The following is a 54,304-nucleotide window of genomic DNA, read 5'->3' as shown; positions in this document are numbered from 1 at the left end:
ATGCGTGCGCAGCACGCGCGAGAGCTTGCGCACCGTACGTTCGGCGCCCAGGTCCTCGTCGAGCAGCGGCCGCACCGCGACCGGCTCGGCGAAGCGCACCAGCGTGTCGCGGCCATTGAGCAGGATCGACAGCAGGCGCCGGAAGCGGCCGACGATCGTCCAGTTCTCCGAGAACAGCACCGAGAACCAGCCGTTGGCCTTGTCGGGCGAGCGACCGACGAAGATCGAGACGGGCACCACCTGCACATCGAGGGTGGGATCGAGTCGGTGCGCCTCGAGCAGGCGCGACAGCGATTCGGAATGTGTCGACTTGGACGGCGGCTTGCCGGCCGCCAGCGCCAGTGCACTGCCGGCGTTGCGCCGCGACAGCGCGACATAGGCGCGCTTGCGCCCCAGCGGGTCGCCGGGCAGCGGCTGCAGCGGCGACGGCAGGCCGGCGTCGCGGCAGGCGCGTTCGAGGATCAACGCGTTCGACAGGCCGTAGTCCTCGAGCACGTAGCAGACCGGACGATGGTCGACCAGCGTCTCGGGGGCCTGCGGTTCGACCTTCAGCCCGATCCAGGGGCGCAGGAGCCGGTCGAGCAGGCCGGCCCACCACGGCCGGCGCGCGGTCCGGCGCGGCGCGGCCGGATGGCGCGCCACGAGGGGCGTACGCGCGTCCGAGGCCGGGATCGCATCGGCAGCCTGCGCCGGGTCCGCAGCGGTCGCCTGGGCGGCCGCGTGCGCGGCGCGCGCGTGTGCGTCGGCCGGCGCAGGCGCGGCATCCGGCGGCTGGGCCGCAGGCGTCCGGTCGGTGTCGTCGCCGTCGCGCCGGGCGCGCGGGTCGTCGGGAAAGGGGAAGGTCGGTTGGTCGGGCATCGGCGGCATTATGCCCAAGCGGCCCCGTGCGGCGGACGTCAGGGGGCCGGCGGGGGGGCGGCCGCGGCGCGGGCGTGGCGCAGGAAGTCGGCCACGTACCAGCGTCCGTCCACACGCTCGACGCCGATCTCGGCATCGATCGAACGGCCATGGAGCAGGTAGCGCAGCCGCACCCGCGCCTGGTCGCCGGTCTGCGAGGCCAGCGTCGGCTCGACGCTGTCGAAGCTCGCATCCAGATCCAGGCCGTAGGCGCGCAATTGCTGCTTGCCGGCCTCGAACACCGGCGACAGGCGGCGCAGCCCGGCCGCCATGCCGGCCCGGCCGAGCGCGGCGTCGCTGTCGAGCGCAGTGCGCCGCACCGCAGTGGTGAGCGCTTCGACGGTCTGCTGGGCGAGGGCGCGGTCGGCCAGCGGCGCCTGGGCCGCCCACTCACCGGTGGCTGCGACCAGTTGCGTGTAATGCCGGCGTTCGTCGTCGCTGAATCCCGGCGACTGGGTCAGGTACTGGGTCGCGAACACAGCCAAAGCCCGCGCCGTCGAGCGCAGCTCGCCTTCGGCGCCGGCGAACTGCCGATCGAAGGTCGCCAGCAGCGCACGCTCGGCGTCCGGCGCGTGCAGCGCGGCCAGCGCTGCGGGAATCTGGCCCGACAGCGGCAACTCCGACAGCGGCCACCGGGTGCGGTCCTCGCGCCAGGCCTGCTCGAGCGCCGGCGCCAGATCGGCCGGCAGCGCATCGCGGGCGAACGCGGCCAGATCCCCGTCGCGCAGGTGTCCGGTCAGGCGCGTGACCGCCTCGACCGGTGTCTCGCCGCCGGTCGGCGCTGGTGCGGTGTCGGGCGCGGGCCGGTCGCAGCCGCCCAGCCACAGCAGCAGCGGCAACAGGGCCGTGCACCCACGATGCGGGCGCCGGCGGGGCCGGCGGCGGGTCGGCGCGTGCGCATGCATCCGGCGATTCTCCTCGGCCCCCTCAGGCCGGCCATCCTGCAATGGCCGGGTCGCTCACGACAAGTCAGACGTCCTGACCGCGCTCACAGATCGTGCGTGACCCAGCCGCGTGGGGTGTCGGCCGCCGCGGCATCGAGCGCGGCCTGGGCGATCTCGTCGGGCGTGCGTCCGGCGCGCCAGGCCGCGGCGATCGCGGCCAGCCGCTCGCGCGTGGCGCGGGTGTAGGCGCCTTCCAGTTCGTTCTGGGCATCGGCGGCGAGCTTCTGCGGATACAGCGTGCGCGCATCCTCGCTGCGGTTGAGCAGCGCGATCATCCCGGCCAGGCTCTTGCGGAAAGTCTGCGCCGACAGCGCGGTGCGTTGGGTCCGCTGCAGGTGCCAGACCGTCAGGTACTCCACCGGCCCGAGCAGGCGGCGCGGGGTGCCGCCGAAGAACTGTCCGGAGAACGCGCTGGCCGCGACCGGGCCGCTGGCATCGGGCAGGCGGGTCGCGCCCCACGAACTCAGCGCGCCGCCCGGCAGGTCCATGCGGCGCAGAGCCGTTCCGAAAGTGTCGGCAACCAGGCGCTGCGCGTGGCTGTCGTCGCTTTCGGCAACCACCTCCAGCAGGCGCAGGAACAGCGGATAGCGGTCCTCGCCCAGGCGCCGTGCCAGGCGCTTGAGCACGGTCAGCCGGTACTCGGGATCGGGATGCGTGGCGAGCGCCGAGACCAGGCGGTCGGCGGCAGTACGCAGGGATTGCGCGGAGGGCACGGCGTTCATCGGATTGCAGCCAGCAAGGACGACGGCACTCTAGCGCGTCGTGCGCGCGCTGCCCTAGCCGAGCGCGTCGAGGATCGCGTCGGTCCCGTGGTCGGCGGCGGCGGCCAGGTCCATGCCGGCAAGACGGCCTTCGAGCGCGCGATCGCCGGCGAACAGCCGCGATCCGGCCGGGACGTCGTTCCAGGCGACGGCATTGAGCATGTCCTCGCCCGGATCGGCCTGCGGACCGCGGGCTGCGAGCGCGCTGTCGGCCTCGACCAGACCGACCAGGCCGCTGCCATCGGGCTGGCGCAGGTCGTCGAACGCGACCTGGCTGCCCAGCCGTTCGAGGCTGGCGGCGGTGAAGCCGGTGTTGGAGGAGATACCGCTCATACCGTGTCCGCTCGGGTCCGTGGAGGCCGCTCATGGCGACGATGGCGCGACTGTAACGCCGGTGCCACATGCGGGCTATCTCGGGCTGGCCCTAGGGGGGTGCCCGATGGCCGACGGCCGGCGGCTTCAACATGAATGCACGATGGCCGGCGCCCCGTTTGCGCCTGGCCCGCGCACTGCGCGCTGCATGCTAGCCTCAGACCCCCGTGATGCGCCGGTGCAGGCCCGCATGGCAGAGCAGAACGAAGGCGCCGACAAAACCGAAAAACCGACCAGCAAGAAGCTCAAGGACGCCCGCAAGGAAGGCAATGTCAGCAAGAGCCGGGAACTGACCAGCACCGTGCTGGTGATGGGCTGGCTGGTCGGCGGTTGGCTGTTGATGGGCTTCATGTTCCGGCGCGTGCGCGGCCTGTTCGAGCAGGCGCTGGAGGTCATGAACCAGCCGTTCGACATCGCGCTGCGCACCGTCGTGCCGCTGGCCGCGCAGGCCTTCGTGTCGATGACCCTGCCGCTGCTGCTGATGGCGGTGCTGCTGGGCCTGCTGGTGGAGTTCCTGCAGGTCGGGCCGGTGGCCTCGATGAAGAAGGTCACGCCGGACCTGGCCAAGATGAACCCGGTCAGCGGCATCAAGAAGATGTTCTCGATGGACAATCTCGTCGAGCTGGTCAAGTCGCTGTTCAAGAGCGCGGCGCTGATCGCCATCGGCGGCTTCGTGCTGTGGGGCATGATCCCCAACCTGCTGCACCTGCCGTTCGCGCAGCCGGCCGCGATCGGCAGCGCGATCTGGCACGCGCTCAAGTGGATCGGCATCTGGACGATCTTCGTGTTCTTCTTCGTCTCCGCGCTCGATGCCTCGTACCAGAAGTACTCCTACATCAAGAAGCTGCGCATGAGCCGGCGCGACATCAAGCAGGAGGTCAAGGAGAACGAAGGCGACCCCTACGTCAAACAGCGGCGCAAGCAGTTGCACCAGGAGTGGTCGCAGCAGAACATGCTCAATGCCGTCCGCGGATCGAGCGTCGTCGTGACCAATCCCACCCATATCGCCGTCGCCCTGCAATACGAGCAGGGCACCGACGACCTGCCGCTGGTCGTGGCCAAGGGCGAGGGCCACATGGCCGAGGAGATCCGGCGGGTGGCCGAGGAGTCGGGGGTGCCGATCCTGCAGAACGTGCCGCTGGCACGCGGCCTCAATGCGCGCGTGGAGATCGACGACTACATCGGCAACGAGTTCTTCGAGGCGGTCGCCCAGGTGCTGTACTGGGCCGAGGGCATGCGCTCGGGCGAGTCGCGCCCCGAGCCGCCGGAGTTCGTGCCGCCCGAGGACATGCGCGAGGAGATCGGCCTTGTCGACGCATCCGCACCGGCGCCGCCGCTGGCAGACGATCCCTCGGTCGCCGAGCGATTCGAGGATCCGCGCGATCCGATGCGCTAGTGGGCATCCGTCGCCGGTTCGCCCCGTCTATCCCCCGAACGCGCTCTTCAAGGCGTTCACCAGGCCGCTGTTGTCGACCAGTCGGCGCATCACGATCTCGACGAACACGCCAAGCATCAGCAGGATGATCGCCGTCGCCAGCCAGGCCTTGATCGGCATCGTCAGCGCGAACACGTTGAGCTGCGGCGCATAGCGGTTGACCAGGCCGAACGACAGGTCGATGACCAGCAGGATCACCATCGCCGGGGCGGCGAGCAGCAGCATCGCCGTCATCAGGTAACTGAACTGCCCGACGAACAAGGCCATGCCGCTGAGCCGGATGTCGGGAAAGAAACTCATGACCGGCCACACGGTGTAGCTGGTCATCAGCAGGTCGAGGAACACCAGGAATGCGCCGCTGGCCATGAACAGCCACGACGAGAGCTGCGACAGGAACTCGCCGTGCAGCGAGGTCTGGTGGCCCTGGATCGGATCGAAGATCTGCGCCATCGACATGCCCACCTGGGTGTCGATGATCGTGCCGGCCGAACTGATCGCCCAGAACACGATGCCGTAGCAGAAGCCGATCGAGATGCCGATGAAGGTTTCCTTGAGCACGATCGCCGACCAGTGCGCGGTGCCCGCGGCCTCGATCGGCGGCGCACCGGCCAGCGCGATCGGGATCGCCACGATCGCCAGGCTGACCATGAAGCTGTTGCGCACCATCGCCGGCACCGTTTCGGTGGTCAGCAGCGGCAGCATCAAAAACGCCCCGGCCACGCGCGGCAGCGTCAGCGCGAGCGCCAGCAGCGGGTTCTGCGCAAAGTCGAACATCAGCGCCGGACGAGGCCGGGGAAGTCGAGGAAAATGCGGTCGGCGAACACGTACAGCGTGCCGCCGATCAGCGATCCGGTCACGAACAGCATGATGACCACGGTCAGAAACTTCAGCGCGTAGGGGAACGTCTGCTCCTGCAGCTGCGTGGCCGCCTGCAGGAACGCGACCACCAGGCCGATCAGCGCCGCGGCCGCGACCGGCGGTCCCGACAGCAGCAGCACCAGCCACAGTGCTTCCTTGGTGAACTCCAGGACGTCGCCCATCAGGTCGTTCCGTAAGTGAGCACGAGGCCGTGCACGAGCTTGGCCCAGCCGTCGATCAGCACGAACAGCAGCAGCTTGAACGGCAGCGACACGGTCGTGGGCGAGAGCATCATCATGCCCAGCGCGAGCAGGATGTTGGCCACCACCAGGTCGATGATCAAAAACGGCAGGAAGATCAGGAAGCCGATCTGGAACGCGGCGGTGAGTTCGCTGACGGTGAAGGCCGGCACGACGACGATGAAGTCGTCCGGGGTCAGGTCGCCGCGGCGCTCGGCCGGCAGCATGCGCTGCACGCTACGCAGGAAGAACGCGCGCTCGGCATCGCTCGAATGCTGGATCAGGAACGTGCGCAGCGGCTCCTTGCCGGCGTCGATCATCGTCAGCAGCCGGTTGGTGTCGAACGCACCGCTCGCCGCCGGTGCCGCGCTCGGCGTGGCCGGCTGGGTGATCTCTTCGGCCAATGCCGGCAATGCCGGCTCGCGCGCCTCGGGCGGGTCGTTGCTCGAGCCGCCACGCACGGCGCTGAACATCGGATCGGGCGCCGGGCCGGTCTCGCCGCGGGCCTGGGCTTCGGCGGCCAGGCCGTCGGCCGCGGCCGGGCTGGTCGCCGTTGCTTCAGCCTGCGGCGGGGCGGTCGTTGCCGCGGGCCGGACCTCGATCGCGCGACCCTCGCGTATGGCCTGCTGCTGGGCGCGCGCCTCGATCTGGCGCTGCACCGAGACCGGTGGCGGACGGCCTTCGAGCCGCGCCTCGACGGCGGCGTTGACGTCGAGGATCACCGGGTACATCACATAGATCGACAGCACGATCGCCAGGCCGTTGATGACCACGTTCGGCGGCACCTGCTGCAGCCCGAGCGCGTTGCGCAGCAGGCTCAGCACCACCACGATCTTGGTGAAGGAGGTCACCATCACCGCCACGAACGGCGCCAGCGCCAGGCTGACCACCGTCACCAGGACGAGGGCGGGCGAGAACGTGCTGAAGTCCATGCCTCAGCTCCAGGACAGCAGGCGCACGCCGAGCGTGTCGCCGACCGCGACCAGTTCCCCTTGGCCGGCGATACGGCCGTTGGCGCGGATCGTCACGTTCGCGCCTTCCAGGTGCGCGGGCAGGGCGAACACGTAGCCCGGCTGCAGGCCGGCGACGTCCCCCAGCCGCAGCTCGACCTTGCCCAGTTCGAACGCCACCTCCACCGGCAGGCGGCTGGCCGGGTCCTCGACGGGCGCGGGCGCCTCGGCGGCGGGCGTGTCGGGGGCGTCGGGGGCGTCGGTGTCACTCATCGGGGCACTCTCCTGGAATCGGGGTTGGGGGCTCGGGGGGCCATCGATCCGCCAGCCTTCGGCGCCGTGCCGGATCGGCCAGCGCATGCCGACCGCATCGGCATGCAGCGTCGGCTGGCGGGTCGACCCGACGATCACCACGTCGCCAGGACGCAGGTCGCGCAGATCGGCGGCGGTCAGTGGCGGGCCAGCCAGCGCCAGCGACACGACGGCCGGCAGCTGGCGCCAGTGGCCGGTATCGGCGGCTGCGGCATCGATCGCCGCGTCGCGGCCGAGCGCGGCCGTGAGCCAGTCGATGCTCGCGCGCAGGCTCCCGGTCAGCGACGCACCATCGTCGGCGCGCAGTTCGAAGTCGACCCAGACCACATCGACGGCCGGTGCCGGCGGCGGGTCGGGCAGCGGCAGCAATGAGGTGCCCAGCGCCTCGCTCAGACGCACCAGCGCGGTTTCGTGCGCCAGGCTCCAGGCGAGCACGCGTGCGCGCCCCTGGTGGTCCTGCCAGCGCAGCGCATCGTCGTCGTCGGCCGCAGGCATTGTGCTCAGGCGCAGGCCCACCCGGCTGCCGTCGGCATCGAGCTCGAACACGCTCGCCGGATCACCCGGGCGGCCTTCGCGCAGGACCAGCGTGCCGGCGGTCGACGGCCACTGCCGGCGCCGGCGGTGCAGCGCGCGCAGTGCCTGCGCCTGGGCCGTGGTCAGCTGGGGAATGCGCTCGCGCAGCGAGGTCGCGTTGCGGGAGCGCGCCGATGCGCCCGAGTCAGCCATGTCCAAGCGCCACCTTCATCAGTTCGGGCAACGAGCGTACGCCCAGTTTGCTCATCATGTTCGCGCGATGCAGTTCCACGGTCTTGATGCTGATGCCCAGGATGTCGGCGATGATCTTGTTCGGCTTGCTGGCCACCACCAGGTCGAGCACCTGGCGCTCGCGCGGGCTCAGTTTCGCCAGGGCCTCGCCCTGGGGTGCCCCCGCCTGGCGGCGTTCGCGGCGCAGCGCATGACCGATCGCCTCGACCAGCGCCTCGTCGCTGAAGGGCTTTTCGAGGAAGTTCGATGCGCCCTTGCGCATCGCCTCGACCGCCAGCGGCACGTCGCCGTGCGCGGTCACGAAGATCAGCGGCAGCGAGGAACCGCGCCGCAGCAGTTCGTCCTGCAACTGCAGGCCGCTCATCTCGGGCATGCGGATGTCCGACACCAGGCACTCGTCGTCGCCGTGGCGGGTACTGTCGAACACGGTCAGAAAGGCGGCAGCGGAGGCGAATGCCCGCACCTCGAAGTTCGCCGTCTCCAGCAGCCAGGCCGTGGAGTCGCGGAAGCCATCGTTGTCGTCGACCAGATAGACGCAAGGCGTGCCGGGCATCGCTAGATCCTCCTGTCGGGCGTGGGCAGCGTGAAACCGAACACGCTGCCGCCGCCATCCCTGGCCTCGAAGAATAGCCGCCCTTCGTGGTATTCGATGATCGACCGGCAGATCGCCAGGCCAATGCCCAGGCCATCGGACTTGGTGGTGTAGAACGGCGAGAACAGTTGCTCGCTCTGTGCCGGGCTCAGGCCCGGACCGCGGTCGCAGACCCGGACCTCGATCTCGTCGTCCAGATTGACCCGGGCCTCGATCCGCAGGCCGCGCTGCGCGGCGGGCACCTCGCGCATGGCCTCGATCGCGTTCTTGACCAGGTTCAGCAGCACCTGCTCGATCATCACCCGGTCGGCGTAGACCGGCGGCAGCGAGGCCGGCAGCGCCAGTTCCACGCGCAACTGCTGGCGCTCGGCCTCCAGCCGCAGCAGCTCGAGCACGGTATCGACGATCAGCGGCAGCTCCTGGGCGTCGCGGCGCGGCTCGCGAGCGCGGACGAACTCACGCACACGTGCGATCACCGCGCTCGCATGCTCGGCCTGGGTCCGCGCGGCCTGCAATGCGCGCTCGACCTGGACCGGGCCGCCGGCCTGGCCGACCAGCCGCAGGCTGCCGTTGAGGTAATTCACGATCGCCGCCAGCGGCTGGTTGAGTTCGTGTGCGAGCGTGGCGGCCATCTCGCCGACCGACATCATCCTGGAGGTGAAGAGCAGCTTTTCCTGCTGCGACTTGTGCGAATCCAGCGTTTCGATGCGTTCGCTGATGTCGACGGCAGTCAATAACGACAGTGCCTGGTCGCCGCAGTCGAGATCGCGCCAGTGCAGCGCATACCAGCGGCCGCTGTGCGGCGCGCGTACTTCCTCGCCGCGCGCCTCGCCGGTCAGGTCGCCATACAGGCTGGCGAGCAGCGCATCGCGCTGGCCGTGGCCGGGCAGCGCGCCCAGGTCGGCCGAGAAGCGCGGATTGGCGGCCACCAGCGCGCCGCTGCGCCGGTCGAAGGCGGCGCAGGCGAACGGTACGGCCGCCAGCACGGCGGCCAGTGCTTCGGATTGCGCACCGCGCCCGGTCGATTGGGAGCGGGAGGCGCGCGCCGGGCCAGCTGCCCGTGTCATGCGGCGGCGGCAGTCCGCACGGCGCTGATACCGTAGGCCGGCACCGCTCCGGTGCGCACTCGCCCAGATGCCATGACCCGTGCCGCCTGCCCGTCCCGTTTCTCTGCATTGTGCCGGGCATCCGGCTTGCTGGCCGTCGCTTGGTTGCCGGGATGGGCGGCAGCTGCGCCAGCGGCGCCCGCGGCACCGGCCAGCGATTCATTCGTCGGCGAAATGCTGGCCATCGTGTTGCCTTTGGTCTTCATCATCGCTGGCCTGTTGTTGCTGCTGCGGCTGCTGCGCCGCCGCTATGGATTGTCGGGAGGGGACACGCCGTTGACGGTGGTGCAGATCCTGCCGGTCGGCCCCCGGGAACGGCTGGTGGTGGTCCGGTCGCGCGCCGGCCGGGCATTTGCCATCGGTGTCGGCGGTCAATCCGTGACGTTCGTCACCGATCTGGACGCCGATGACCTGGCACCAGCCAACGAGGCGACAACGCGTACGGACGCGCGCTTCAATATCGCTGGCGATCGTTAAGCCTGCGTGACGCCAGGCGTCACCCGGTCCGCCGGGCCCGCCGCGACCTTCACATTGCTTGCGCCCGGCCTTGCGACACGCTTGCAACATCCGGTTGACCACTTCCTAACATCGGTAGGGTATCGTACAAGGGCAAAAAGTGACGCACGAGGTCAGGGGCAGATGCGCCGAATGAAGTCCAGCTTGCGCGGAGTGCGGAATTGCGCGGTGCCCGCGTCGCGGCGCGTGCCCGCGATCCAATGCCAGGGAGTGGCGGCATGAAGGCCCTGTTCGCCACCCTGACCGGCGCACCGGCCGGCGCCGCGCCCCGCGGCAAGTTCGGCTACAGCGACGTCATCCTGGCGTTCGCGGCGGTCACCATCATCAGCGTGATGATCCTGCCGCTGCCGCTGGTGATCATCGACATGCTGGTGGCGGTGAACATCTCGATCGGCTTCGGCCTGTTGCTGCTGGGCATCTACATCCCGACGCCGGTCGCGTTCTCCAGCTTCCCCAGCGTGCTGCTGCTGACCACCCTGTTCCGGCTGGCGATCTCGATCGCGATCACCCGGTCGATCCTGCTGCACGCCGAAGGCGGCCACATCGTCGAGACATTCGGCACGCTGGTCGCCGGCGGCAATCTGGTCGTGGGCATGGTGGTGTTCTTGATCATCACCGTCGTGCAGTTCATCGTCATCGCCAAGGGCGCCGAGCGCGTGGCCGAAGTCGCGGCGCGCTTCACGCTGGACGCGATGCCCGGCAAGCAGCTGTCGATCGACTCCGATCTGCGCGCCGGCCTGATCGACAAGGACGAGGCGCGCCGCAAGCGTCGCCTGCTCGAGACCGAGAGCCAGCTGCACGGCTCGCTCGATGGCGCGATGAAGTTCGTCAAGGGCGATGCGATCGCCGGCATCGTCATCATCCTGATCAACCTGCTCGGCGGCCTGGCCATCGGTGTACTGCAGAAGGGCATGCCGCTGGCCGAGGCCACGCATGTCTACAGCATCCTGACGATCGGCGACGGCCTGGTCTCGCAGATCCCGGCGATTCTCGCCACAATCGCCGCCGGCCTCGTCGTCACCCGCACCACTGGCGAGATCGACGATCGCCACTTGGGCGACGCGATCACCCGCCAGGTGTCCGGACAGCCGCGCGTGCTGCTGATCACCGGCATCCTGGCCTTGCTGATGACGCTGGTGCCTGGATTCCCGTGGGGCGTCTTCCTGGTGCTGGGCGTCGGCCTGCTGACCTTGAGCGCCTGGCGCTATCGGCATCAGTTCGAGCTGTTGCGCCGCGCGTTCCGGGTCAGCGAGGACGAGGTCGTCGCCGAAGCGCAGCAGGCAACCGAGCGTGACGATCTCGCGCCGCCCGCGCCCCTGCAACTGCAGGTCTCGACTGCGCTCGCGCAGGCACTGGGTGGGCACAATCTCGAGGTGCGCATCGCCGAGACCGCGCAGCGCTTGCGCGAAGAATACGGCGTGCCGGTGCCGGTGCCCTCGATGCGCATCGTGCCGACTCTGGCCGACGACGAGTACCGCTTGACCGCATTCGGCGCGCGGATCGCGACCGGGCGTCTGCGCACCGACGCCTGGCTGCAGCCGCAGCCGGCGAGCGCTGCCGGCGCGGCGAAACAGCCCGGTTTCTATCCGGCGATCGTCGCCGGCGAGTGGACACAGGCGCAGGCCGACGGCGCCCAGGCGCCGATCGACGTGCTCGGCCACCATGCCGATGCGGCGATCCGCCGGCGCATGGGGGGGTTTCTGGGCATCCAGGAAACATCGAACCTGTTCGCGCGCATGCAGCGCGACTATCCCGATCTGGTCAAGGAAATGCTGCGTGTGGTCGCGCCGCAGCGTGTGGCCGATGTGCTGCGGCGGCTGTCGGAAGAAGGCGTGCCGATCCGCAACCTGCGCGATGCCTTCGAGGCGATCACCGATGTCGGGGGTCGCGAAAAAGATGTGGTGCTGTTGACCGAATACGTGCGCGTCGCGCTCAAACGCGAAATCGCCGACCGCTATTCAGACGACGAGCGCACGCTGCATGTACTGTTGATCCATCCCGAACTGGAAGACAAGCTGCGGCAATCGGTCCGCGTGGCGGGTGGTGCCAGCCAGCTTGCGATCTCTCCGGAACTGGCCGGTCGGCTCGGCAACGAGGTGCGTGCGCACCTGGGCCGGCAAGCGCCCGGCGTCAGACCGGTGCTGTTGTGTTCGCTGGACGTGCGCAGGCATCTGCGCAAGCTCATGGAGGTCGATTTCTTCGACCTGCCGGTGCTCTCGTACCAGGAACTGGCGCCGGACCTGCGCATCGTGCAGGCGGGGCAGATCAATGCGTGACCATGTCGTATCAAACCGGGGCGCATGCCGCCGGGCCGCACGGATGTTCGCGGTGCCGCGCGCAGCGTACGCCAAGCGAGGACAGTCATGACGCAACGCAACGACAATCCGGCGCGGCCCGTGCATCAGGTGCTGCGCATCGTCGACGGCCTGCATGCCGGCGCAAGCCGCGTGCTCGGTGCCGAGGAAATGATACTGGTGGGCAGTGGCGAGGATTGCGACATCGTCCTCGCAGACGACGGCGTGGCCAGCCACCATGCGCTGGTGACGCTGGTCGGCGGCCGCTTCCTGGTCCGCGCGCTCGACGCGCCGGTCCAGGTCGGCGCCACCCAGGTCGAGCCCGGCGATCCGGTTGAACTGGCCACGGTGCAGCCCGTGCGGCTGGGCGAGGCCGCAATCGCGTTCGGCCGCGAGGACGACCCGGACTGGGACGGCTTTGTGACCGTCTTCGCGCCGCCCGACGAGGTCGCGCCGCGGCGCTCGGGCTTCGTTCGCCGTCTGCCGCTGATCGCCGGCATCGCCGCACTGTCGCTCGCTTCGCTGGCGATCTTCGCCGCAGTGCTGCCGGGTTCGCAGACCACGGTCGATCCGCGCGATCGGCTCGACGCACTGCTCCAGGAGCATCGTGTGATGAATCCGGGGATCTCCGATGGCGTCGATGGGCGGCCGTCGGTGACCGGCGCGGTCGACAGCGCGGCGACGCTCGAGCGGCTGCGCGCGCAACTCCAGGCTGAAGGCATCGCAGCTTCGCTGCAACTGCGCACTGGCGAGAACATCGCCGCCGACGTGGCCGAGATGTTCCGCGGGCACGGCATCCCGGTGAAGGCCCGCTACACCGGCAATGGCGATGTCGAAGTGGTCGGCGAGTTCGAGGACGGCGCCGAGATCGAGCGCCTGGCCCGCTCGCGGGCGGTCAGCGAAATCTCCGGCGTGGCCCGGATCCTGCCGCGGACGCCCGATGGCCAGGTGCCGCGCACCGCGCTGCAAGGGCAGGCGCCCGAGGAGCCCCCGCCGCACATCGTCTCGATCGTGCGCGGCGAGGACCCGCACTTGATCGCGTCCGATGGCCGGCGCTTCGTGCCCGGCGACGAACTGCCCGGCAAGGGGCGATTGATCTCCATCGGTGCGTCTGCCCACGTGCTCAACGCGCGCGGCGACCTGGTCAAGATCACCCCCGGCCCGGTGGCCACGCTCGACGACACCGCGACCGCATCGGCGCCGGCTGCCGAGCAGGTCGACCCGCGATTCGTGCAGGTCGTCGCCGGCGTCACCGCCGGTAGCCGCGGCGTGGTCGCGAGTACCCGCAACGGCGCGACCCAGGGCCGCCCGGCCGCCACCACCCAGTAACCCCCAGGCGCGCGTGCGCCGCGTTCGTTCCCTAAGCCCCCTTTTGCAGACGACAGGAGCCACGACATGACCACCATCTCCAACGACGCGATCGGCAACTTCATCGGTCGCGCATCGATGCACAACGATCAGAACACCCTGCGCGGCACCCGCACCGGCGGCGCTGGCGGCGGTAGCTCGAGCTGGTACGAGGCGATGTCGCGCGCATGGGGGCAGACCCTCGACGCACAGGCCACGCGCATCACCAACCTGTCGGACGTGATCGGCCAGGGCGGCGACCAACCGTCGAACGTCGTCGCACTCACCGCCGAGAGCCTGCGCATGCAGTTCCTGTCCAACAACGCCTCGACCTCGCAGAACAGCGTCGGCCAGGCCCTCGAGACGCTGGGTCGCAAGCAGTAAGCGACACGCGCCCATAGCTCTAAGGAGATCATCATGGTGGACGCAATCCAGGCCGTCGGCATCGAGCCCGCGGCACAGGGGGCAGGCGCACCGGGCGGTGGACAGCCGGTCGCCGATGCCTATGAAGTCAACCAGTTCGCCGAGGCGATGAACCGCGCCGGCGGCAGTCCCTCGGCCGCCAATGCAACGCCCGACGTCGCCAGCGTCGGCGCGTCCGAGCCATCGCAGGGCATGCGGATGCTGATGTCGGCGGTCGACAACCTCAATGGCGGTGCCGAAAGCATCAACTCGCTGGCCAAGACCATGACCCAGAACACCGGGGAGCTGACGCCTGGCCAGGTCATCGAGATGACGATGAAGTCGCACCACTTCCTGTTCCAGTGCGAAATGACATCGAACGTCGCCAACCGCACGTCCGACGGCATCCAGCAGCTGTTCCGCCAGCAGTCCTGACGAGGTGACCTGGATGCGTCTTTCCAACCGTAATCGATGGTCGGGCTGGCTGCTGGTGTTGCTGGCGTGCCTGGTGCTCGCCGGCTGCGGCGGCAGCCCGTTGTACAGCGCGCTCGAGGAGCGACAGGCCAACGAGATGATGGGCGCGTTGATCGGCTCGGGCATCCAGGCCAAGAAGAAGCCGTCGGCGACCAAGGTCGGTTGGGACGTCGTCGTGGCCGAAAGCGACATCCCGCAGGCGATGGCGGTGCTGGAAGCCCGGGGCCTGCCACGGCAGCACTATCAGAACCTCGGCGACATCTTCAAAAAGGAAGGCTTCGCCTCATCGGCCACCGATGAGCGCGGCCGCTACATCCACGGCCTGCAGCAGGAGATCTCGCACACCTTGAGCATGCTGCCGGGCGTGGCCAACGCGCGCGTGCACATCGCGCTGCCCGAGCGCGATCCGCTGGGCGGGTCGACCGGCAAGACCTCGGCGGCGGTGTGGATCTTCGAACAGCCCGGCGCCAGCGTCCGCGACCGCGAGGCCGACATCAAGATCGTGGTCAAGGACGGCGTCGAAGGCCTGACCGACATCAACCAGGTCTCGGTCAAGTTCGTGGCGATGCCGGCACCGCCGGAGGCCGGGCAGAGCGGCGGCACCGCGATGGCGCTGTCGGCGGTGAGCCCGCTGGCGATCGGCATCGCGGCGGCCGTGGTCGTGGTCATCGCGCTGCTGCTCGCGTTCGGCGGCCGCCTGCGCGGGCGTAGCGCCGCGCCTGCCGAGCCGGCACCGAAGCGCTGGCAGGGCTGACCATGTCGCTGCGGGCGCTGCTGGCCGAGGTCCATCCGGCCTGGCATGAGGCCAGCGACGGCGGGCTCGATCCCGCTCTGCTGCGTCGCGCCTGCGACAGTGCACTGGGACGCCGGCTGCTGGCCGCCGCGCTTGCGGCGGGCCCGGCATCGCATCTGCTGGCCCCCTCGCCTGACGGTCCGGGCGCGCTGATCGCGCGCTGGAGCCGGGCCCGCCTGGATGCGCTCCATCGCGATCTGGGTGTGCTCGCCTATGCACCGGCGATCCGGGCGGAGATCGGACGCGAGCCGGTAAGCCGGCTCAAGGCGGCGCTGGGCAGCAGCTATCTGCTTGCGCTCGATCGCAGCGTCTGGGACGCGAAGGTCAAGCCCGAGGTCCAGACACGGCTCGTCGAAGGCCTGCGCCATGCCCTGTCCGTGACCGACGGCGAGACGACGCTGCTGCGCACCTTCGCGCGCCAGGGCCGGGCCGAACTCCAGGCCTGGGCCAGCCATCGCGACCCGGCGCTCGCGCAATGGGCGCGGTTACTCCACGCGCCCGAAGCATTGCCCTCTGCGCACCTGCCGGAAAAACCCGTGCTCGTGGTGCAGACCCATCACCAGAACCGCGCTGTCGCCGACTGAGCGGCGCCGACCACCGGAGTTTCGAACCCCCTATGCCGACCGCCGCTCCTCCTCAGCACCACAAACCCGCGGGCAGCGCCGCTGTCTTCGAGCGCCGCCAGTTCCAGCGCGGCGTTGCCGGACCGATCGTCCGGGCGGCCGAGTGGCGATCGCTGGGCGAGCTCGATGCGCTGCTCGAGCGTGTCAACGCGCTTTACGACGAGGCGGGTGCAGAGGTCCAGAAGGCGCGCGAGCAGGGGTATGCAGAAGGCTTTTCCGAAGGCCTGGAGCGGGCCAAGCAGCAGATGACCGAGCAGCTCGCCTCGCTCAACGAGCGTCGCGCCCGCGTGCTGGCCGACGCCGCAGGGCGGATCGGCGATCTCGCCTGCGCGATCGTGCAGCGACTCGCCCCCGGTTTCGACGCCGCCGCCGTCGTGCCCGCCCTGGTGATGCAAGCGGTCGAATCGGCGCAGGCCGAGCAGTTTCTGATGATCCGCGTCCACCCCTCCGCGCGCGAGCGTGTCGCCGAGGGCCTGGGCGCCGTGCGTCAGGCGCATCCGGGGGTCGGCCTGATCGAACTGGTCGACGACGAAAGCCTCGACCCGTTGAGCTGCATCGTGGTCTCGGAGGCCGGCGAAGTTCGCGCCGGCGTCAGCCAGCAGATCGAGGCGATCCGCGCGGCGTTGGCGCAGGCGAGCGCGCACGTGGCCGCGCCATGACCGCCGATCTCGCCCTGTCGGCCCTCGATGCCGTCGGCGCGCCGACGCCCGCGCACGATCCGCTGCTGCACGCGCTGGGCAAGGTGCAGGCGATCGAGCGCGTCGGCCGGGTCAGCGAGGCCTACGGTACGCTGATCAAGGCGACCGGGCTGCGCGCGGCGATCGGCGAGTTATGTCATCTGCGCAATCCCGGCGACAACCGGTTCGAACTGGCGGCCGAGGTCGTCGGCGTGTCGCGCCAGCACACCGTGCTCACCCCGCTGGGGCCGCTCGACGGCATCGCCGCGACGACCGAGGTCTATGCCTCCGGCCGCCAGGCGTCGGTGCCCGTCGGCGACGGCCTGCTCGGCCGCATCCTCGATGCCCACGGCACGCCGATCGACGACCTTGGGTCGATCGGTCCGACGGTCGATGCGCCGATCTATGCCGCCTCGCCCAATCCGCTGCGCCGGGCGTTGATCGAGCGTCCGTTCTCGACCGGCGTGCGTGCGATCGATACCGTCATGACTGCAGGCGAGGGCCAGCGCATCGGCATCTTCGCCGTGGCCGGCGGCGGCAAGAGCACATTGCTGGGCATGCTCGCCCGGGGCGGCGATGCCGACGTCAACGTGGTCGTGCTGGTCGGCGAGCGCGGCCGCGAGGTCAACGAATTCATCAACGACAACCTCGGCGCGGCCGGCCTGGCCAAGTCGGTCATCGTCGTCGCCACGTCCGACCGTCCCGCGCTCGAGCGCAGTCGCGCCGCGTGGGTCGGCACCGCGGTCGCCGAGTATTTCCGCGACCAGGGCAAGCGCGTGCTGCTGCTGGTCGATTCGGTCACCCGGTTTGCGCGCGCGCTGCGCGACGTCGGCCTGGCGGTCGGCGAACCGCCGGCCCGGCGCGGCTTTCCGCCCTCGGTGTTCAGCGAGCTGCCGAAGCTGTTCGAGCGCGCAGGCAACAACGACAAGGGCTCGATCACCGCGTTCTACACCGTGCTGGCCGAGGACGAGGACGGCGGCGATCCGATCGTCGAGGAAGTGCGCTCGATCCTCGACGGCCACATCGTGCTCTCGCGCAAACTGGCCGCCGCCTACCATTACCCCGCGATCGACGTGCTCACCAGCCTCAGCCGCACGATGCCGCGGGTCGTCGAGCAGCCGCACCAGCGCGCGGCCGGGCAGTTGCGCAAGCTGCTGGCCAAGCACCAGGACATCGAGCTGCTGGTGCAACTGGGCGAATACAAGCGCGGTACCGATCCCGATGCCGACCTGGCGATCGAGAAGATCGGCGCGATTCGCGCGCTGCTGCAACAGTCCGAACACGAGCTGGTGCCCTTCGACACCTCGTCGGCGGCATTGCGGAAGCTGTTCGCATGAAACGCTATCCGCTGCAGACGCTGCTCCAGCTGCGCGCCCATCGCACCGAGGCGGCGCGCCGCGTGGTGCTGGACCGCCAGCGCGCATTGCAGCAGTGCCAAGAGGCCTGCCAGCGGATCGAGGGCGAGATCGACGCGCTGCGCGCCTCGCGCGCGCAACACCGTGCGCGGCTGCTCGACCCGCCGCCGAGCGGCGTGCCGTGGCCGGCGGCGATGACCCAGCGCGAGCTCTACATCGAACTGATCGGCGAACAGATCGTCGGCGCCCAGGCGCGTCTGGCCAAGGCCCAGGACGCGGTGCGCGAGGCCGAACAGGCCTTGCAGGCTGCACGCGATGCGTTCTTCCGCGCCAAGGCGCGCGAGGATGCGCTGGAGAAGCGGCGCGACGTGTGGCGCGGGGAACAACGCGGGTTGCAGGCGCGGCAGGAAGAGGCGACTGCCGAGGATCTGATGCAGGCACGCCATCTGGCGCGCCGCTAGCCAAGCTGTAGGAGACGACGATGACGATTCAACGCAACGATTCGACCTCCCGGCCCCCGGACCAGTCGGCGCGCAACCGTCAGGTCGACCGCCAGGCCAAGGCCGATCCGCGCGACGTCGCACCGCGCGAGCAGGTCGACCAGTTCCGCTCCTTGATGCAGCAGGCCAAGGGCGGTAGCACGGGCTTCGAGCAGGTCCCGATGCAGACCGGCGAGGGCCAGTCCGAGGAGATGCTACTGGCCGAGCAGGCGAGCCGCCAGGAGGCGGCGAAGACCGGCCAGTCGGTGGCCGAGGTCCTGGATGGACGTACGTTCCGGCAACAGCACGAATCCGGGATGTCGCAGCCCATGCCCGCCGAATCGGCGGCGATGCTGCAGGCGCAGATGGCGCTGCGCGACGGCGCCGCTGCGCCGCTGCCCTCCGCGGCCCCGGCGCCCGCCGATCCGGGGCAACTGCTCGACATGATGGAGCGACACGTCCGTCAGCTCGCGGTCCATGATGCGCGCCAGTCCGGCGATGGCCAGGTGCTGTTGCGCATGTCCGATGCCACGCTGCCGGGCACCGATCTGCTGCTCACACGAGAGGGTGAGGGTTGGGTGCTGCGCGCAGACAGCCGCTCGCGGGAGAGCTTCGACGCCATCCGCGAAGCCGGGCCGCAACTGGCCCGCCGCTTCGCCGAGCGCAACCTCGGCACGCTGACCATCGATCCGCACTTTCACGGCTGACCCAGCGCCTTCGGTCGGCCATCGGTTCGCTGTGCGTCACGGCGCCGGCGGCTGCGCCGACGCGTCGCGCTGCGCGTCTGGGGCCACGCCCCCCCGGCGCGGACGCAGGCCGCGCCAGTCCTCACGCCGCAGGCGGAACCGGCGCGCCGGCCTGCCGAACTGCGTGCCGCGATCGATCTCTTCAAATCCCAGCCGCAGCAACAGCGGCGGCACCGAGCGGTTGTCCGGCGCGCAGTGCGCCACCAAGTCTTCGAGCCCCATCCCGTCGAAGGCATGCGCACACAAGGCCGCGCCGCCCTCGATCGCGTAGCCGCGTCCCCACGCCGACGGCAACAATCGCACCCCGATCGAGACCTCACGCGTGGTACCCAACGGCACCAGCGAGAACATGCCGATGAATCGGTCACCGCGGTCGCCGGCGCGCCACAGGCCGAGGCCGGGTCGGTCGCGGTAGATGCGGTTGGCCCACACCACCAGTCCCATCGCGTCGTCGAGTGTGTCGAGGCGGTTGTCGAGCAGCAGGCGCGTCACCCGCTCCTCGCGGCCGAGCTGCAGCAGCTCGAGGACGTGCCGGAAGGCGAAGCCGCGCAACTGGATCCGGCGGCTGCGCAGCTGCACCTCGGCCGGATAATCGCGGCCATTGGCCGGAAGGTCGGCCTTGGAGAACTGTGGTAGCGCCTCTTCGGGCGGGGGGGCGGGATGCGGGTCGTGAGCGGACATCGTGGTCGCCGTTATAGCGCGAATGCGCCGGACTTAAATGGGGCAACGGTCACGTCAAGGGCGTGAACTAGGGCGGACCCTAGATGGGGTACGTCCCAGATGCGCGGTGTTTGATGCCGGCGCAGACTTGCCCTGCAGCCGCGATCGACCCACCGTTTCACAGGTCCTGACGCGCACGGTTTTCGTTGTACCTCTCAGTCATCATCATCATCATCATCATCGATAAAGGAGAAACATCATGTCAGGTGCCATTTCCGACGCCATCGGTTCTGTCATTGGGACTGCCCTGGGCGGCCCGCTGGGCGGCATTCTGGGCAACATGCTGGGCGATCTGATCGGCCAGCTCTTCAGCAGCGCGTTCGACAGCCTGTTCTCGTCGATGGGCCTGCCGCAGTCGGCGCAGGATGCCGTCAGCGATGGCTTCAAGGGCGGCTTCAACTTCAACTTCGGCGTGGGCAACTGATCCATGCAGTACGACCAGCAGGCCCAGCGCCAGGCATGGATCGACGGCCTCGCGCAATTGCGTGAACAGGGCGCGATCACTGCCGACGACGAGACCGTGCTGATCCGGCACATGGACGAGCGTCTCGACGTCGTCCAGCAGGAGCTCAAGGCGCTTGTCCCCGAGTATGAGCGGCGCGCTGCGAGCGACGGCAGGGAGGCCGCCGACGCCTGGCTGGGAGCACAGGCTCGCGAAATGGGCGAGCGGGAAGGCGCCGATGCCAAGCGGATGGTCAACTCGCTGAGTACCATCGAAGTCGGGCCTTGATGCCTTCCGATGTGCGATCCATACCGGGGCCAACAGGCCCCGGTATGGTATTTGCCGTCGGCGTTGTCGGGCTGCCATCGTGACGACAGCGTCATGCGCCCCTTCGTTTAATCAGTTCGCTCCACCCGCACCAGCACGATCCACCTGCAGGCGCGTTCGTCCACGCCAGGCCAATGGCACGCAACGCGGCGATTGATGCGATGCCGGTAACCGCGCAGAGCGTTGACATGGATTTACGACGCATGCGGTAGGAAGACCTTGCCGGCGAGGCGTCGAGGCTGAACGCTTCCAATGCGCCGGACAGGCGTCCTAGGGTTCGACCTAGCTTTCCTCCTTCGCGGCGACGGTTAGGATCCAATCCATGGGCAATCGGCCGAATGGCTGCAATTGCGATCGAGGATCTAACGTGCAGAACAACCCCACACAGGACGATCTGGACAACGCGCAACTTGCGCTGCGCGACCGCAGCGTCGCGGTCCCGCGGATTGCCAGTGCGCCTGCCGCCGACCGTCAGGCACTAGTCGAATCGCTGATGGCATCGTTCGATGCGCAAGAAGCGAGCGCAGGTGAGGACTTGGCGGGCCTGCGCAGTGAATTGAAGGCGGCACTCGACCATGCCGCCGAGCATGTGGATGGCGATCCGGTGGTGCCGCCTCGCGGTGAGTGGGTACAGGCCGTTGAAGCATTGCACAAGGTTGGCGCTGTATCCGAGGACGAGACCAACGATCTCATCCGGCGGCTAGACGAGGCTATGCGCCCTTTGCAGCAGGACAACGTACAACGCGCGCTCGAATTCGGGCGTCGCTGCAGACACGATGGCGAGGAAAGCGCCCGGACTTGGCTTCGAAATCAGCCCTCGCTGTGATTTTTTTCAATAGTGAAACTGGAGAACGAAGATGAGTGGAATCGAATTTTCCTATGCGTTGACGATGAACCACTTCAACTCGGAGGTGAAAGACACCGAGGCGGTAAACAAGGGTTCGTCGGCAGCCACCGGCAGCTGGCTGGTGGCGTTGGCTACGATGCTGGGCAAGATGGCTGACCGTCTGGGTGACGGCATCGTCAAGCAGGCCAAGCTCATCGATCAGCAGATGAACAAGGAAGCTGAGGCCCGCAACGGTGGCAAGACTGTGGAAGATAGCAATCTGAGCCAGCTCAATTCCGAGATGCAGGCGATGAGTCAGCAGATGAAGATGCTGATGGATGCGATCTCGACCATCATCAAGAGCATTGGTGAGGGCAACTCCTCGATCGCTCGTAAGCAGTAAGCGATACGAGGTCCGCGAAGGCTGGGGGTTTATCCCCCAGCCTTCGTCATTTTGACAATTTGATGCCGATCCCGGCCCCGGCTTTCCCTGGATTCGGCATGCGACTTTGAATCGGAGGTCCTCATGGCACTGATGCAGCGCTTGTGTGGTCTGGCACTTGTCGTGTTGGCTGTTCCCGCTTGCGGGGCGGCGGAACCTGCGTTTCTTGCGAACGATGACCCGTATGTGGGCAAGCTCGAAGTGCGCGCTACGCCAGTAGACGGGGGGAGCGCGGTGCGGGCATCTGGCCAGGGCAGCGTTGCCTTCAAAAAGCTGGCGGGCGATCGAGTCCAGTTGATCGTCCATGGCGAAGTCGAGGGTGTGCGTGGGCAGGCTTCGGGCGCCGGCAACGCGGGCTTCGTTGCCGAAGGACGTGTGGGGCCGGATGGATGGCATGCCGAGGCTGGTGACATCCGTATCGACATCGACGCGCAGGGACGGATTACGGGGGGCGGCATAGTGCAACAGGATCGCTATGTGCTGTCCGGTCACTTGAGGGAGTCCCAGGGCACACTTGTGGTCGCGATTGAGCCCGGTGCCGCGCGAGCAGCGGGATCAGGCGCTGAGATTTCAAATTTTCGTTTCACCTACGAGCTCAAGCGACGCCAAGTCCGGGACGACGAGGTACGCACCACGGTGCGAGGCGAACGAGGCAGTTGTCCCCATGTCATCTATCAGCCGCGCTTAATCGCCAACATCGGCGGCGACACGATGAGCACGGTGCAGGTTCCGGTGTGCACGCCTTGAGTGACGTCATCCGATGTCGCGTAAGGGCATGCGCTCGCCGCACTCCGCCGAGAAGTTCGGGGCGACGGAGCCGCGGGCCGGCCATCCGTAATGGGAACAGTCAGCGAGCACCCGATGGCATACCAGGCGCCGCCCTTTGAAGGAGGTTTCCAGTGATTGAAGAATCGAAGTTGCGTATCACGAGAAGTGTGTTGTTGTTGGCGAGCATTGCCATGCTGATAGCAGCCACAGTGGTGCACGCCGCCGACGGTGACATCGCCGTCCAGCGTGCACTGCAGCAGGCAGTCTCGCGACCCGCGCCCGCTCAGGTCGACGCACAGGCGGTCCAGACTCTGTCATTCCGACGGGACCCCGCCATCACCTCGCGGGTACAGCAGGAAACGATCCAGGCGTTCGGTCGCAACACCCAGCAGGTCGCTGATCTGGAACAGGTGATCGGCTCGGGCGAGTTGCTGCGCCAGTTCGATGGCATCTTGCGGCGTTATGGCTACGACCCGACCAACCTCGGCGATGTGCTGGCCGCGCATCTGCTGATCTCCTGGGAGGTGGCCAATGACCGTGACTCAGCGCGAGTACCGGAGGGGCAACGTGCGGTGCGTCGCCAGTTGATCGGCCCCTTGGCCGCGGTGCCGCAGATCGCTGGCATGAGTGATGCCGCCAAGCAAGCACAGGCCGAGCGCACGGCGTATCTGACGATGGTCTCGGCGTTGTCGTATCAGACGATGAAGCGCCAGGGCAATCGCCAGGCGTTGGCGTCCTTGGCCTCGGGTGTACGCAAGGGTCTTCAGAGCAATGGCGTCGATCTGCAGCGCGTCGAGTTGACCGACGACGGTCTGGTCGCGCGCTGAGCGCGGCCCGCCGACCTCGCGGCGGGTCTATCGCCGAGGTGCGCCGATCGAGCCGCGGGCCGGGGCATTGAGCCGGCGGGCCAGCCACCACGCGCCGCAGGCGGCCGCCAGACCCGCGAACGCGAGTTCGCTGCTCCAGCGCCGCATCGCGGGGGCGGCGGGCATCTCGCCCATGCTCAGCAGCACGCTGACCAGCACCAGGCCCAGGCAGCCGTAGGCGACCAGAGCCAGCGTCCAGAACAACCACTGCATCGCACGTGCGACCTCGGCCGGCAGATCATCCTGGGGGCGGATCAGTAGCCGCCGACCTTGGGCCAGCGCGACCATCCACTGGCCGATCTCGGCTTGGCCGACCTTGAGCCGGTTGCGTCGGCGCAGGCCCGGGCCGTCGGCGGTGTAGACGCCGGTGGCCACCAGGTCGACGCGCGACGGGCTGCCGCGCTCGCCTACGGCCGGTGCCGTGGCCTGTGGATTGCCTGCTATCTGTGTATTGCCGGCGACCTGTTGCGTGGCTGGCGCTTGGGCCGCCATGACCGCGGCTGGCACGGCGGCCAGGGTCGTCCCGGCCGGCGCGTTGGCGATCGCGGGCTGCGTCGGCGGCGCGGCCTGCTGCGGTACGGCACTGCGGTCGGCGGCCGGATTGCTCGGGGGGGTGAATGCGGCCTCTGCCCGCTGCGGCTGCGCAGGCGGTGCCTGGGATGGCACAGGGAGCGGTGTGGATGCGGCTGGTGTCGACGCCGTCGCAGCTGGGGCCGTGGACGGTGGCAGGGGCGACGTCTGCGGCATCGATGTTTGCTGGGCGAGTGCCTGCTGGGAGGTTGGGGCGGTTGCCTGCTGCGCCAGCGCTGCTTGCGTGGCGGCCGATTGTCCCGGCACTGCGGCCGGAAGCGCCGCCGTGTTCGCCAAGGTGCCGGGTGCTGGCCCGGTGGCAGGGGCCTGTGGCACGGCGTTGGTGAGTGCGCGTGCAACCTGGTTGGCCGCCGAGGCGAGTTGCGTCGGCAACGTCTGCGGTGTCGCGACCGGTGCGCCGCCGGGCGGCCCCGGTTGGAGCGCTGGCGGCGTCACCGTACCTGGGGACAGAAGTTGGCGGAGCGCATTCGCGGCGTTGCCCAGCAGGTTGCCAAGCGCCGGCAACAGGCCGGTCTGGCCCGGCGTGGGTGCGGGGGCGCCCGGGGTCGGCAGGTGCGGGACGTGGCCGCCATCGGGGCGGGCCGGTCCCGCCGGTCCCGGTAGGCCGCCAACGAGTCCAGGGCCGGCGGGGATGCCGCCGGGCGTGGGAATGTTGGGGCCGGCCGGATGGCCGCCATGCGCGTGACCGCCGGTCCACGCATTGTGGGCAGGGTGGCCGCCGGGCGGCGCAGGCAGCGGCGGGCCAATTGGCGGCGCCGGCGGGGTCGGGCCGCCTGGCGGTGTGGGCAGGGTCGGGCGCGCGTCCGCCACCGGCGCGCCGCCCTGCCCGGGCCGTGGGCCGTTCCCGAAGTTCACACCCGGAAACTGCTGATGGAAGAGCTGCGACGTCAGCCCCTTCATGGTGTTCGAAAGCGCGTTGCCGAGCTGCGGGCCGATACCGAATCCATTGCCGCCCGGCCCGTTGCCGAGCAGCCTGCCCAGGTCGGCTGAGGCGTGCTTGTGGATTTCACTGATCAGCGACACGACGAGGCCTCGGGCGGCGTGACCCGGTCCACGAAGCGGAGCCGGACCTCCCGAAGGTAGTCGAACGCTGTTCCGCTCACACCCTGGGGGCAACCCCAGGGTGCGAACGCCTGTCGGGCCGGGGGCGCTGCATCTTGGCGGCCTTGCGGGGCGCAATGCCGACACCTGCGCGGGCCAGGCAAAAAAAGGGAGACCCTTGGGTCTCCCTGAACCGGACGATGCCGGAGGACTCGGTGTTGACGCGTTCAGCCTAACGTGTTCATCAAGCTGATGCAACGCATCAGGTTTGCCCCCTAAGTGGCTGAGGCCATGGAAGTTGCCTGCCCTGAATCACTGCGCCAAGTCGAGCGCCGCGCGTTTGGCGGCGCGGCGGGCCGGGGCAGGCTGGTCCCAAGCGTTGTTGAACTGCGCCGGCTCCCAGCCGCCGTAGGTCGGATTGGCCAGCATCCACCAGCGTTCGCCGAACCAGTCACCATATTCATCGAGCAGCTGCGTACGGGCCTCGCCGGTGTTGGCCAGCACCTCGACGAAGTCGCCGAGTTGATCGCCGAACTGCATCAGCACGCGGTACTCGCGCCCGGCCAGCCGGCGACGGCAGGTCTTTTCGCTCCCGTGCTGTTCGCAGCCCTCGACGTGCGTGCCCAGTCCCAGGAACACGCTGTCGTCCTTCACCGGCAAGCCTTCGGCGCGCAGGTTGGCGAGCGTCGCCTCCTGCAGGTGCTGGGCACGGTTGGACAGGTAGAGGATGGTCACGCCCTTGGCCTCGGCGGCCTTGGCGAACTCGAGCACGCCCGGCACCGGGCGGGCTTTCTTCTCGGCAACCCACTGCGCCCAGGTGACTTCGTCGTACTCCTGGCCGTTCTGCACCAGGCGTGCCTGGTAGGGCGAGTTGTCGAGCACGGTCTCGTCGATGTCCATGATCACGGCCGGCGGCAGCGCGCGGGCGTCGCCCGCCAACTCGCGCTCGGCCGGCACCAGCGCGTCCCAGTTCGGCTCGGCGAGGGCCGCATCGAGGTGGTCGGCGGCGGCGCGGAACAGCGACAGGCTATTGGCGCGGTACTCCTCCGACCGCTGCATCCACAGCACCGCATTGAGGTTGTCGGCGGGCGCGCTGCTATCGGGGGCGGGCGCCGCAGCGGCTTGCGGCGCGGCCACGGGGGTGTCGGCGGGTGCGGCCACCGGCTTGCAGGCTGCGATCAGCAGCGCGCAGGCGAGCAGGGTCAGGGCGGGAAAGGTCGTGCGCATCGCGGAAAACCTGGGGATCGATCGGCCAGCGAGTGTAACCGCAGGTCTTCACGCCGGCATGACATCCAGGCGCGCTCGGGCGATCATGCCCGCCCGTTCGACAGGAGCCGACATGCACCAGACCGCCCGCTGGCCGGAACTGAGCCCCGCCGAAGCCCGGGTGCTCGGGTGCCTGATCGAAAAACAGGCGACCACGCCTGACGTCTACCCGCTGACCGTCAACGCCGCGCAGTCGGCGGCCAACCAGAAGACCGCGCGCGAGCCGGTCATGGCGCTGAGCTTCGGCGACACGCACCACGCCCTGCGCCAGCTCGAGCAGCATCGGCTTGCACGGCAGTCGTTCTCTTCGCGCGCCGAGCGCTACGAACACGGCGTCGGCAGCGTGCTGGATCTGCCGCCGCCGCAGATCGCGCTGCTTGCGGTGCTGCTGCTGCGCGGCGTGCAGACCGCGCACGAATTGCAGGCGCGCAGCGAGCGGCTGCATGCCTTCGGCGACATCGAAGACGTGCGCCACCATCTGGAGCGGATGGCGGCCAAGGCGCTGCTGGTGCGCATCCCGCCGGGTGCGGGGCGCCGCGAGGAACGGTTTGCGCATCTGTTGTGCGGGCCGGTCGACGTCGAGGCCCTGCCGACCGCCGAGCCCCGGAGCGAGGCGGCGCGCGGCGACGCTGCGCTGGTGGCGCGCGTCGAGGCGCTTGAGGCCGAGGTGGCGGCGCTGCGCGAGGCGCTGGCCGCACTCGCGCCCAGTGAGACGCGCACACCCTGATGCCGGGGCGATGGCGGCCGCAGCGGCGGCCGTCGCTCAGCTGTCGAGCAGCGCCTTGATCGAGGCGAAGCCGTGGTTGGCGCGCTCGCGCTTGCGCTGCGCGTCGGCGACCGGGTCGGCGCCATCGCGCTGGATCTCGGCGGGCGGCAGTTCCTCGAAGAACCGGCTGGGGGTCAGCCGCAGCTTCTGGCCCCAGCGTTGGGTCTCCCGCGGATACGACAGCCACAGCTGTTCCTTGGCGCGGGTGATGCCCACGTACAGCAGCCGGCGTTCCTCGTCGATGCGGCCCTCGTCGATGCTCGACTCGTGCGGCAGGGTGTTGTCGTCCATGCCGATGATGAACACGTAGCGGAACTCCAGCCCCTTGGCGGCGTGCATGCTCATCAGCCGCACCTGGTTGCCGGCATCGCCCTTGTCGGCGTGCGTGAGCAGCGCCAACTGCGAGGCCAGTTCGCCCGGGCCTGCGCCGCGGGCGCCTTCGAACCAGTCGGCGAGTTCGTCGAGGTTGCCGCGGCGGATCCGGAACAGATCCTCGCTCTTGCACTGCGCCTGCAGCATCGCGATCAGGCCCGAGCGTTCGTTGAGCTTGCGCACCAGTTCGCCTGCCGGCATGTGGCGCGCGTCGGCGCGCAGTTCGCGCAGGATGTCGGCGAACTCGCTCAGCGCATTGGCCGCGCGCGGCGTCAGCTGCTTGAGCAGCCCCATCGATTCGATCGCCCGCGACATCGGCATCTGGGCGCTGCGCGCAAGCTCGGCCAGCTTGGCCAGCGTCGTCTGGCCGACACCGCGGCTGGGGGACTGCACCGCGCGCAGGAACGCCGAGTCGTCGTCGGGGTTGGCCAGCACGCGCAGCCACGACATCGCGTCCTTGACCTCGCCGCGGTCCAGGAACGCGGTGCCGCCGCTCAGGTGGTAGGGCACGCGCAGCAGCTGCAGCGCTTTTTCCAGTGGCCGCGAGAGATGATTGCTGCGGAACAGGATGCAGAACTCGCTCCACTCGGCCTTGCGCGCGGACTGCAGAAAGTGGATCTCGCCGGCGACCTTCTCGGCCTCGTGCGCACTGTCGCGGCACTCCCACACGCGGATGCGCTCGCCGTCGGGCTGCGCGCTCCACAGCGTCTTGGGATGTTCGTGCGGATTGTTGGCGATCAGCGCATTGGCCGCGCGCAGCACGCGGTTGCTGCAGCGGTAGTTCTGTTCGAGCTTGACGATGCGCAGGGTCGGGTAGTCGTGCGCCAGCGCGGCCAGGTTCTCGGGATTGGCGCCGCGCCAGGCGTAGATGCTCTGATCGTCGTCGCCCACGCAGGTGAAATTGCCCTTGGGCCCGGCGATCGCCTTGAGCAGCCGGTACTGCGCGTCGTTGGTGTCCTGGCACTCGTCGACCAGCAGGTAGCCGATGCGCTCGCGCCAGCCCAGCACCGCGTCCTCGTCGGATTCGAGCAATTGGACCGGCAAGCGGATCAGGTCGTCGAAGTCGACGGCGTTGAACGCGGCCAGGCGCTCCTGGTAGCGGGCGTAGAGCGCGGCGGCCTCGAACTCGCGCGCGCTGGTCGCCGCCGCGTGCGCCTGCTCGGGCGACAGCCCGGCGTTCTTGGCGCGCGAGACCAGGCCCTGCATCGCCTGCACCACGTCGGGCTTGGCGCCAGGCAGCAGGTCCTTGATCTGCGCGGCGGCATCGTCGGCATCGAAGATCGAAAACCCGCGGCGCAGCCCCAGCTTGGCGTGCTCGATCTGCAGCATCTTCAGACCCAGCGCGTGGAAGGTGCAGATCGTTAACCCGTCGGCGGCGTCGCCGCGCAGGCGCTTGGCGATGCGCTCGCGCATCTCCTTGGCCGACTTGTTGGTGAACGTGATCGCGGCGATGCGCTTGGCCGGGTAGCGCCCGGACTGGATCAGATGGGCGATCTTCTCCACGATCACGCGCGTCTTGCCGCTGCCCGCGCCGGCCAGCACGAGCAGTGGGCCCTCGACGTGGCCGAGGGCCTGGGCTTGTTGGGGGTTCAGACCGTGCATCGGATGGGGCGTCTGTCTAGCGACGCATAGTGTACCGGCCGACGGCGCTGGCCCCTTGGCCGGTAGAATCTGGCAATGGCCAAGCTCTACTTCTACTACTCGGCGATGAACGCCGGGAAGACCACCACGCTGCTGCAGAGCGCGCACAACTACCGCGAGCGCGGCATGCGCGTGGCGATCCTGACCCCGCGGCTCGACGACCGTGCCGGGGTCGGGCGGGTGGCCTCGCGGATCGGGCTGTCGGCCGAGGCGATCGCGTTCGATCGCGACGACGACCTGCTGGCCTGCGTGCGCGCGCTGGGCGCCGGCGAGGACGTGCCCAGGATCGACTGTGTGCTGGTCGACGAGGCCCAGTTCCTGACCCGCGCCCAGGTCTGGCAGTTGTCGGAGGTCGTCGACGCGCTGCGCATTCCGGTGCTGTGTTATGGCCTGCGCACCGATTTTCGCGGCGAACTGTTCGAGGGCAGCCAGGCCCTGCTGGCCTGGGCCGACGAACTGAGCGAGATCAAGACCATCTGCCACACCGGCAAGAAGGCGACGATGACCGTGCGCGTGGACGAGCGCGGCTACGCGGTGCACGACGGCCCGCAGGTCGAGATCGGCGGCAACGAGCGCTACGTGTCGGTGAGCCGCGCCGAGTTCAAGCGCATCGCGCGCGGCGAAGGCCGGATCGAACCGGCCCAGCCCGAGTTGCCGTTGTAGCGGCTCAGCGCTGGCAGCGCGGGCACCATACGGTCGTACGTTGGGCGATCAATGCCTGGCGCATCGCGGCGCCGCAGCGCGGACAGGGCTCGCCGCCTCGGCCATACGCCAACAGCTCCTGTTCGAAGTACCCCGGTGCGCCGCCTGGCGTGACGAAATCGCGCAGCGTGGTGCCGCCGCGCTGGATCGCGTAAGCGAGGATGCGGCGGATCTCGTCGGCCAGGCGTGCATAGCGGGCGCGCGAGATCTTGCCGGCCTCGCGCAGCGGCGAAATGCCGGCCGCGAACAGCGCCTCGGCGGCGTAGATGTTGCCGACTCCCACGACGATGCGCTGGTCCATCAGCAGCGCCTTGACCGGCGCGCGCCGGCCGCGGCTGGCATGGAACAGATGGTCGCCGTCGAAGGCCTCGCCAAGTGGTTCGGGTCCCAGGCCCTGCAGTAGCGCGTGGGTCTGGCCCGGCGGCTGCCACAGCAGGCAGCCGAATCGACGAGGATCGTGCAAACGCAGCACGCGCCCGGAATCCAGTGCGATGTCGACATGGTCGTGCGCAAGCAGCGGCACATCGGGCGTGAGCACGCGCAGGCTGCCCGACATGCCCAGGTGCAGCAATGCACTGCCGGCCGCGGTGTCGAGCAGCAGGTACTTGGCGCGGCGGCGGATGCCGTCGATGCGCTGGCCCGGCAACTGCGCGGCGACCTCCGGCGGGATCGGCCAGCGCAGGTCCTGCCGGCGCATGTGGACCGTCACGATCCGACGGCCTTCGACATGCGGCGCCAGGCCGGCGCGAGTGGTTTCGACTTCGGGCAGTTCGGGCATCGAGCGCGGGGCCGGGCGGTGCCGATGAAGGCGGAGCGGATCAAGATCGGGGGTCGATGCCGCGATTCAATGGCCGGGGCGTGAATGCGTGCCCTGGCGCCCGCGCAGCGCCGCCTACACCGGCAGCGTGGTCGGCAGGGGTTCGGTGGCCACGCGGTTGCGGCCGGCATGCTTGGCGGCATACAGCGCGTGGTCGGCCAGGCGCAGCAGCGCGGCGACCGCAGCGGCGTCGTCTTCGGCGAGCGGCTCGCGCTGCGGGCGGCAGGTGACCACGCCGATGCTGACCGTCACCCGGCCCAGTGGGCTGGCGGGATGCGCCAGATCCAGCGCTTCCACGCGCGAGCGCACGCGTTCGGCCACATGCGCCGCGCCGGCCTCGTCGGTGCCGGCCAGCACCACGACAAACTCCTCGCCGCCGTAGCGGCTTACCGCATCCCCGGGCCGCGACACGGCCCGGCGCAGCGCGCCGGCGATCATGCGCAGACAGTCGTCTCCGGCCAGGTGGCCCACTCCGTCGTTGTAGGCCTTGAAGTAGTCCACATCCGCCATGCACAGCGACAGCGCGCTGCCATCGCGCCGCGCCCGGCCGATCTCCAGCGCCAGCCGCTCGTCGAGGTCGCGGCGGTTGTACAGGCCGGTGACGTAGTCCTGGCGTGCATAGCCCTCGAGCCGGCGGTTGGCCTGGGTGAGCAACTGCTCGGCCTGGCGGCGGGCGGTGATGTCCATCCAGGCGATCGACAACCCCGCTACGCGGCCGAGTGCATCGTGCAGCGCGTGCGGCGCGGCGTACAGCCAGCGAGAGCGCCAGGCGAATTCGTGGGTCGGCAGCGGCTGGCCGTCGCGCGCCCGGGCCAGGTCGGCGTCGAGCCACTGCGCCGCGTCGGGCAGCAGGTCGACCAGACGCAGGCCCGCGACCGGGCCGTCGTGGCCGCACAGCGCGGCCATCGCCCGGTTGCCCATGACCAGAGTGCCGGTGGCATCCACCGTGCTCATCGGCACGGCGGCATGGTCGTAGACCGCCTCGAGCTGCAGCACCCGCTCGCCGAGTTCGGAGATGTCGCGGTCGATGCCGCGGTAGCCGCGCAGTGCGCCGGCGCTGTCGAACAGCGGCACGCCGCTGGTCTCCAGCACCACGATGCGGCCGTCGGCATGCAGGTTGCGATTGACCAGCCCCGAGAACGCGCGGCGCTCGGCGACAATGGCCGCGAACGTCTCGCCCACGCGGACGGCCTCGGCTGGCGGCATGAAGTCGAACGGGGTGCGCCCGAGCATCGCCTCGGGCGGATGGCCGAGCAGGGCGGTGACCATGCGCGAGCAGTAGGTGTAGCGGCCCTGCGCATCGACCTCCCAGGCCCAGTCCGAGTTGTGGTCGAGCAGTTCGCGCAGATGCTGGAGATCGCGTCGGACACCGGCATCGGACGTCATCGGGGGGCCTACACGGGCGATCGGGCGGCACTCAATATAGCGCTGCCCTCGAAGGCCTTATGGTGAAGCCGGCGATGGTTCGGTCGTGCCGTTCAGCCGTCCCAGTCGGCCAGCGTGCGGGGCACGGCGGTCAGTGGCGGCGTCACGTACTTCGGCAGGCCATCGCGCCCGTAGGGCGGCGGTGCCTCGCCGCGCACCAGGGGCTCGAGATAGCGGCGGGCGGCGGCGGTGATGCCGTAGCCGTCGCGGCGGATGAAGCCGGCGGGCATGGTCTTCTCATGGTTGGCGACCTTCTCCAGCGGCGCGGCCTCGATTTTCCAGCGGTACGGCGCGTCGGAGGTGCGTCGGATCACCGGCATGGTCGCGTTGCGACCGGCGAGGGCGAAGCGCACCGCCTCGCGACCGACCGCCATCGCGTGCTCGACGTCGGTCCTGGAGGCCAGGTGCCGGGCCGAGCGCTGCAGGTAGTCGGGCAGCGCCCAGTGCACCTTCAGGCCCAGCGCGTCCTTGACCCGGCCGGCCAGGTGCGCGGCGACGCCGCCGAGTTGGGCATGGCCGAACGCGTCGCGACCGCCGCCGGCGTCGCTGACGAAGCGGCCGTCTGCGGTGCGGATGCCTTCGCTGGCGACCACGACGCACCAGCCCACGCGCTCGACCACGCGGCGCACGTTGGCCAGGAAGTCGGCCTCGTCGAACGCGCGTTCGGGGAACAGGATCAGCTGCGGCGCCTCGTCCCGGTCCTGGCCGGCCAGGCCCGCGGCCGCGGCGAGCCAGCCGGCATGGCGGCCCATGGCCTCGTAGACGAAGACCTTGGTCGAGGTATCGGCCATCGCGGCGACGTCGAGGGCGGCCTCGCGCACCGACACCGCGGTGTACTTGGCCGCCGAGCCGAAGCCCGGGCAGCAGTCGGTGACCGCCAGGTCGTTGTCGACCGTCTTGGGCACGCCGATGCAGGTCAGCGGGTAATCGAACGCCCGGGCCAGCTTGGAGACCTTGAGCGCGGTGTCGGCCGAGTCGTTGCCGCCGTTGTAGAGGAACCAGCGCACATCGTGGGCGCGCAGCACATCGAGCAGGCGCTCGTAGCGCGCGCGATCGGCCTCGAGCGTGCCGAGCTTGTGGCGGCACGAGCCGAAGGCGCCGCCGGGGGTGTGCGCCAGCGCGCGGACCGCGGCGATCGGCAGCCGCGAGGCGTCGACCAGGTCCTCGCGCAGCGCGCCGAGGATGCCGTTGCGCGCGGCCAGCACGCGGATGCCTTGCGCACGCGCCTCCTGCAGGACCGCCGAGGCGGTGGCGTTGATGACGGCGGTCACGCCGCCCGACTGGGCGTAGAGCAGGGTTCCGGAGGGCATCGCGGGGCCTCGTCGATTCGGGTCGTGGCGGGATACGTTAAGCTGGTGCGGCCGTTCGCCGCCCTGCCCGAGTGTAGCTGCAGGACCGGAGGGCTCCCCACACTTGCAGGAGCGTTCGATGCGTTTGGTTCTTCTCGGAGCGCCCGGTTCGGGCAAAGGCACGCAGGCCGCACGACTGAAGGAACACCTGCAGGTGCCGCACATCTCCACCGGCGATCTGCTGCGCGCCGAAGTCGCCGCCGGCACGCCGCTGGGCCGCCAGGCCAAGGCGGTAATGGACCGCGGCGACCTGGTCTCCGACGAGATCCTGCTGGGCATGCTCGAAGATCGCCTGTCGCGCGAAGACACCCGTGCCGGCTTCATCCTCGATGGCTATCCGCGCAACCTTGCCCAGGCCGCCGCGCTCGATACGCTGCTGGCCAAGCTGGGCCAGACCTTCGATGCCGCGGTGCAGCTGGAGGTCGACAACGAGCAGATCGTCGAGCGGCTCGCCGGACGGGCGAAGGCGGAAGGGCGTGCCGATGACAGCCCCGAGTCGGTTCGCCACCGCCTGAACGTCTACGACCAGCAGACCGCGCCGGTGATCGGCTTCTACCGCGACCACGGCCAGCTGACGGTGGTCGATGGCGTCGGTCCGCTCGATGAGGTGTTCGGGCGCATCGTCGCGGCGATCGGCAAGGCTGACGCCGCAGCCTGAGCCGCGCCCGTCGCGCCGCCGGGTCCGGTGGCGGCGCGAATGCGGTGCCCGTCTTCCTCCCGGCGCGGCCGTCGGTCGTCCGCGCGCGCCGCAGCCGCCCGGCGCAGGGCCCCGTCCAGGACTTCCAGCCCGTGAAACTCCACATCCTCGGCATCGCCGGCACCTTCATGGGCGGCGTCGCCGCGCTCGCGCGCGAACTCGGCCACGCGGTCGAGGGCAGCGACCAGGCGGTCTATCCGCCGATGTCGACCCAGCTCGAACAACTGGGCATCGCGCTGCGCCAGGGCTACGACCCCGCGCACATCGGCGCCGACGTCGACCAGGTGGTGATCGGCAACGCGCTCTCGCGCGGCAACCCCGCGGTCGAGGCGGTGCTCGACGCCGGCCGCGCCTACACCTCGGGCGCGCAGTGGCTCAGCGAGCAAGTGCTGCCCGGGCGCGAGGTGCTGGCGGTCGCCGGCACGCACGGCAAGACCACGACGACGACGATCCTGGCCTTTCTGCTCGAGGCGGCCGGCCGCGCGCCCGGCTTTCTGATCGGCGGCGTCGCCGAGGACTTCGGCGTCTCCGCGCGGTTGGGCGGACCTGCCGATGCCCCGTCCGGCGCGGCGCACCCACCGTCCTCACAGGCAGGGGACGACGCGGCGCCGTCGGCTGCCCCCGCGCGACCGCTGTTCGTCGTGGAGGCCGACGAGTACGACACCGCGTTCTTCGACAAGCGCAGCAAGTTCGTGCACTACCGCCCGACGGTGGCGATCCTCAACAACCTCGAGTTCGATCACGCCGACATCTTCCCCGATGTCGCCGCGATCCAGCGTCAATTCCACCACCTGGTGCGCACCGTGCCCGGCCGCGGACGGCTGATCGTCAATGGCCATGACGCGCGCCTGGGCGAGGTGCTGGCGATGGGCTGCTGGACGCCGGTCGAGCGCTTCGGCTTCGACCCCGCGTTCGACTGGAGCGCCGAACGCATCGCTGCCGACGGCAGCGCGTTCCGGGTCCGCCGCCGCGGCATGGACGTGGGCACGGTCGACTGGCCGCTGCTCGGCGACCACAACGTGCTCAATGCGCTGGCCGCACTGGCGGCCTGCGCGGCGGTCGGCGTCGATCCGGCGGATGTGATGCCGGCGCTCGCGCGCTTTCGCAGCGTCAAGCGCCGGCTCGAGCTGCTCGGTCGCGCGCGCGGCATCACTGTCTACGACGACTTCGCGCACCATCCCACCGCGATCTCCACCACCCTGGCCGGGCTGCGGGCGAAGGTCGGGGAGGCGCGGATCGTCGTGGCGATGGAGCCGCGCAGCAATTCGATGCGCCTGGGCGCGCATTCGCAGGCCCTGGCGCCGTCACTCGAGGCCGCCGATGCGGTGGTGTTCCTGCATCGGCCGGAACTGGCCTGGGACGCGCAGCGCGTGGTCGAGGCGGTGCGTGGGCAGGCGCGCACGGTGCCCGATGCCGACGCGCTGCTGGACGCGCTCGCGGCGCTGGCGCGCGAGGGCGACCACGTGGTGTTCATGTCCAACGGCGGTTTCGACGGCGCGCCGCGGCGTTTTCTCGCCGGGCTCCAGGCCGATCAGTCGCCGACGTAACCCATCATCGTCGATAGCTCGGCCGCCGTCCGGCGCAAGGCCTCGACGTGCGCCGGGTCGGCCGTGGCCGGCAGGTAATGGATCGAGCCGACGATCGCCAAGGTGCCAAACAGCGCACCGCCGGCCTGCAGCAGCGGCGCGGCGAGCGCATTGATGCCGGTGAACAGCTCCTCGGGCGCGTCGGCCCAGCCGCAGTCGCGGACCCGGTCGAGTTCGCCGCGCAGGCGCGCATGCGTGGTGATCGTGCGCGGCGTCTCAGGTTCGAGCGGCTGCGCCAGATACTGCTCGCGCAGCGCGGCCGGCCCGTAGGCCAGCACCAGTTTGCCCTGCGCGCTGGCGTGGTGCGGAAAACGGCTGCCCGGCCGCAGGCTGATCTCCAGCGGCGAGGTGCCGCGCACCACGTCGATGACCGCCACCTCCTGCTCGGCATAGGAGGCGATGACGATCGTCTGGCCGACGGCGTCGCGCAGGCGCTCAAGCGCCGGCCGCGCCAGCGTGGTCAGGTCGAAGCGGCCGACGCAGGCTTTGCCCAGCAGGTAGAGCTTCCAGCCGACCCGGTACTGGTTGGTGACCGGATCCTGGAGCAGATAGCCGTGATCGCGCAGCGCACGCAGGTGGCGGTGCGCGCGCGCCTTGGGCATGCCCAACTGTTGCGACAGCTGGGTGACCCCCAGCCCCTGGGGCGCGTTGGACAGCGCGTCGATGACCTGCAGCGACACGATGGCGGTGGGAAGCGACGCGTCCGCGGCGTCGTCGGAGGCGGGGCCGGCCTGGGCCATGGGGATCGTCCTGTGCGGTGAAGCCGATGAACGCGGCAAGGCCGCGCCCATCAGGGTACCCCGAGGCGATGTCACTGAGGTAGACGGATGTATCGCTCCGCGAAAACCCGATAGGTCTGCACCTTGGGTGCGTCGGCGTCTTCCTGGCGTACGTAGCGGATCGAGCTGCGGCCCTTGAGCTGGCGCGGCAGCAGGAAGCAGCGCACGAAGCGCGTGGGTTCGCGCTCGGTGGTCGGTGCCAGCACCGGGGCGGGGCCCAGCTCGAACCACGCCTGGCCAGGGCCGTGGCGCTGCGCCCGGCCCTGAGTCTCGATCCCGATTTCGCCCTCGGCGCAGATCCGGATGCCCGGGCCCTGGTGCACATGGGTCAGCGCGACCCCGCCAGGCGGGAAGCCCACCTCGTCGCAGCGCATCAGCCAGTCGAACCCGGGGTCGAGTTCAACAGGCGCTTCGAGCTTGAGCACCGTGCGGGTGGCCGGCGCCGAGGGCAGGCCCGGCGCGACCGAGGCGGTCGACAGTTCCCAGCGCCAGATGCGGACCGGCGCGGCACCGGTGTTGAGCGTCAGCGCGTCGTCGCCGACCCACGCCGCCCCCTGCAAAAGCAACGTGCCCGACACGGCGTCCTCCACCGTGGCCTCGCCCTGCGCCAGGTACAGCGCGCGCGGGGCGGACGGCAGATAAACCGGCGGGCAGTGGGCAGGCAGTTCGTCTTCGAACAGGCGCAGCATCAGGCTGGACATGGCAGTTCCTTGTTTCGGTGATCGATACAAAAATACGGTCTTGACTCTTCAGTCGAGACTTATCGTATAGTGATACCTGGGTATCGAGCAACGATACAAACGGCCGGGGGCACACCCCCCTCAAGAATCGCCTCGGGAGGGCGTGCAATGGCGCAGAACACAGCAGGTGCGGGGCAGGGGACCGGCGAGCGCTGGTGGAAGGGCGCGAGCAAGCAGCAATGGCGCGCGTTCAACTCGGCCTATCTGGGCTGGATGCTCGACATCATGGATCTCATGCTGTTCGCGATGGTCATCAAGTACGTGATCGTCGACCTGGGCATGGACAAGTCGTCGGCCGGCCTGGTGATGTCGGCGACGTTGATGGCCACCGCCGCCGGCGGCCTGGTCTTCGGCTTCCTCGCCGACCGGCTGGGCCGGGCACGTTCGATGATGCTCAGCATCATCTGCTACTCGATCGGCACCGCCCTGTGCGGTCTGGCCGACACCCTCGGGCAACTGATGCTGTTCCGGATCATCGTCGGCCTCGGGGTCGGCGGCGAATGGTCGGCGGGCTCGGCGCTGGTCAGCGAGACCTGGCCTGCGAAGCATCGCGGCAAGGTCATGGCCTGGGTGCAGAGCGCGTTCGCGGCCGGCTACGCCGCCGCCGCGGTGGTCGCCGCGCTGGTGATCCCGGTCGGTGGCTGGCGCTGGGTGTTCGCGGTCGGCCTGCTGCCCGCGCTGCTGGCGTTCTATGTGCGTCGCCATGTCGAGGAGCCGGAGATCTGGCGCAACCAGACCCGGCGGCTGGGCTTCGGCGAGACCGTGCGCGAGTTGTTCGGCGGGCCGTTCGCCCGCAACACCTGGATCGGCCTGGCCTTCACCACCGCGGCGATGTGCGGCTACTGGGGCCTGTTCACCTGGATCCCGACCTACCTCGCGACCCCGGTGGCCGACGGCGGCCCGGGGCTGGACCTGGTGAAGTCGACGATCTGGATCGTGATCATGCAGGTCGGTGCGGCCGCCGGCTTCATCACCTTCGGTTACTTCGCCGACCGCATTGGCCGCAAGAAGGCCTTCCTGCTGTTCTTCCTGGCCTCGGCAGTCGTGGTGCCGGTGTTCGCGACGATCCGCTCGCCCGACATGCTGATGGTGTTCGGCATCGTGGTCGCGTACTTCGGCACCGGTTTCTACAGCGGCTTTGCGCCGACGTTCGCCGAACTGTTCCCGACCTCGATCCGCGCCACCGCGCAGGGCTTCGTCTACAACGGCGGCCGCGCGATCGCGGCGATCGCACCGTTCCTGATCGGCTTCATCTCCACGCGCTACGGCGTCGGCAGCGGCCTGGTGACGACCGCGGCGTTCTTCGCGCTGGCCGGTCTGATCGTCTGGCTGTTCCTGCCCGAGACCAAGGGCCGCGAGCTCGCCTGATCCATCCCCCAAGGAGACACCATGCCCATCATCCAGATCACCCTGGTCGAAGGCCGGGACACCGCCCGCGTGGAGCGCTGCATCCGCGAGGTCGCGCGCGTGGCCAGCGAGACGCTGGACGCGCCGCTCGCCTCGATCCGCGTGATGGTCACCGAAGTGCCGGCCAACCGCTTCGCTGTCGGCACCACGCTCAAGAGCGATCCGCCGACGCCCGCCGGGGGCGCGGCATGAGCGTCGATTCGACCGTGCACGCCGATGCCCTGCACGCCGCGTTGCGCGACGCCGCGCCGATCGCGCCGCTGACCGGACGCGTCGATGGCCTGGACCTGGCCGGCGCTTACGCGATCGCACAGGCCGGCATCGCCCGGCGCGTCGCCGAGGGCGAACGCGTGGTCGGTCGCAAGATCGGCCTGACCAGCGTCGCCGTGCAGCGCATGCTCGGTGTCGACCAGCCCGATTTCGGCGTGCTGACCGATCGCATGGAGCATTCCGACCGTGGTGCGGTCGCGGTGGCCGGGATGATCGCGCCGCGTGCCGAGGGCGAGATCGCGTTCCATCTCAAGCGCGACCTGGCCGGGCCCGGGATCGGCCTGCACGACGTGCTGCTGGCGACCGAATCGGTATCGGCATGCTTCGAGATCGTCGACTCGCGCATCCGCGACTGGAAGATCGGCATCCTCGATACGGTCGCCGACAACGCGTCCGCGGCCGCGTTCGTCACCTCGCGCACGCGGGTCTCGCCGCAGGCCCTGGACCTGGGCACCTGCGGCATGGTGCTCGAGAAGAACGGCGCACTGCTGTCCACCGGCGCCGGCGCCGCAGCGCTGGGTTCACCGCTCAATTGCGTGGTCTGGCTGGCCAACCAGCTCGGGCGCCTGGGCGATGGCCTGCGTGCCGGCGACACCGTGCTCTCCGGCGCCCTGGTCCCGCTGACCCCGGTCGTGCGCGGCGATCACCTGCGCCTGCGGGTCGGCGGCCTTGGCGCCCTCGACCTGCATTTCGACTGACCGACGCACGCCGCGTCCGCACTTCCCCACGCCCGCTTCCACGTTTCGAGGAGTCCCCATGCCCGTCAAGGCAGCCGTGATCGGTCCCGGCAACATCGGCACCGATCTGATGATCAAGATCCTGCGCCACGGCCAGCACCTGGCCATGGGCCCGCTGGTCGGCATCGATCCGGCCTCCGACGGGCTGGCGCGCGCGCGTGCGATGGGCGTGCAGACCTGCGATGCGGGCGTCGAGGGGCTGGTCGCCTCGCCGTTGTTCGACGACGTGCAGGTGGTGTTCGACGCCACGTCCGCCGGCGCGCATGTGCGCAATGACGCCGTGCTGCGCCAGGCGCGCCCGGACATCCGCGTGGTCGACCTCACGCCCGCCGCGATCGGTCCCTACTGCGTGCCGACCGTCAACCTCGAGGCGCATATCGACGCGCCGAACGTCAACATGGTCACCTGCGGGGGACAGGCGACGATTCCGATCGTTGCGGCCGTCGCCAGCGTCGCACCGGTGCACTACGCCGAGATCGTCGCCTCGATCTCCAGCCGCTCCGCAGGGCCGGGCACGCGCGCCAACATCGACGAGTTCACCGAGACCACGTCGCGTGCGATCGAGGCGGTGGGCGGGGCGCGCAAGGGCAAGGCGATCATCGTGCTCAATCCGGCCGAGCCGCCGTTGCTGATGCGCGATACGGTCTACGTGCTGTCCGACGAGGCCGACACGGCGACCATCGCCGCAGCGATCGAGGCGATGGTCGCCGACGTGGCGCGCCACGTGCCCGGCTATCGGCTCAAGCAGGCCGTGCAGTTCGAACGTATCGAGCGGCCCTGCAATGTGCCCGGGATCGGCCCGACGACGGGCCTGAAGACCTCAGTGTTCCTCGAGGTCGAGGGCGCCGCGCATTACCTGCCGGCCTACGCCGGCAATCTCGACATCATGACCTCCGCGGCCCTGGCCACCGGCGAGCGCATCGCCGCGCGCCTGGCAGCCGCGCAGCCGGAGCCGACCCGATGAACGACCGCAAGCTCACCATTTCCGACGTCACCCTGCGCGACGGCTCGCATGCGGTGCGCCACCAGTACACGCTGGATCAGGTGCGCCGGATCGCCGGCGCGCTCGATGCCGCGGGCGTGGATTCGATCGAGGTCGCGCACGGCGACGGCTTGCAGGGGGCGTCGTTCAACTACGGCTTCGGCGCGCACAGCGACGTCGAATGGATCGCGGCGGTCGCCGAGACGGTGCAGCACGCGAAGGTCGCGACCCTGCTGCTGCCGGGCATCGGCACGGTCCACGACCTGAAGAACGCCCACGCCGCCGGCGCCCGCGTGGTCCGCGTGGCCACCCATTGCACCGAGGCCGACGTCTCGCGCCAGCACATCGAGGCGGCCAATGCGCTGGGCATGGATGCGGTGGGCTTCTTGATGATGAGCCACATGGCCGAACCGGCCGCGCTCGCCGGCGAGGCGAAGAAGATGGAAAGCTACGGCGCCTCGTGCGTGTACGTCGTCGACTCGGGCGGGGCGCTGGGCATGCAGGATGTGCGCGCGCGCTTCCGCGCGTTCAAGGACGTGCTCGATGCGCGCACCCAGACCGGCATCCACGCCCACCACAACCTGTCGCTCGGTGTGGCCAACTCGATCGTCGCGGTCGAGGAAGGCTGCGACCGCATCGACGCCAGTCTGGCGGGCATGGGCGCAGGCGCCGGCAATGCCCCGCTCGAAGTGTTCATCGCCGCGGCCTCGCGGCTGGGCTGGCAGCACGGTTGCGACCTGCGCAGGCTGATGGACGCCGCCGACGACATCGTGCGCCCGCTGCAGGAGCGTCCGGTGCGCGTCGATCGCGAAACCCTGGCGCTGGGCTATGCCGGCGTGTATTCGAGCTTCCTGCGCCACGCGGAAGCCGCGGCCGAGCGCTTCGGCCTCAGCGCGGTCGACATCCTGGTCGAGCTGGGCAAGCGGCGCATGGTCGGCGGCCAGGAAGACATGATCGTCGACGTCGCGCTCGACATGGTGCGCGTGCGCGACCGTGCCGGCGCCCGCGAGGAGGCCACGGCATGAGCCTGTCACCGGAGACGGTCGCCCAATTGGCGACCCTGCTGCACGACGCCGAGCGCGACGTGCGCGACACGGTCAAGATCACCGATGCGCATCCCGAGCTGTCGATCGAGGACGCCTACCGCATCCAGGATGCGCTGCGCGCGCACAAGCAGGCGCGCGGTGTGCGCTGCGTCGGCATGAAGATGGGACTGACCTCGTACGCCAAGATGCAGCAGATGGGCGTCGAGACGCCGATCTACGGTTTTCTGGGCAGCGACAACGCGGTCGACGACGGCGCCGAGATCGAGGCCGCAAAGCTGATCCATCCCAAGGTCGAGGCCGAGATCGCCTTCGTGATGCGCGATGCATTGCAGGGGCCGGGCTGCACGCCCGAACAGGTCATGGCGGCGACGCTGTGCCTGCTGCCGGCGATCGAGGTCATCGACTCGCGCTACGAGAACTTCCGCTTCGACCTGCCCAGCGTGATCGCCGACAACACCTCGGCCGCGCGCTACGTGATCGGCTCGCGTCCGACCGCGCCGCAGGGCATCGACCTGGAGACCACGGGTGTGGTGCTGGAGAAGAACGGCCAGGTCGTCGAGGTCGGCGCTGGCGCCGCGGTGCTGGGCAATCCCGCGCTCGCGGTCGCGATGCTGGTCGACATGCTGCACGCCCGTGGCCAGTCGCTGCCGGCCGGCAGTGTCGTGCTCTCGGGTGCGATCACCGCCGCCGTTGCCGTCGAGGCGGGCGACAACGTCCAGGTCCGCGTCGACGGACTCGGCTCGACGGGCCTGCGCTTCGTCTGAGCCGCCGGGCCGGCCGCCGCGCCGGCGCCGCTGCTTTCGGTCGCCGCTCCAGCCCGGGGCGGGCCGCTGCTTGGGAGAGGGGAACCACATGTCCAGATCCAACGCGAAGCGATGGCTGTCGCCGATCGCCCTGGCCGTCGCGGCCGCCTGCATTGCGCCGGTATCGGCGCAGGACGTCGACGTCGCCGCGGTCGAGGCGCGACTGGGCCAGATGGAGCGCGAGATGCGCGAACTGCGCGCGCTGCTCGACAGTCATCGCGGCACCGCGACGCCGACGGCCACGACCGCGGCGGTGCCGACGACTGCGACCGCGGCCACCGCTCCGGCGGCGGCAGCTGCGGGCAGCGCGGCGCCCGCCCGCAACCCGATGATGCCCGGCGCAGCGCCCGGCACCACGTTCTCGTTCGGCGGCTTCATCAAGTTCGATGCGATGACCACGCGCACCAGCGACGGGCAGATCGCCGACGGCTCGCCCGGTCGGCTGTTCTACTTCCCCGGCGCGACCCCCGTCGCGGCCGACGGCCAGGGCCAGAGCAGCACCTACAGCGATGTGCACGCACAGTTCTCGCGCTTCTGGCTGGGCGCCGACACCGTCACCGACACCGGCAAGACGATCAAGGCCTACATCGAGGCCGACATGTATGGCGGCGGCAGCAACGCGCTGGCCGGCAACGAGGTGATCACCAACACCTATGCGCTGACCCTGCGCCAGGCCTACGTCAGCTACAACGGCTGGCTCGCCGGCCAGACATGGTCGAATTTCCAGGATGTCGCGGCGCTGCCCGATGCGGTCGACTTCACCGGGCCGTCCGAAGGCACCGTCTTCAACCGCCAGGCGCAGCTGCGCTACACGCGCGGCCCGTGGTCGGTCTCGGTGGAGAATCCGCAGACCACGGTGACCCCGTACCTGTCGCGTGCCGCGCGCTTCAACAGCGGTGACGACCGGCTGCCCGACGTCACCGCGCGCTGGATCACCCGCGGCGACTGGGGCCACTTCACCGTCGCCGGCCTGGCGCGTCGCTTCCGCAGCGGCGATGCCAGCGCGTCGGGCGCGGCGCTCAGCGTCTCGGGCCGGTTCAACCTCGGCGCCAACGACGATCTCCGCTACATGGTCAGCGGCGGCGACGGCATCGGCCGGTATCTCGGCTTCGCGCTTGGCAGCGACACCGTGCTCGACGCCGACGGCCGCCTGCACAGCCAACGCGGCTACGGCGGTTTTGCCGCGTGGCGGCACGCGTTCTCGCCCAAGTTGCGCGGCAATGTCATCTACTCGCTCGCCTCGCTCGACAACGACCCGCTGTTGACCGGCGGCAGCGTCACCGAGCGTGCGCAGTCGTTGCGCGTGAACATGATCTATTCGCCTGCGCGCAACCTCGACGTCGGCGGCGAATTGAGCTGGGCCGATCGTCGTCTGGAGAACGGCCTGGAAGGCGATCTGCAGCGCGTGCACACGCACATCAAGTACAGCTTCTGATCGGCGAGCGAGGCTGCCCGCACGCCGGCGCCAAAACGTGTCGGCGTGTGGCGCTTCGCATCCGGGGTCGGTGTGTGTGGGATGACGATCCCGGCGTGCAGCCACTACGATGGCCGGTATGACGACATCCGCTTCGCTGCCGCTGTTTCCGCTCGACGCCGTGCTGCTGCCCGGCGCGTCGCTGGCGCTGCGCGTGTTCGAGTCGCGCTATCTCGACATGCTCCGCGAATGCGGTCGTCGGGGCAGCAGCTTCGGGATCTGCCTGATCCTCGAGGGCGGCGAGGTCGGCGGGCCGGCAACGCCGGCCGGCGTCGGCACCGAAGCGTTGATCGAGGATTTCGACACCGGCGCCGATGGCTTGCTGCGGCTGCGTGTGCGCGGCGCACGACGCTTTCGCGTCGAGCGTACCCGCGTCCGCGACAACGGGCTGGTGGTTGCCGATGTCGACTGGTGCGCACCCGATCCGGCGATCGACCTGCAGCCCGAGCACGCCCTGCTGGGCGTGGTGCTGCGCAAGATCCTCGAACGCATCGACGGCGCCGACCGCGCGTTCCCCGAACCCAGGTTCGACGATGCGGCGTGGGTCGGTTGGCGGTTGGCCGAACTGCTGCCGCTGGCCGCCTCCCAGCGCCAGCAGCTGCTGCAGCAGGACGATCCGGACGTGCGCCTGGAGAGCCTACTGCGGCTGGTCGACGACTGAGCCGTCGCCGGCGATGCGCAGCCGCAAGGTCGGTACGCCCGATTGCGGATGCACGTCCTCGCGCCATTCGAACCCCGTCAGCACGTCGCGCAAGCCCAGATGCACGCCGTGCGCATCGGGCTGCGGCTGCCATAGGCTGAATAGGCCGAGCGGTCGGGTCAGCAGCATCGACTGGCTGGTGCCCAGCCACAGCGGCTGCGCATCGTCGAGCTGCACCGGGGCGCGCCACAGCCGCAGGACCTCGATCCGGGATTCGTCGGTCACCCGACGCATCAACAGCGATTCGGCATTGGTATCGAGCGTGGCCGGCAGCACCGGCTTGTTGGCAGATGGCACATCGTCGTCGAGCAGATTGAGCACCTGCATCCAGTCGGCCTGCGGCTGAACCTCCCAGCCCTGCGCCTGGAGCCGGGCCTGCAGCGGCGACAGCGGGCCGGCGACCTGCAGGTCCAGCGGCCAGCGATGGGCCGGGTCGCGCTCGCGCAACTGGCCGGGCAACTGCGCCCAGTCGCGTGCCCACCAGTCCCCGACCGTCATGGTCCACGCCGGGGGGGATGCGACGAAACGCGCCAGCAACGGATCGACCGCGCGCGGCGCATGCCACAGCGCGGCCAGCGCGAAGGTGACATAGAAGATCGTCGCCACCGGCCGCATCCAGAACGAGCGGTCCACATGGCGGCGATAGGCGATGCCCAGCACCAGCAGCCAGACGATGCCCAGCAACATGCCGCCGACGATGTCGCTGAGCCAGTGCGCGCCCAGGTACAGCCGCGCAAAGCCCAGCACCGCGACCACCGCGCCCGACACCAGGTACGGCCAGACCCGCGAGCGACCGGGCAGCTCGCGTGCGATCAGCACCGCAAAGAAGCCGAAGACGATCGTCGCCATCGTGATCTCGACCGCCGGGAAGCCGAAGCCACCGTGCGCGGTCGGCGGCCTGGGCATGTCGATCACCGCGCCCAGCAGCGCGGTCAGCGCCATGCCGAAGGCCAGCGCCGCCAGCCAATGCGCCGCGCCCAGCCAGCGGCGCCGCCAGATCAACCAGCCGAGCGTCAATGCGACCGCCGGACCGAGCACATGCACATCGCCGATCGAGGCCAGGCCGGCCATCAGCCGGTCCGCCAGCGGGTTGCGCAGTTCGTACATGAACTGGAACACGGTCTGGTCGAGCAGCAGCGGCTCGCCGCGCATGATCACCGTTGCGAGCAAGGCGAACCAGGCCCAGCCGATCGCCAGCAGGCAGACCGCCAGGATCGCCAGCGAAGCCGATTCCGGGCGCCGCGGATCGACCAGCGCCGCTGCGTAGCGACCCAGCCGTGGATGGTGACGCGTCCAGCCGAGCAAGCGCGCGAGCAGGCTGTTGGCGTGCGCGTCGAACCAGCGATAGGTGTAGAGCACGATCGCCCAGGCCAGCGCCAGCACCGCGACCAGCGCACCGAGCACGATCGCCAGCCGGTCGGCGACCGCGGCGACCGCATCATAGGATGCGCCGAACAGCCAGCCCGGCGCCAGGAACAGCGCGCCCCACGACAGGCAGGCCACGCCGCTGACCGGCAGGTAGCGCCGCAACGGCATCTTCGCGATGCCGGCGATCGCGGGCACGAACGGCCGGATGGCGCCGACGTAGCGCGCGATCAGGATGCTCTTGATGGCGTTGCGGCGGAACAGGGTCTCGCCGCGATCGAGCAGCTGCGGAAACTTGTGGAACGGCCACACCGTCCGCAGCCCGTGGCCCCAGCGGCGGCCGACCCAGTAGCTCAGCCCGTCGCCGGCCAGTGCGCCGAGCGCGGCGCAGGCGACCGCATACGGGCCGGAGATCTCGCCCAGGCCGATCAGCACGCCGATCGCGAACAGCAGGGGCAGCGCCGGCACGATGGCGCCGAGCACGATGACCGAGTCGCAGAAGGCGATCAGGAAGATCACGATGCCGGCCGCGACCGGGTGGTCGCCGACCCACCCGATGAGGCTGTTGAAGAAGTCGCTGAGCATCGCGCCATTATGGCAGGGCATCGCGCTCGGCCCGCCTTGTCCCCACCCCTGCGTCGGCCGACGTTAACCCCCGGCCCGATCCGTACAATGCGGCCATGTCATCGCCCGTCGACTCCGCCACCGAGGTACGCGCGCTCAAGTCCGACAGCTTCGGCCGCATCGCGCTGATGCGCGGTGCCGACGGCGGCCTGTTCGTGCGCCGGGACCTGCGCCACGTGCCGCTGTGGCTGCGGCTGCCGGCCTGGTGGCTGGCGCGCCGCGAGGCGCGCGGGCTGGCCCGCGTGCGCGGCATGGCCGACGTGCCCCAGCTGCTGCGCTGGGACGGGCGGCGGCTCGACCGCAGCTACATGGCCGGTGCGGCGATGTACCAGCGTCCGCCGCACGGCGATCTGGCCTATTTCCGCCACGCGCGGCGCCAGTTGCAGGCGCTGCATCGGCGCGGCCTGGCGCACAACGACCTGGCCAAGGAGGCGAACTGGCTGGTGCTCGACGATGGCCGGCCGGCGATCATCGACTTCCAGCTCGCCGTCGTCGGCGCGCCGCGTTCGCGCTGGATGCGGCTGCTCGCGCGCGAGGACCTGCGTCACCTGCTCAAACACAAGCGCACCTATTGCCGCGCCGCGCTCACCCCGGTCGAGCAGCGCCTGCTGCGGCGGCGCTCCTGGGTGCGCGATCTGTGGTTCCGCACCGGCAAGCCGGTCTATCGCGTGGTCACCCGCAAGCTGTTGAAGTGGGAAGACAACGAAGGCCAAGGCCCCAAGCCTTGACGCCGTGCGTGGTGTCCGGTGTGCCCGACGCGCGCAGTGCGCTGTACGCGCAGTTGCCCGGCGCCGATTTCCGCCATGCCAGCCGGGTCCAGACCATGCGTGGCGGCCGTACGGCATTGCAGGCCTATCGCGACCTCGCCGCCGCCGTTCCGGGCTGGTTCGATGGCCTGATGGCGGTGCGCAATCGCAGCCTGCGGCTGTTGGGCATGAAGGACCTGGGCGCGCTGCGCGCGGTGCAGGCGAGCGACACGCCGCGGCCGGGCGAGCGCCTCGGCATCTTCACCCTGCAGGCGCTGTGCGACGCGGCGATCGTGCTCGAAGACGACGACCGGCATCTACGCGTCCAGTTGGCGGTGCAATGGCATGACGAGGCCATGCTCGAAGTGGCCACGGTCGTGCACGTCCACAATGCGTTCGGGCATCTGTACATGCAGCCCGTCGCACCGATCCATCGGCTGATCGTGCCGCACCTGCTCCAGCGCCAGGTGCGCGCCTACAGCTGAGCGTGGGCCGTCAGAACCGTCAGTCGGCCCCGCGCAATGCCAAGAGGTGACGTCCGATGTACCGGCGGTCGGCGTCGAAGTCGTAGCCCAGCGCCAGCGTGCCGAGGTCCTCGCAGGCATGGCAGCTGCGCATCGGGATCTCGAAACGCAGGCGCAGGCCGCCGTCGGCCAGGGCTTGGCTGCCTGCGGCCTTGGCCGGCGCGAACGGCACCGCATCGGGATGCGCCTCGAAGAATGCACCGAGGTCGGGATGCGAGCGCCCCGCGCCGTCCGGCAGCACATCCTCGTCCACATCCACCGCGTGGCCGTCGGCATCGACCAGCCACAAACCCTCGTTGGTGTTGGCGCGGAACGGATAGGTGATCTGTGCATGGCCCACACCGTCGATCGAGCGCCAGCCGCTGACATGGCCAGGGTCGCCGAGTGCGATCAGGCGGGTGGTCGCGGCCAGCGCCTCGGGCGAGGCTCCGCCGGCGCGCATGGTCGACAGCATGCAGTCGTCGATCGTTGCCGTACCGGTGCGGCAGGCCGACAGGTCGCCCTGCCAGACCGACGCCGGCCCCACCACCAGATCGTCGCCGTCTGCGACCGTGTCCGGCTCCGTGGGCGCCTGCATCGATGCGGCCTCCGAGGCCGGCTGCGCAGCAGGGCGTGCGGCCGATGCAGGGCCGTCGGCGGCATCAGGCGTCGCGCCGCCGCAGGCGGCCAGCGACAGGGCGAACAGGGCGAGAGCGGCACGGCGCATCGACAGGACCCGGGTCGGAAGGGCCGGTCAGTATCGCGCCGCCGCCTGAACGCGGCCAGCGCCGCGCGCGCATAATGCGTCCGACCACTCCATCGACGGGACTTGGCATGTCCACACTGGCCGGCAAGACGCTCTTCATCACCGGTGCCTCGCGCGGCATCGGTCTGGCGATCGCCCTGCGCGCTGCGCGCGATGGCGCCAACGTCGCGATCGCCGCGAAGTCGTCGGTGCCCAACCCCAGGCTGCCGGGTACCATCCACAGCGCGGCCGACGCGGTGAACGCGGCGGGCGGCCAGGCCCTGGCACTCAAGTGCGACATTCGCGACGAGGACCAAGTGCGGGCCGCAGTCGCCGCCACCGTCGACGCCTTCGGCGGGATCGACATCTTGGTCAACAACGCCAGCGCGATCTGGCTGCGCGGCACCCTCGACACGCCGATGAAGCGCTTCGACCTGATGCAGCAGGTCAACGCCCGCGGCAGCTTCCTGTGCGCGCAGGCCTGCCTGCCGCATCTGCTTGCCGCCCCCGAACCGCACATCCTGACCCTGTGCCCGCCGCCGTCGCTCGATCCCAAGTGGTGGGCGCCGCACACCGGCTACACGCTGGCCAAGATGGGCATGAGCTTCGTCACGCTGGGCCTGGCGGCCGAGTTCGGCCCGCAGGGGGTCGCGGTCAATGCGTTGTGGCCGCGCACTCTGATCGGCACCGATGCCTTGAACATGATTCCCGGCGTCGAGCGCGGCAACGGCCGCAGCCCGGCGATCATGGGCGATGCGGCGCACGCGATCCTGGTACGGCGCGCTGCCGGCTTCCACGGCCAATTCCTGATCGACGACGAGGTGCTGCGCGAGGCGGGGGTCGAGGACTTTTCGCACTACGCGCTCGATCCGAGCCAGCCCTTGCTGCCCGACCTGTTCCTGTAAGCGCGTCCACGCGCCTTCGGCCCGTGGATTCCGCGAATCGGCGGTCCGGTCGGCGCCCGAATGCGCGAGAATGCGCGATTCCACTCCCCGAGCGATTTCCCCGGCATGAGCACCGCGACCGACGCCCCGCTGTCCCTGGCCCGTTATGTCCTGCCGGTGTACCGGCCGCGCGCGCTCGTGCTCGAACGCGGCCAGGGCGCACGCCTGTGGGACGACGCCGGTCGCGAGTACGTGGACCTGTCGGCGGGGATCGCCGTGTGCGGCCTCGGTCACAACGATCCCGACCTCCTCAAAGCACTGGTCGAGCAGGCCGGCAAGCTGTGGCACACCAGCAACGTGTTCTACAGCGCACCGCCGCTGCAGCTGGCGGCCGAACTGGTCGAGGCCAGCGGCTTCGCCACGCGCACATTCCTGTGCAACTCCGGGGCCGAGGCCAACGAGGCGGCGATCAAGCTGGTGCGCAAGTGGGCTGCGGCGCAGGGCCGCAGCCCCGATCGCCGCGTGATCGTCACCTGCCGCGGCAGCTTCCACGGTCGCACCCTGGCCACGGTCACCGCGACCGCGCAGCCCAAGTACCAGGCCGGCTACGAGCCGCTGCCCGGCGGCTTCCGCTACGTGGACTTCAACGACATCGCACAGCTCGAAGCGGCCATGGCCGGTGGCGACGTCGCCGCGGTGATGCTCGAGCCGGTGCAGGGCGAGGGCGGGGTGATGCCCGCTGCCGATGGTTACCTGGCGGCCGTGCGCGCGCTGTGCGATCGCCACGACGCCTTGCTGGTGCTCGACGAGATCCAGTGCGGCATGGGACGCACCGGCACGCTGTTCGCATTCCAGCAGGACGGCGCGACGCCCGACATCGTCACCCTGGCCAAGGCGCTCGGCGGCGGCTTTCCGATCGGCGCGCTGTTGGCCGGGCCGAAGGTCAGCGATGCCATGCAGTTCGGCGACCACGGCACCACGTTCGGTGGCAACCCACTGGCCGCCGCAGTCGCGCGCGTCGCGCTGCGCAAGCTCGCATCCAAGCAGATCGCCGAGAACGTGGCGCGCCAGTCGCGCGCGCTGCGCGATGGTCTGGCCGCGCTCGATGCCGAGTTCGGTCTGTTCTCCGAGGTCCGTGGCCGCGGCTTGATGCTCGGCGCCGTGCTGCGCCCCGAGCACGCCGGACAGGCCGCCGCGATCCTCGACCGCGCCGCGCACCACGGCCTGCTGCTGCTGCAGGCCGGGCCCGACGTGCTGCGCTTCGTGCCGGCGCTCAATATCACCGACGCCGACATCGCCGAAGGCCTGGCGCGCCTGCGCGCCGCGCTGGCCGATCATCTCGCGGCGGGGTGATGGGTGGCGGCGCATGCTGCGCCGATCGCATCGTATGGGCTGTCTAGGGCAGCCCATGCCGCCGCAGCACCCGCCGCAGCGAGCGCGCGTCGTGCACGGTGTCGGCCTGCAGCCCGGCGGCGCGTGCACCGCGCACGTTGGCGAACAGATCGTCGACGAACAGCGCGTGCCGGGCCTCGACGCCGAAGTGCGCGAGCGCCCGCTCGAAGATCGCGCGCTCGGGCTTGCGCGCCTGTAGCGCGCCGCTGCACAGCACACGGCCGTCGAGCGCCGGGAACAGTGGCGCGACGATGCGGCGCATCGCCTCGGCCATCAGCGCGCCGTTGTTGCTGAGCACGCCGATCGGCACGCGCTGTGCGACCAACGTCACAAGCGCCAGGACCGCGGGATCCACGCGGCTGGCGCTCACGCGTGCGTCGATCCACGTCTTGGCGTCGATGCTGCCGCCCAGTGCCGCGCCCAGCCGCTGCAGATAGGTCGCGGTGTCGATCGCGCCACTGTCGTAGGCCCGCTCCAGACCCGAATCCAACAGCGCCGCGTCGACCCGGGCTGCCGAGCAGCCTGCGGCGCGTGCCAGCGCGGCCAAGCGTGTCGCATGCGTGTAGTGCGCAAGCACGCCGTCGAAGTCGAACAGCACCAGCGCCGGTCGGGGCCGCGCGCTCAATGCGAAGCGTCGTCCGCGGGCAGGCTGTGGCCGCAATGCCGGCAATACAGCGCACCCTGTTCGTGGTCGGTCAGCGCACACCCGTCGCAGCGGACGTGGCGCCGCTTCGGACGCAGGGTGCTGGCGAGTTCGGCGGTGTAGATGCCGGTCGGCACGGCGATGATGCTGTAGCCGATCAGGATCAGGATCGAAGTGATGAAACGGCCGAACGGCGTGCCCGGGGAGATGTCGCCGAAGCCGACGGTGCCCATCGTCACGACCGCCCAGTACATGCCGGTCGGGATCGACGTGAAGCCGTGCGCCGGGCCTTCGATGACGTACATCAGCGCGCCGAAGATGACCACGATCGTCACCACCGTGCACACGAAGACCGCGATCTTGCGCCGACTGCGCACCAGGGCGCCGATCAGCACCCCAGCCTCGGACGAGTACTGCACCAGTTTGAGGACGCGGAAGATGCGCAACAGCCGCAGGACCCGAATCACCAGCAGGTACTGGCTGCCGGCGACCAGCAGCGACAGATAGCTGGGCAGGATCGCCAGCAGGTCGATGACGCCGAAAAAGCTCGTGGCGTAACGCAACGGACGCCGGACGGCCCACAGGCGGAGGCCGTACTCGATCGTGAACAGGACGGTGAACACCCATTCCGCGACCAGCAACGCCTGGTGCCAGCGCGCCTTGATCGACGGTTCGCTGTCGAGCAGAACGACGACGACGCTGGTCACGATCGTCGCGATCAGGGCGAGATCGAAGTTGCGTTCGGCGGGCGTGTCGTGGTGGAACAGCAACCGATAGCAGAGGTTGCGAACCCCCGTCGGGCTGCCGGGCAGGAAGTCGCGTTCGAACACGCTGGCCTGCGGATCGGACGTCTGCGCCGGGCCGCCCGCCGGCTTCATGACGCCCCGACGATCGGGAATGCGCTGCGAGCGGCTTCGAGGGTCGCGCCGATCACATCGGCATTGTGCGCCGAGGACAGGAACCCGGCCTCGAACGCCGACGGCGCGAGGAACACGCCGCGTTCGAGCATCGCTTGGAAGAACCGGTTGAAGGCCGCCGTGTCGCAGGCGACGGCCTGCGCATAGGTGTCCACACTCGGCTGGTCGGTGAAGAACAGCCCGAACATCGCGCCGACGCGGGTGGTCGTGAACGGCACGCCGGCTTCGCGCGCCGCCGCTTCCAGGCCGTCGCAGAGCGTGTGCGTCGCGGCCTCGAGCGCATCGTGGAAGCCCGGCTCGGAAATCAGGTCGAGCATCGCCAACCCGGCCGCCATCGCCACCGGATTGCCGCTCAGGGTGCCGGCCTGATAGATCGGGCCGGCCGGTGCGATCTGTTCCATCAATGCGCGCCGGCCGCCATAGGCACCCACCGGCATGCCGCCGCCGATGATCTTGCCGAACGTGCTCAGGTCCGGCGTCACCCCGTAGCGCGCCTGCGCGCCGCCGAGCGCGACGCGGAAGCCGGTCATCACCTCGTCGAAGATCAGCAGCGCACCGTGCTGCGTGCACAACGCGCGCAGATGCTGCAGGTAGCCCTCGCGCGGCGGCAGGCAGTTGGCGTTGCCGACCACCGGTTCGATGATCAGCCCGGCGATCTGGTCGCCGGCGCGCGCGAACAACTCGGTGGCGGCGTCGAAGTCGTTGTAGGGCAGGGTCAGCGTGAGATCGGCCAGCGCCTTGGGCACGCCCGGCGAGGTCGGCACGCCGAAGGTCAGCGCGCCACTGCCGGCCTTGACCAGGAACGAATCGCCGTGGCCGTGGTAGCAGCCTTCGAACTTCACGATGCAGCTGCGACCGGTCGCGCCGCGCGCCAGGCGGATCGCCGACAGCGTGGCCTCGGTGCCCGAATTGACCATGCGCACCATCTCGCACGAGGGCACCAGCGCGGTGATGCGCTCGGCCATCGTCACCTCGGCGGGGCACGGCGCGCCGAACGACAGTCCATCGCCGATCGCGCGCTTGACTGCCTGCCGCACCTCGGGGTGGTTGTGGCCGACGATCATCGGGCCCCAGGAGCCGACGTAGTCGATGTAGCGATTGTCGTCGACGTCGAACAGGTACGGGCCGTCGGCGCGCTGCACGAAGAACGGTTCGCCGCCGACCGACTTGAACGCGCGCACCGGCGAATTGACGCCGCCGGGCAGCAGCGTGCGGGCGCGGGCGAACAGAGCTTGCGAACGGGCGGTATCCATGACGACTCCAGAAAAGAGGGGCGGGCTCAGAGCCCGAAGCAGGCGCGGTAGGCGCGCGCGGCGCCGGCGGGGTGCGGCGCATCGAAGACGCCGCTGACGACGGCGACCAGATCCGCGCCGGCCGCGACGAGCGTGCGTGCATTGTCCGGGGTGATGCCGCCGATCGCCACCCGCGGCACACCCAGCGCGGCCGCCTCGCGCAGCAGTGCGGGACGTGCGCGCCGCGCCGCCGGCTTGGTGGGCGAGGGATAGAAGCTGCCGAAGGCGACGTAGCTGGCGCCGGACTCGACCGCGCGCACAGCGAGTGCGCCGTCGTCGTAGCAGGACGCGCCGAGGATCGCCTGCGCACCCAGCGCCGCCCGCGCCTCGACGAGCGCGCCATCGTCCTCGCCCAGATGTGCGCCGTCGGCGCCGAGTTCGGCCGCCAGCCGCCAGTCGTCGTTCACCAGCAACGGCACGCCGGTGGCCCGGCACAGCCCCAGCAATGCGCTGGCCTGCGCCCGTCGCAGCGCTGCGTCGGCGCGCTTGTTGCGGTACTGCAGCCAGGTCGCATGCGGCAGCACGCTGGCGACCCGCGCCAGCAGCCGTGCGGTGTCGATCTCATCAGGTGTAAGGAGGTACAGCCCGCGCGGCGGCTCGATCGGGGAAGCGTTCATCGGCATGGGTTCCGGTCCACGGGACGCGATGGGACAATGCGGCTCCGGACCGACACC

Annotated in this window: 59 protein-coding genes (1 of these 59 running past the window's edge); 34 read left to right on the top strand and 25 right to left on the bottom strand. The window is 69.8% G+C overall.

From position 1 onward, the window contains the following. From plsB to ABE505_RS02520, 4 genes are all read right to left on the bottom strand, one after another. Positions 1-867: the beginning of a glycerol-3-phosphate 1-O-acyltransferase PlsB gene (gene plsB / locus ABE505_RS02535; protein ID WP_346441842.1), read on the bottom strand. It extends 1,920 nt beyond the left edge of the window; the window shows 867 of its 2,787 coding nt (coding positions 1-867); its start codon is at positions 865-867; its stop codon lies beyond the left edge, outside the window. A 29-nt stretch (positions 868-896) separates the two neighbouring features. Beyond that, on the bottom strand, positions 897-1,802 hold the full coding sequence (locus tag ABE505_RS02530; protein ID WP_346441841.1) for a hypothetical protein: 906 nt from the start codon (positions 1,800-1,802) through the stop codon (positions 897-899). Positions 1,803-1,885: 83 nt separating this feature from the next. Then, entirely contained in the window at positions 1,886-2,563 is a 678-nt protein-coding gene (locus tag ABE505_RS02525; RefSeq protein ID WP_346441840.1) for a hypothetical protein, read from the bottom strand. Positions 2,564-2,617: 54 nt separating this feature from the next. Beyond that, positions 2,618-2,935, bottom strand: coding sequence for a hypothetical protein (locus ABE505_RS02520; protein WP_346441839.1), 318 nt, complete (start codon positions 2,933-2,935; stop codon positions 2,618-2,620). Between the two features lie 229 nt (positions 2,936-3,164). Between ABE505_RS02520 and sctU the strand changes: the two genes are divergently transcribed. After that, positions 3,165-4,370 carry a type III secretion system export apparatus subunit SctU gene (gene sctU, locus ABE505_RS02515; RefSeq protein ID WP_346441838.1) on the top strand — a complete coding sequence of 402 codons (1,206 nt, stop codon included), beginning with the start codon at positions 3,165-3,167 and terminating at the stop codon, positions 4,368-4,370. Positions 4,371-4,397: 27 nt separating this feature from the next. Here the strand turns inward: sctU and sctT are convergent, their stop codons facing one another. Genes sctT through ABE505_RS02485 form a run of 6 tightly spaced genes read right to left on the bottom strand, consistent with a single transcriptional unit; the run spans position 4,398 to position 9,192 of the window. Continuing rightward, positions 4,398-5,183: a type III secretion system export apparatus subunit SctT gene (gene sctT, locus ABE505_RS02510; RefSeq protein WP_346441837.1), complete on the bottom strand. Its 786-nt coding sequence runs from the start codon at positions 5,181-5,183 to the stop codon at positions 4,398-4,400. Further along, entirely contained in the window at positions 5,183-5,449 is a 267-nt protein-coding gene (gene sctS / locus ABE505_RS02505; protein ID WP_047136761.1) for a type III secretion system export apparatus subunit SctS, read from the bottom strand. The genes sctT and sctS overlap by 1 nt, the downstream gene beginning before the upstream one ends. Beyond that, positions 5,449-6,438: an EscR/YscR/HrcR family type III secretion system export apparatus protein gene (locus ABE505_RS02500; RefSeq protein WP_346441836.1), complete on the bottom strand. Its 990-nt coding sequence runs from the start codon at positions 6,436-6,438 to the stop codon at positions 5,449-5,451. Before ABE505_RS02500 ends, sctS begins: the two co-directional genes overlap by 1 nt. Positions 6,439-6,441: 3 nt before the next feature. Further along, complete coding sequence (gene sctQ, locus ABE505_RS02495) at positions 6,442-7,494, bottom strand: type III secretion system cytoplasmic ring protein SctQ (RefSeq protein ID WP_346441835.1); 1,053 nt, start codon at positions 7,492-7,494, stop codon at positions 6,442-6,444. Beyond that, positions 7,487-8,086: a response regulator gene (locus ABE505_RS02490; protein WP_183425283.1), complete on the bottom strand. Its 600-nt coding sequence runs from the start codon at positions 8,084-8,086 to the stop codon at positions 7,487-7,489. The genes sctQ and ABE505_RS02490 overlap by 8 nt, the downstream gene beginning before the upstream one ends. A gap of 2 nt (positions 8,087-8,088) precedes the next feature. Next, a complete protein-coding gene (locus ABE505_RS02485) occupies positions 8,089-9,192 on the bottom strand; it encodes an ATP-binding protein (protein ID WP_346441834.1) in 1,104 nt (367 codons plus the stop codon). Positions 9,193-9,264: 72 nt separating this feature from the next. Here ABE505_RS02485 and ABE505_RS02480 point away from each other — a divergent pair, with 72 nt between their 5' ends. The 11 genes from ABE505_RS02480 to ABE505_RS02430 all read left to right on the top strand — a co-directional run bounded on the left by ABE505_RS02480 (position 9,265) and on the right by ABE505_RS02430 (position 18,898). After that, a complete protein-coding gene (locus tag ABE505_RS02480; protein ID WP_346441833.1) occupies positions 9,265-9,708 on the top strand; it encodes a flagellar biosynthetic protein FliO in 444 nt (147 codons plus the stop codon). A 257-nt stretch (positions 9,709-9,965) separates the two neighbouring features. After that, the gene (gene sctV / locus ABE505_RS02475; protein ID WP_346441832.1) at positions 9,966-12,023 is read left to right on the top strand and encodes a type III secretion system export apparatus subunit SctV; all 2,058 of its coding nucleotides are present in this window, start codon (positions 9,966-9,968) and stop codon (positions 12,021-12,023) included. Positions 12,024-12,110: 87 nt separating this feature from the next. Continuing rightward, entirely contained in the window at positions 12,111-13,370 is a 1,260-nt protein-coding gene (locus tag ABE505_RS02470) for an FHA domain-containing protein (RefSeq protein ID WP_346441831.1), read from the top strand. A 66-nt stretch (positions 13,371-13,436) separates the two neighbouring features. Beyond that, positions 13,437-13,772: a hypothetical protein gene (locus ABE505_RS02465; RefSeq protein WP_183425288.1), complete on the top strand. Its 336-nt coding sequence runs from the start codon at positions 13,437-13,439 to the stop codon at positions 13,770-13,772. A gap of 33 nt (positions 13,773-13,805) precedes the next feature. After that, positions 13,806-14,225: a hypothetical protein gene (locus ABE505_RS02460; RefSeq protein WP_346441830.1), complete on the top strand. Its 420-nt coding sequence runs from the start codon at positions 13,806-13,808 to the stop codon at positions 14,223-14,225. 13 nt (positions 14,226-14,238) lie between these two features. Beyond that, a complete protein-coding gene (sctJ, locus tag ABE505_RS02455; RefSeq protein WP_346441829.1) occupies positions 14,239-15,018 on the top strand; it encodes a type III secretion inner membrane ring lipoprotein SctJ in 780 nt (259 codons plus the stop codon). Between the two features lie 2 nt (positions 15,019-15,020). Beyond that, positions 15,021-15,641: a hypothetical protein gene (locus ABE505_RS02450; protein WP_346441828.1), complete on the top strand. Its 621-nt coding sequence runs from the start codon at positions 15,021-15,023 to the stop codon at positions 15,639-15,641. 32 nt (positions 15,642-15,673) lie between these two features. Next, positions 15,674-16,339: a FliH/SctL family protein gene (locus ABE505_RS02445; RefSeq protein WP_346441827.1), complete on the top strand. Its 666-nt coding sequence runs from the start codon at positions 15,674-15,676 to the stop codon at positions 16,337-16,339. After that, a complete protein-coding gene (locus ABE505_RS02440) occupies positions 16,336-17,694 on the top strand; it encodes a FliI/YscN family ATPase (RefSeq protein ID WP_346441826.1) in 1,359 nt (452 codons plus the stop codon). The genes ABE505_RS02445 and ABE505_RS02440 overlap by 4 nt, the downstream gene beginning before the upstream one ends. After that, a complete protein-coding gene (locus ABE505_RS02435) occupies positions 17,691-18,173 on the top strand; it encodes a hypothetical protein (protein ID WP_346441825.1) in 483 nt (160 codons plus the stop codon). The genes ABE505_RS02440 and ABE505_RS02435 overlap by 4 nt, the downstream gene beginning before the upstream one ends. A gap of 20 nt (positions 18,174-18,193) precedes the next feature. Then, complete coding sequence (locus tag ABE505_RS02430) at positions 18,194-18,898, top strand: hypothetical protein (protein ID WP_346441824.1); 705 nt, start codon at positions 18,194-18,196, stop codon at positions 18,896-18,898. A gap of 36 nt (positions 18,899-18,934) precedes the next feature. Here the strand turns inward: ABE505_RS02430 and ABE505_RS02425 are convergent, their stop codons facing one another. Next, positions 18,935-19,618, bottom strand: a complete 684-nt coding sequence (locus ABE505_RS02425) for a GNAT family N-acetyltransferase (protein WP_346441823.1) — start codon at positions 19,616-19,618, stop codon at positions 18,935-18,937. A gap of 238 nt (positions 19,619-19,856) precedes the next feature. Here ABE505_RS02425 and ABE505_RS02420 point away from each other — a divergent pair, with 238 nt between their 5' ends. The 6 genes from ABE505_RS02420 to ABE505_RS02395 all read left to right on the top strand — a co-directional run bounded on the left by ABE505_RS02420 (position 19,857) and on the right by ABE505_RS02395 (position 23,289). Then, a complete protein-coding gene (locus tag ABE505_RS02420; RefSeq protein WP_346441822.1) occupies positions 19,857-20,081 on the top strand; it encodes a hypothetical protein in 225 nt (74 codons plus the stop codon). Positions 20,082-20,084: 3 nt separating this feature from the next. Next, positions 20,085-20,387, top strand: a complete 303-nt coding sequence (locus ABE505_RS02415) for a hypothetical protein (RefSeq protein ID WP_346441821.1) — start codon at positions 20,085-20,087, stop codon at positions 20,385-20,387. A gap of 406 nt (positions 20,388-20,793) precedes the next feature. Further along, positions 20,794-21,252 (top strand): hypothetical protein, encoded by a 459-nt coding sequence (locus ABE505_RS02410; protein ID WP_346441820.1) that lies wholly within the window; start codon positions 20,794-20,796, stop codon positions 21,250-21,252. A 31-nt stretch (positions 21,253-21,283) separates the two neighbouring features. After that, on the top strand, positions 21,284-21,655 hold the full coding sequence (locus ABE505_RS02405; RefSeq protein WP_346441819.1) for a hypothetical protein: 372 nt from the start codon (positions 21,284-21,286) through the stop codon (positions 21,653-21,655). Positions 21,656-21,778: 123 nt separating this feature from the next. After that, positions 21,779-22,441 (top strand): hypothetical protein, encoded by a 663-nt coding sequence (locus ABE505_RS02400; RefSeq protein WP_346441818.1) that lies wholly within the window; start codon positions 21,779-21,781, stop codon positions 22,439-22,441. A gap of 212 nt (positions 22,442-22,653) precedes the next feature. Next, positions 22,654-23,289: a DUF6683 family protein gene (locus ABE505_RS02395; protein ID WP_346441817.1), complete on the top strand. Its 636-nt coding sequence runs from the start codon at positions 22,654-22,656 to the stop codon at positions 23,287-23,289. Between the two features lie 27 nt (positions 23,290-23,316). Here the strand turns inward: ABE505_RS02395 and ABE505_RS02390 are convergent, their stop codons facing one another. Beyond that, positions 23,317-23,994, bottom strand: a complete 678-nt coding sequence (locus ABE505_RS02390) for a hypothetical protein (protein ID WP_346441816.1) — start codon at positions 23,992-23,994, stop codon at positions 23,317-23,319. Between the two features lie 1,278 nt (positions 23,995-25,272). Next, positions 25,273-26,187, bottom strand: a complete 915-nt coding sequence (locus ABE505_RS02385) for an HAD family acid phosphatase (protein WP_346441815.1) — start codon at positions 26,185-26,187, stop codon at positions 25,273-25,275. 112 nt (positions 26,188-26,299) lie between these two features. Here ABE505_RS02385 and ABE505_RS02380 point away from each other — a divergent pair, with 112 nt between their 5' ends. Further along, complete coding sequence (locus tag ABE505_RS02380) at positions 26,300-26,953, top strand: DUF480 domain-containing protein (protein ID WP_346441814.1); 654 nt, start codon at positions 26,300-26,302, stop codon at positions 26,951-26,953. A gap of 36 nt (positions 26,954-26,989) precedes the next feature. Here the strand turns inward: ABE505_RS02380 and ABE505_RS02375 are convergent, their stop codons facing one another. Continuing rightward, entirely contained in the window at positions 26,990-28,966 is a 1,977-nt protein-coding gene (locus tag ABE505_RS02375) for a UvrD-helicase domain-containing protein (RefSeq protein ID WP_346441813.1), read from the bottom strand. A gap of 75 nt (positions 28,967-29,041) precedes the next feature. Between ABE505_RS02375 and ABE505_RS02370 the strand changes: the two genes are divergently transcribed. Then, positions 29,042-29,668, top strand: coding sequence for a thymidine kinase (locus tag ABE505_RS02370; protein WP_346441812.1), 627 nt, complete (start codon positions 29,042-29,044; stop codon positions 29,666-29,668). A gap of 4 nt (positions 29,669-29,672) precedes the next feature. Here ABE505_RS02370 and mutM read toward each other — a convergent pair whose 3' ends face one another. From mutM to ABE505_RS02355, 3 genes are all read right to left on the bottom strand, one after another. After that, a complete protein-coding gene (mutM, locus tag ABE505_RS02365; RefSeq protein ID WP_346441811.1) occupies positions 29,673-30,485 on the bottom strand; it encodes a bifunctional DNA-formamidopyrimidine glycosylase/DNA-(apurinic or apyrimidinic site) lyase in 813 nt (270 codons plus the stop codon). Between the two features lie 114 nt (positions 30,486-30,599). After that, complete coding sequence (locus tag ABE505_RS02360) at positions 30,600-31,910, bottom strand: diguanylate cyclase (protein WP_346441810.1); 1,311 nt, start codon at positions 31,908-31,910, stop codon at positions 30,600-30,602. A 92-nt stretch (positions 31,911-32,002) separates the two neighbouring features. Further along, positions 32,003-33,259: a 6-phosphofructokinase gene (locus ABE505_RS02355; RefSeq protein ID WP_346441809.1), complete on the bottom strand. Its 1,257-nt coding sequence runs from the start codon at positions 33,257-33,259 to the stop codon at positions 32,003-32,005. Positions 33,260-33,377: 118 nt separating this feature from the next. Here ABE505_RS02355 and ABE505_RS02350 point away from each other — a divergent pair, with 118 nt between their 5' ends. Beyond that, entirely contained in the window at positions 33,378-33,956 is a 579-nt protein-coding gene (locus ABE505_RS02350) for an adenylate kinase (RefSeq protein ID WP_346441808.1), read from the top strand. Between the two features lie 131 nt (positions 33,957-34,087). Beyond that, entirely contained in the window at positions 34,088-35,542 is a 1,455-nt protein-coding gene (gene mpl / locus ABE505_RS02345; protein ID WP_346441807.1) for a UDP-N-acetylmuramate:L-alanyl-gamma-D-glutamyl-meso-diaminopimelate ligase, read from the top strand. Here the strand turns inward: mpl and ABE505_RS02340 are convergent. Both ABE505_RS02340 and ABE505_RS02335 read right to left on the bottom strand, forming a co-directional pair. Further along, positions 35,527-36,321 carry an IclR family transcriptional regulator gene (locus ABE505_RS02340; RefSeq protein ID WP_346441806.1) on the bottom strand — a complete coding sequence of 265 codons (795 nt, stop codon included), beginning with the start codon at positions 36,319-36,321 and terminating at the stop codon, positions 35,527-35,529. The genes mpl and ABE505_RS02340 overlap by 16 nt on opposite strands. Before the next feature lie 71 nt (positions 36,322-36,392). After that, entirely contained in the window at positions 36,393-37,061 is a 669-nt protein-coding gene (locus tag ABE505_RS02335) for a hypothetical protein (protein WP_346441805.1), read from the bottom strand. Between the two features lie 147 nt (positions 37,062-37,208). On the opposite strand from ABE505_RS02335, the gene ABE505_RS02330 reads away from it, so the two are divergent. The 8 genes from ABE505_RS02330 (at position 37,209) to ABE505_RS02295 (ending at position 44,480) form a co-directional block, all read left to right on the top strand. Further along, on the top strand, positions 37,209-38,468 hold the full coding sequence (locus ABE505_RS02330) for an MFS transporter (RefSeq protein WP_346441804.1): 1,260 nt from the start codon (positions 37,209-37,211) through the stop codon (positions 38,466-38,468). A gap of 21 nt (positions 38,469-38,489) precedes the next feature. Continuing rightward, a complete protein-coding gene (locus ABE505_RS02325; protein ID WP_337243299.1) occupies positions 38,490-38,699 on the top strand; it encodes a tautomerase family protein in 210 nt (69 codons plus the stop codon). Next, on the top strand, positions 38,696-39,475 hold the full coding sequence (locus ABE505_RS02320) for a fumarylacetoacetate hydrolase family protein (RefSeq protein ID WP_346441803.1): 780 nt from the start codon (positions 38,696-38,698) through the stop codon (positions 39,473-39,475). The genes ABE505_RS02325 and ABE505_RS02320 overlap by 4 nt, the downstream gene beginning before the upstream one ends. A gap of 58 nt (positions 39,476-39,533) precedes the next feature. Next, positions 39,534-40,478 (top strand): acetaldehyde dehydrogenase (acetylating), encoded by a 945-nt coding sequence (locus tag ABE505_RS02315; protein ID WP_346441802.1) that lies wholly within the window; start codon positions 39,534-39,536, stop codon positions 40,476-40,478. Then, positions 40,475-41,521: a 4-hydroxy-2-oxovalerate aldolase gene (gene dmpG, locus ABE505_RS02310; protein WP_346441801.1), complete on the top strand. Its 1,047-nt coding sequence runs from the start codon at positions 40,475-40,477 to the stop codon at positions 41,519-41,521. The genes ABE505_RS02315 and dmpG overlap by 4 nt, the downstream gene beginning before the upstream one ends. Then, the gene (gene dmpH / locus ABE505_RS02305; RefSeq protein ID WP_337243295.1) at positions 41,518-42,306 is read left to right on the top strand and encodes a 2-oxo-3-hexenedioate decarboxylase; all 789 of its coding nucleotides are present in this window, start codon (positions 41,518-41,520) and stop codon (positions 42,304-42,306) included. Before dmpG ends, dmpH begins: the two co-directional genes overlap by 4 nt. An 88-nt stretch (positions 42,307-42,394) precedes the next feature. Then, complete coding sequence (locus ABE505_RS02300; protein ID WP_346441800.1) at positions 42,395-43,780, top strand: DcaP family trimeric outer membrane transporter; 1,386 nt, start codon at positions 42,395-42,397, stop codon at positions 43,778-43,780. A gap of 109 nt (positions 43,781-43,889) precedes the next feature. Next, a complete protein-coding gene (locus ABE505_RS02295; RefSeq protein ID WP_346441799.1) occupies positions 43,890-44,480 on the top strand; it encodes an LON peptidase substrate-binding domain-containing protein in 591 nt (196 codons plus the stop codon). On the opposite strand, the gene ABE505_RS02290 is transcribed toward ABE505_RS02295, so the two are convergent. Beyond that, entirely contained in the window at positions 44,457-46,469 is a 2,013-nt protein-coding gene (locus ABE505_RS02290; protein WP_346441798.1) for a bifunctional DedA family/phosphatase PAP2 family protein, read from the bottom strand. The genes ABE505_RS02295 and ABE505_RS02290 overlap by 24 nt on opposite strands. A 95-nt stretch (positions 46,470-46,564) precedes the next feature. Between ABE505_RS02290 and ABE505_RS02285 the strand changes: the two genes are divergently transcribed. Both ABE505_RS02285 and ABE505_RS02280 read left to right on the top strand, forming a co-directional pair. Beyond that, positions 46,565-47,236, top strand: coding sequence for a serine/threonine protein kinase (locus ABE505_RS02285; RefSeq protein ID WP_346441797.1), 672 nt, complete (start codon positions 46,565-46,567; stop codon positions 47,234-47,236). Continuing rightward, the gene (locus ABE505_RS02280) at positions 47,233-47,739 is read left to right on the top strand and encodes a DUF2867 domain-containing protein (RefSeq protein ID WP_346441796.1); all 507 of its coding nucleotides are present in this window, start codon (positions 47,233-47,235) and stop codon (positions 47,737-47,739) included. The genes ABE505_RS02285 and ABE505_RS02280 overlap by 4 nt, the downstream gene beginning before the upstream one ends. 19 nt (positions 47,740-47,758) lie before the next feature. Here the strand turns inward: ABE505_RS02280 and ABE505_RS02275 are convergent, their stop codons facing one another. Next, positions 47,759-48,484 (bottom strand): hypothetical protein, encoded by a 726-nt coding sequence (locus ABE505_RS02275; protein WP_346441795.1) that lies wholly within the window; start codon positions 48,482-48,484, stop codon positions 47,759-47,761. A 107-nt stretch (positions 48,485-48,591) separates the two neighbouring features. Between ABE505_RS02275 and ABE505_RS02270 the strand changes: the two genes are divergently transcribed. Continuing rightward, positions 48,592-49,407 carry an NAD(P)-dependent oxidoreductase gene (locus ABE505_RS02270; RefSeq protein WP_346441794.1) on the top strand — a complete coding sequence of 272 codons (816 nt, stop codon included), beginning with the start codon at positions 48,592-48,594 and terminating at the stop codon, positions 49,405-49,407. Positions 49,408-49,512: 105 nt separating this feature from the next. Continuing rightward, the gene (locus ABE505_RS02265; protein ID WP_346441793.1) at positions 49,513-50,739 is read left to right on the top strand and encodes an acetylornithine transaminase; all 1,227 of its coding nucleotides are present in this window, start codon (positions 49,513-49,515) and stop codon (positions 50,737-50,739) included. Positions 50,740-50,782: 43 nt separating this feature from the next. On the opposite strand, the gene ABE505_RS02260 is transcribed toward ABE505_RS02265, so the two are convergent. The 4 genes from ABE505_RS02260 to thiE are packed head-to-tail and all read right to left on the bottom strand — an operon-like array spanning position 50,783 to position 54,247. Beyond that, positions 50,783-51,403, bottom strand: coding sequence for an HAD-IA family hydrolase (locus ABE505_RS02260; protein ID WP_346441792.1), 621 nt, complete (start codon positions 51,401-51,403; stop codon positions 50,783-50,785). Continuing rightward, positions 51,400-52,299: an ion transporter gene (locus ABE505_RS02255; protein ID WP_346441791.1), complete on the bottom strand. Its 900-nt coding sequence runs from the start codon at positions 52,297-52,299 to the stop codon at positions 51,400-51,402. Before ABE505_RS02255 ends, ABE505_RS02260 begins: the two co-directional genes overlap by 4 nt. Further along, the gene (gene hemL / locus ABE505_RS02250; RefSeq protein ID WP_346441789.1) at positions 52,296-53,591 is read right to left on the bottom strand and encodes a glutamate-1-semialdehyde 2,1-aminomutase; all 1,296 of its coding nucleotides are present in this window, start codon (positions 53,589-53,591) and stop codon (positions 52,296-52,298) included. The genes ABE505_RS02255 and hemL overlap by 4 nt, the downstream gene beginning before the upstream one ends. Before the next feature lie 26 nt (positions 53,592-53,617). Further along, the gene (thiE, locus tag ABE505_RS02245; RefSeq protein ID WP_346441788.1) at positions 53,618-54,247 is read right to left on the bottom strand and encodes a thiamine phosphate synthase; all 630 of its coding nucleotides are present in this window, start codon (positions 54,245-54,247) and stop codon (positions 53,618-53,620) included. Positions 54,248-54,304: the final 57 nt, after the last annotated feature.

It is taken from the genome of Luteimonas sp. TWI382 (genome assembly GCF_039674545.1).
Classification (GTDB): Bacteria; Pseudomonadota; Gammaproteobacteria; order Xanthomonadales; family Xanthomonadaceae; genus Luteimonas.
Note: the sequence above shows the minus strand (reverse complement) of the source record. Positions and strands in the feature narration are given on the sequence as shown.

Excerpts from the sequence above, each read along its gene's own strand:
- ABE505_RS02530 (WP_346441841.1), bottom strand. The coding sequence starts at position 1,802 with ATGCATGCGCACGCGCCGACCCGCCGCCGGCCCCGCCGGCGCCCGCAT.
- ABE505_RS02525 (WP_346441840.1), bottom strand. The coding sequence starts at position 2,563 with ATGAACGCCGTGCCCTCCGCGCAATCCCTGCGTACTGCCGCCGACCGC.
- ABE505_RS02520 (WP_346441839.1), bottom strand. The coding sequence starts at position 2,935 with ATGAGCGGTATCTCCTCCAACACCGGCTTCACCGCCGCCAGCCTCGAA.
- sctU (WP_346441838.1), top strand. The coding sequence starts at position 3,165 with ATGGCAGAGCAGAACGAAGGCGCCGACAAAACCGAAAAACCGACCAGC.
- sctT (WP_346441837.1), bottom strand. The coding sequence starts at position 5,183 with ATGTTCGACTTTGCGCAGAACCCGCTGCTGGCGCTCGCGCTGACGCTG.
- sctS (WP_047136761.1), bottom strand. The coding sequence starts at position 5,449 with ATGGGCGACGTCCTGGAGTTCACCAAGGAAGCACTGTGGCTGGTGCTG.
- ABE505_RS02500 (WP_346441836.1), bottom strand. The coding sequence starts at position 6,438 with ATGGACTTCAGCACGTTCTCGCCCGCCCTCGTCCTGGTGACGGTGGTC.
- sctQ (WP_346441835.1), bottom strand. The coding sequence starts at position 7,494 with ATGGCTGACTCGGGCGCATCGGCGCGCTCCCGCAACGCGACCTCGCTG.
- ABE505_RS02490 (WP_183425283.1), bottom strand. The coding sequence starts at position 8,086 with ATGCCCGGCACGCCTTGCGTCTATCTGGTCGACGACAACGATGGCTTC.
- ABE505_RS02485 (WP_346441834.1), bottom strand. The coding sequence starts at position 9,192 with ATGACACGGGCAGCTGGCCCGGCGCGCGCCTCCCGCTCCCAATCGACC.
- ABE505_RS02480 (WP_346441833.1), top strand. The coding sequence starts at position 9,265 with ATGACCCGTGCCGCCTGCCCGTCCCGTTTCTCTGCATTGTGCCGGGCA.
- sctV (WP_346441832.1), top strand. The coding sequence starts at position 9,966 with ATGAAGGCCCTGTTCGCCACCCTGACCGGCGCACCGGCCGGCGCCGCG.
- ABE505_RS02470 (WP_346441831.1), top strand. The coding sequence starts at position 12,111 with ATGACGCAACGCAACGACAATCCGGCGCGGCCCGTGCATCAGGTGCTG.
- ABE505_RS02465 (WP_183425288.1), top strand. The coding sequence starts at position 13,437 with ATGACCACCATCTCCAACGACGCGATCGGCAACTTCATCGGTCGCGCA.
- ABE505_RS02460 (WP_346441830.1), top strand. The coding sequence starts at position 13,806 with ATGGTGGACGCAATCCAGGCCGTCGGCATCGAGCCCGCGGCACAGGGG.
- sctJ (WP_346441829.1), top strand. The coding sequence starts at position 14,239 with ATGCGTCTTTCCAACCGTAATCGATGGTCGGGCTGGCTGCTGGTGTTG.
- ABE505_RS02450 (WP_346441828.1), top strand. The coding sequence starts at position 15,021 with ATGTCGCTGCGGGCGCTGCTGGCCGAGGTCCATCCGGCCTGGCATGAG.
- ABE505_RS02445 (WP_346441827.1), top strand. The coding sequence starts at position 15,674 with ATGCCGACCGCCGCTCCTCCTCAGCACCACAAACCCGCGGGCAGCGCC.
- ABE505_RS02440 (WP_346441826.1), top strand. The coding sequence starts at position 16,336 with ATGACCGCCGATCTCGCCCTGTCGGCCCTCGATGCCGTCGGCGCGCCG.
- ABE505_RS02435 (WP_346441825.1), top strand. The coding sequence starts at position 17,691 with ATGAAACGCTATCCGCTGCAGACGCTGCTCCAGCTGCGCGCCCATCGC.
- ABE505_RS02430 (WP_346441824.1), top strand. The coding sequence starts at position 18,194 with ATGACGATTCAACGCAACGATTCGACCTCCCGGCCCCCGGACCAGTCG.
- ABE505_RS02425 (WP_346441823.1), bottom strand. The coding sequence starts at position 19,618 with ATGTCCGCTCACGACCCGCATCCCGCCCCCCCGCCCGAAGAGGCGCTA.
- ABE505_RS02420 (WP_346441822.1), top strand. The coding sequence starts at position 19,857 with ATGTCAGGTGCCATTTCCGACGCCATCGGTTCTGTCATTGGGACTGCC.
- ABE505_RS02415 (WP_346441821.1), top strand. The coding sequence starts at position 20,085 with ATGCAGTACGACCAGCAGGCCCAGCGCCAGGCATGGATCGACGGCCTC.
- ABE505_RS02405 (WP_346441819.1), top strand. The coding sequence starts at position 21,284 with ATGAGTGGAATCGAATTTTCCTATGCGTTGACGATGAACCACTTCAAC.
- ABE505_RS02400 (WP_346441818.1), top strand. The coding sequence starts at position 21,779 with ATGGCACTGATGCAGCGCTTGTGTGGTCTGGCACTTGTCGTGTTGGCT.
- ABE505_RS02395 (WP_346441817.1), top strand. The coding sequence starts at position 22,654 with ATGCTGATAGCAGCCACAGTGGTGCACGCCGCCGACGGTGACATCGCC.
- ABE505_RS02385 (WP_346441815.1), bottom strand. The coding sequence starts at position 26,187 with ATGCGCACGACCTTTCCCGCCCTGACCCTGCTCGCCTGCGCGCTGCTG.
- ABE505_RS02380 (WP_346441814.1), top strand. The coding sequence starts at position 26,300 with ATGCACCAGACCGCCCGCTGGCCGGAACTGAGCCCCGCCGAAGCCCGG.
- ABE505_RS02375 (WP_346441813.1), bottom strand. The coding sequence starts at position 28,966 with ATGCACGGTCTGAACCCCCAACAAGCCCAGGCCCTCGGCCACGTCGAG.
- ABE505_RS02370 (WP_346441812.1), top strand. The coding sequence starts at position 29,042 with ATGGCCAAGCTCTACTTCTACTACTCGGCGATGAACGCCGGGAAGACC.
- mutM (WP_346441811.1), bottom strand. The coding sequence starts at position 30,485 with ATGCCCGAACTGCCCGAAGTCGAAACCACTCGCGCCGGCCTGGCGCCG.
- ABE505_RS02360 (WP_346441810.1), bottom strand. The coding sequence starts at position 31,910 with ATGACGTCCGATGCCGGTGTCCGACGCGATCTCCAGCATCTGCGCGAA.
- ABE505_RS02355 (WP_346441809.1), bottom strand. The coding sequence starts at position 33,259 with ATGCCCTCCGGAACCCTGCTCTACGCCCAGTCGGGCGGCGTGACCGCC.
- ABE505_RS02350 (WP_346441808.1), top strand. The coding sequence starts at position 33,378 with ATGCGTTTGGTTCTTCTCGGAGCGCCCGGTTCGGGCAAAGGCACGCAG.
- ABE505_RS02340 (WP_346441806.1), bottom strand. The coding sequence starts at position 36,321 with ATGGCCCAGGCCGGCCCCGCCTCCGACGACGCCGCGGACGCGTCGCTT.
- ABE505_RS02335 (WP_346441805.1), bottom strand. The coding sequence starts at position 37,061 with ATGTCCAGCCTGATGCTGCGCCTGTTCGAAGACGAACTGCCTGCCCAC.
- ABE505_RS02330 (WP_346441804.1), top strand. The coding sequence starts at position 37,209 with ATGGCGCAGAACACAGCAGGTGCGGGGCAGGGGACCGGCGAGCGCTGG.
- ABE505_RS02325 (WP_337243299.1), top strand. The coding sequence starts at position 38,490 with ATGCCCATCATCCAGATCACCCTGGTCGAAGGCCGGGACACCGCCCGC.
- ABE505_RS02320 (WP_346441803.1), top strand. The coding sequence starts at position 38,696 with ATGAGCGTCGATTCGACCGTGCACGCCGATGCCCTGCACGCCGCGTTG.
- ABE505_RS02315 (WP_346441802.1), top strand. The coding sequence starts at position 39,534 with ATGCCCGTCAAGGCAGCCGTGATCGGTCCCGGCAACATCGGCACCGAT.
- dmpG (WP_346441801.1), top strand. The coding sequence starts at position 40,475 with ATGAACGACCGCAAGCTCACCATTTCCGACGTCACCCTGCGCGACGGC.
- dmpH (WP_337243295.1), top strand. The coding sequence starts at position 41,518 with ATGAGCCTGTCACCGGAGACGGTCGCCCAATTGGCGACCCTGCTGCAC.
- ABE505_RS02300 (WP_346441800.1), top strand. The coding sequence starts at position 42,395 with ATGTCCAGATCCAACGCGAAGCGATGGCTGTCGCCGATCGCCCTGGCC.
- ABE505_RS02295 (WP_346441799.1), top strand. The coding sequence starts at position 43,890 with ATGGCCGGTATGACGACATCCGCTTCGCTGCCGCTGTTTCCGCTCGAC.
- ABE505_RS02290 (WP_346441798.1), bottom strand. The coding sequence starts at position 46,469 with ATGCTCAGCGACTTCTTCAACAGCCTCATCGGGTGGGTCGGCGACCAC.
- ABE505_RS02285 (WP_346441797.1), top strand. The coding sequence starts at position 46,565 with ATGTCATCGCCCGTCGACTCCGCCACCGAGGTACGCGCGCTCAAGTCC.
- ABE505_RS02275 (WP_346441795.1), bottom strand. The coding sequence starts at position 48,484 with ATGCGCCGTGCCGCTCTCGCCCTGTTCGCCCTGTCGCTGGCCGCCTGC.
- ABE505_RS02270 (WP_346441794.1), top strand. The coding sequence starts at position 48,592 with ATGTCCACACTGGCCGGCAAGACGCTCTTCATCACCGGTGCCTCGCGC.
- ABE505_RS02265 (WP_346441793.1), top strand. The coding sequence starts at position 49,513 with ATGAGCACCGCGACCGACGCCCCGCTGTCCCTGGCCCGTTATGTCCTG.
- ABE505_RS02255 (WP_346441791.1), bottom strand. The coding sequence starts at position 52,299 with ATGAAGCCGGCGGGCGGCCCGGCGCAGACGTCCGATCCGCAGGCCAGC.
- hemL (WP_346441789.1), bottom strand. The coding sequence starts at position 53,591 with ATGGATACCGCCCGTTCGCAAGCTCTGTTCGCCCGCGCCCGCACGCTG.
- thiE (WP_346441788.1), bottom strand. The coding sequence starts at position 54,247 with ATGAACGCTTCCCCGATCGAGCCGCCGCGCGGGCTGTACCTCCTTACA.